The sequence below is a fragment of the Cupriavidus sp. GW821-FHT07C08 genome (genome assembly GCF_059419025.1).
Map to the genome: position 1 here is coordinate 1 of NZ_JBWKQZ010000022.1, position 55,312 is coordinate 55,312.

54 protein-coding genes and 1 tRNA gene (1 of these 55 cut by a window edge) are annotated in these 55,312 nt (G+C 68.4%); 17 read left to right on the forward strand and 38 right to left on the reverse strand.

Annotation, left to right across the window (positions count from 1 at the left end):
* Positions 1 to 112: 112 nt before the first annotated feature.
* Positions 113 to 910 carry a phytanoyl-CoA dioxygenase family protein gene (locus tag AC07UK_RS24655; protein ID WP_436220830.1) on the reverse strand — a complete coding sequence of 266 codons (798 nt, stop codon included), beginning with the start codon at positions 908 to 910 and terminating at the stop codon, positions 113 to 115.
* Between the two features lie 90 nt (positions 911 to 1,000).
* Here AC07UK_RS24655 and AC07UK_RS24660 point away from each other — a divergent pair, with 90 nt between their 5' ends.
* Positions 1,001 to 1,906 carry a LysR substrate-binding domain-containing protein gene (locus tag AC07UK_RS24660; RefSeq protein ID WP_494687756.1) on the forward strand — a complete coding sequence of 302 codons (906 nt, stop codon included), beginning with the start codon at positions 1,001 to 1,003 and terminating at the stop codon, positions 1,904 to 1,906.
* Here the strand turns inward: AC07UK_RS24660 and AC07UK_RS24665 are convergent.
* On the reverse strand, positions 1,903 to 3,033 hold the full coding sequence (locus tag AC07UK_RS24665; protein WP_494687755.1) for an anhydro-N-acetylmuramic acid kinase: 1,131 nt from the start codon (positions 3,031 to 3,033) through the stop codon (positions 1,903 to 1,905). The two genes, AC07UK_RS24660 and AC07UK_RS24665, sit on opposite strands and share 4 nt — an antisense overlap.
* Before the next feature lie 11 nt (positions 3,034 to 3,044).
* Positions 3,045 to 4,436, reverse strand: coding sequence for a M23 family metallopeptidase (locus AC07UK_RS24670; RefSeq protein ID WP_494687754.1), 1,392 nt, complete (start codon positions 4,434 to 4,436; stop codon positions 3,045 to 3,047).
* Between the two features lie 245 nt (positions 4,437 to 4,681).
* On the opposite strand from AC07UK_RS24670, the gene tyrS reads away from it, so the two are divergent.
* The 4 genes from tyrS (at position 4,682) to AC07UK_RS24690 (ending at position 7,833) form a co-directional block, all read left to right on the forward strand.
* Positions 4,682 to 5,923, forward strand: a complete 1,242-nt coding sequence (gene tyrS / locus AC07UK_RS24675; RefSeq protein WP_494687753.1) for a tyrosine--tRNA ligase — start codon at positions 4,682 to 4,684, stop codon at positions 5,921 to 5,923.
* A gap of 10 nt (positions 5,924 to 5,933) precedes the next feature.
* Positions 5,934 to 6,395, forward strand: a complete 462-nt coding sequence (dtd, locus tag AC07UK_RS24680) for a D-aminoacyl-tRNA deacylase (RefSeq protein ID WP_010813898.1) — start codon at positions 5,934 to 5,936, stop codon at positions 6,393 to 6,395.
* A gap of 51 nt (positions 6,396 to 6,446) precedes the next feature.
* Complete coding sequence (locus AC07UK_RS24685; RefSeq protein WP_316152977.1) at positions 6,447 to 7,094, forward strand: YbhB/YbcL family Raf kinase inhibitor-like protein; 648 nt, start codon at positions 6,447 to 6,449, stop codon at positions 7,092 to 7,094.
* Positions 7,095 to 7,158: 64 nt separating this feature from the next.
* Positions 7,159 to 7,833: a histidine phosphatase family protein gene (locus AC07UK_RS24690; RefSeq protein ID WP_035824657.1), complete on the forward strand. Its 675-nt coding sequence runs from the start codon at positions 7,159 to 7,161 to the stop codon at positions 7,831 to 7,833.
* 2 nt (positions 7,834 to 7,835) lie between these two features.
* Here the strand turns inward: AC07UK_RS24690 and AC07UK_RS24695 are convergent, their stop codons facing one another.
* The 17 genes from AC07UK_RS24695 to AC07UK_RS24775 form a co-directional block, all read right to left on the reverse strand.
* Entirely contained in the window at positions 7,836 to 8,561 is a 726-nt protein-coding gene (locus tag AC07UK_RS24695; RefSeq protein ID WP_013955577.1) for a queuosine precursor transporter, read from the reverse strand.
* Positions 8,562 to 8,737: 176 nt separating this feature from the next.
* Positions 8,738 to 9,322, reverse strand: coding sequence for a BPSL1445 family SYLF domain-containing lipoprotein (locus AC07UK_RS24700; protein WP_436220837.1), 585 nt, complete (start codon positions 9,320 to 9,322; stop codon positions 8,738 to 8,740).
* Between the two features lie 44 nt (positions 9,323 to 9,366).
* Complete coding sequence (locus AC07UK_RS24705; protein ID WP_436220838.1) at positions 9,367 to 9,960, reverse strand: hypothetical protein; 594 nt, start codon at positions 9,958 to 9,960, stop codon at positions 9,367 to 9,369.
* Between the two features lie 208 nt (positions 9,961 to 10,168).
* Complete coding sequence (gene ruvB / locus AC07UK_RS24710) at positions 10,169 to 11,227, reverse strand: Holliday junction branch migration DNA helicase RuvB (protein ID WP_013955579.1); 1,059 nt, start codon at positions 11,225 to 11,227, stop codon at positions 10,169 to 10,171.
* Between the two features lie 58 nt (positions 11,228 to 11,285).
* On the reverse strand, positions 11,286 to 11,867 hold the full coding sequence (gene ruvA / locus AC07UK_RS24715; protein WP_436220839.1) for a Holliday junction branch migration protein RuvA: 582 nt from the start codon (positions 11,865 to 11,867) through the stop codon (positions 11,286 to 11,288).
* 78 nt (positions 11,868 to 11,945) lie between these two features.
* Positions 11,946 to 13,181 (reverse strand): glycerophosphodiester phosphodiesterase, encoded by a 1,236-nt coding sequence (locus AC07UK_RS24720; RefSeq protein WP_436220840.1) that lies wholly within the window; start codon positions 13,179 to 13,181, stop codon positions 11,946 to 11,948.
* A gap of 80 nt (positions 13,182 to 13,261) precedes the next feature.
* Positions 13,262 to 13,807 (reverse strand): crossover junction endodeoxyribonuclease RuvC, encoded by a 546-nt coding sequence (gene ruvC, locus AC07UK_RS24725; protein ID WP_010813889.1) that lies wholly within the window; start codon positions 13,805 to 13,807, stop codon positions 13,262 to 13,264.
* A 148-nt stretch (positions 13,808 to 13,955) separates the two neighbouring features.
* Positions 13,956 to 15,530 (reverse strand): bifunctional phosphoribosylaminoimidazolecarboxamide formyltransferase/IMP cyclohydrolase, encoded by a 1,575-nt coding sequence (gene purH, locus AC07UK_RS24730; RefSeq protein ID WP_436220841.1) that lies wholly within the window; start codon positions 15,528 to 15,530, stop codon positions 13,956 to 13,958.
* A 22-nt stretch (positions 15,531 to 15,552) separates the two neighbouring features.
* A complete protein-coding gene (locus AC07UK_RS24735; protein WP_010813887.1) occupies positions 15,553 to 15,786 on the reverse strand; it encodes a Fis family transcriptional regulator in 234 nt (77 codons plus the stop codon).
* The gene (gene dusB, locus AC07UK_RS24740; RefSeq protein WP_013955584.1) at positions 15,783 to 16,844 is read right to left on the reverse strand and encodes a tRNA dihydrouridine synthase DusB; all 1,062 of its coding nucleotides are present in this window, start codon (positions 16,842 to 16,844) and stop codon (positions 15,783 to 15,785) included. The genes AC07UK_RS24735 and dusB overlap by 4 nt, the downstream gene beginning before the upstream one ends.
* Before the next feature lie 284 nt (positions 16,845 to 17,128).
* Positions 17,129 to 18,367 carry a UbiH/UbiF/VisC/COQ6 family ubiquinone biosynthesis hydroxylase gene (locus AC07UK_RS24745; RefSeq protein WP_436223034.1) on the reverse strand — a complete coding sequence of 413 codons (1,239 nt, stop codon included), beginning with the start codon at positions 18,365 to 18,367 and terminating at the stop codon, positions 17,129 to 17,131.
* A complete protein-coding gene (locus tag AC07UK_RS24750; RefSeq protein ID WP_436220842.1) occupies positions 18,348 to 18,827 on the reverse strand; it encodes a hypothetical protein in 480 nt (159 codons plus the stop codon). The genes AC07UK_RS24745 and AC07UK_RS24750 overlap by 20 nt, the downstream gene beginning before the upstream one ends.
* Entirely contained in the window at positions 18,824 to 20,227 is a 1,404-nt protein-coding gene (locus tag AC07UK_RS24755) for an aminopeptidase P N-terminal domain-containing protein (protein WP_494687752.1), read from the reverse strand. The genes AC07UK_RS24750 and AC07UK_RS24755 overlap by 4 nt, the downstream gene beginning before the upstream one ends.
* Positions 20,228 to 20,331: 104 nt before the next feature.
* Positions 20,332 to 21,075 carry an N-acetylmuramate alpha-1-phosphate uridylyltransferase MurU gene (gene murU, locus AC07UK_RS24760; RefSeq protein WP_436220843.1) on the reverse strand — a complete coding sequence of 248 codons (744 nt, stop codon included), beginning with the start codon at positions 21,073 to 21,075 and terminating at the stop codon, positions 20,332 to 20,334.
* Positions 21,075 to 21,398 carry an AzlD domain-containing protein gene (locus AC07UK_RS24765; RefSeq protein ID WP_436220844.1) on the reverse strand — a complete coding sequence of 108 codons (324 nt, stop codon included), beginning with the start codon at positions 21,396 to 21,398 and terminating at the stop codon, positions 21,075 to 21,077. Before AC07UK_RS24765 ends, murU begins: the two co-directional genes overlap by 1 nt.
* Positions 21,395 to 22,198, reverse strand: a complete 804-nt coding sequence (locus AC07UK_RS24770) for an AzlC family ABC transporter permease (RefSeq protein ID WP_494687751.1) — start codon at positions 22,196 to 22,198, stop codon at positions 21,395 to 21,397. Before AC07UK_RS24770 ends, AC07UK_RS24765 begins: the two co-directional genes overlap by 4 nt.
* A 4-nt stretch (positions 22,199 to 22,202) precedes the next feature.
* The gene (locus tag AC07UK_RS24775; RefSeq protein WP_436220846.1) at positions 22,203 to 23,237 is read right to left on the reverse strand and encodes an aminoglycoside phosphotransferase family protein; all 1,035 of its coding nucleotides are present in this window, start codon (positions 23,235 to 23,237) and stop codon (positions 22,203 to 22,205) included.
* A gap of 210 nt (positions 23,238 to 23,447) precedes the next feature.
* Between AC07UK_RS24775 and AC07UK_RS24780 the strand changes: the two genes are divergently transcribed.
* The 5 genes from AC07UK_RS24780 (at position 23,448) to trpS (ending at position 30,465) form a co-directional block, all read left to right on the forward strand.
* Positions 23,448 to 25,889 (forward strand): LPS-assembly protein LptD, encoded by a 2,442-nt coding sequence (locus tag AC07UK_RS24780; protein ID WP_494687750.1) that lies wholly within the window; start codon positions 23,448 to 23,450, stop codon positions 25,887 to 25,889.
* 9 nt (positions 25,890 to 25,898) lie between these two features.
* A complete protein-coding gene (locus AC07UK_RS24785; protein WP_114134916.1) occupies positions 25,899 to 27,374 on the forward strand; it encodes a peptidylprolyl isomerase in 1,476 nt (491 codons plus the stop codon).
* 29 nt (positions 27,375 to 27,403) lie between these two features.
* On the forward strand, positions 27,404 to 28,507 hold the full coding sequence (gene pdxA, locus AC07UK_RS24790; protein ID WP_013955593.1) for a 4-hydroxythreonine-4-phosphate dehydrogenase PdxA: 1,104 nt from the start codon (positions 27,404 to 27,406) through the stop codon (positions 28,505 to 28,507).
* A gap of 17 nt (positions 28,508 to 28,524) precedes the next feature.
* On the forward strand, positions 28,525 to 29,367 hold the full coding sequence (gene rsmA, locus AC07UK_RS24795) for a 16S rRNA (adenine(1518)-N(6)/adenine(1519)-N(6))-dimethyltransferase RsmA (protein ID WP_035824601.1): 843 nt from the start codon (positions 28,525 to 28,527) through the stop codon (positions 29,365 to 29,367).
* Positions 29,368 to 29,430: 63 nt separating this feature from the next.
* Positions 29,431 to 30,465 (forward strand): tryptophan--tRNA ligase, encoded by a 1,035-nt coding sequence (gene trpS / locus AC07UK_RS24800; protein ID WP_013955595.1) that lies wholly within the window; start codon positions 29,431 to 29,433, stop codon positions 30,463 to 30,465.
* Positions 30,466 to 30,517: 52 nt separating this feature from the next.
* Here the strand turns inward: trpS and AC07UK_RS24805 are convergent, their stop codons facing one another.
* The 15 genes from AC07UK_RS24805 to AC07UK_RS24875 form a co-directional block, all read right to left on the reverse strand.
* Positions 30,518 to 31,423 carry a DMT family transporter gene (locus tag AC07UK_RS24805; protein ID WP_436220848.1) on the reverse strand — a complete coding sequence of 302 codons (906 nt, stop codon included), beginning with the start codon at positions 31,421 to 31,423 and terminating at the stop codon, positions 30,518 to 30,520.
* 12 nt (positions 31,424 to 31,435) lie between these two features.
* The gene (gene gloA / locus AC07UK_RS24810; RefSeq protein WP_013955597.1) at positions 31,436 to 31,843 is read right to left on the reverse strand and encodes a lactoylglutathione lyase; all 408 of its coding nucleotides are present in this window, start codon (positions 31,841 to 31,843) and stop codon (positions 31,436 to 31,438) included.
* 84 nt (positions 31,844 to 31,927) lie between these two features.
* Entirely contained in the window at positions 31,928 to 32,782 is an 855-nt protein-coding gene (locus tag AC07UK_RS24815) for a M48 family metallopeptidase (RefSeq protein ID WP_436220849.1), read from the reverse strand.
* A complete protein-coding gene (locus AC07UK_RS24820; RefSeq protein WP_011614553.1) occupies positions 32,779 to 33,543 on the reverse strand; it encodes a lysophospholipid acyltransferase family protein in 765 nt (254 codons plus the stop codon). Before AC07UK_RS24820 ends, AC07UK_RS24815 begins: the two co-directional genes overlap by 4 nt.
* Positions 33,544 to 33,587: 44 nt before the next feature.
* Positions 33,588 to 34,175, reverse strand: a complete 588-nt coding sequence (gmhB, locus tag AC07UK_RS24825; protein WP_494687749.1) for a D-glycero-beta-D-manno-heptose 1,7-bisphosphate 7-phosphatase — start codon at positions 34,173 to 34,175, stop codon at positions 33,588 to 33,590.
* Positions 34,176 to 34,196: 21 nt separating this feature from the next.
* Positions 34,197 to 36,320, reverse strand: coding sequence for a glycine--tRNA ligase subunit beta (gene glyS / locus AC07UK_RS24830; protein WP_494687748.1), 2,124 nt, complete (start codon positions 36,318 to 36,320; stop codon positions 34,197 to 34,199).
* A gap of 33 nt (positions 36,321 to 36,353) precedes the next feature.
* Positions 36,354 to 36,986: a hypothetical protein gene (locus AC07UK_RS24835; RefSeq protein ID WP_494687747.1), complete on the reverse strand. Its 633-nt coding sequence runs from the start codon at positions 36,984 to 36,986 to the stop codon at positions 36,354 to 36,356.
* On the reverse strand, positions 36,983 to 37,930 hold the full coding sequence (glyQ, locus tag AC07UK_RS24840) for a glycine--tRNA ligase subunit alpha (RefSeq protein WP_010813866.1): 948 nt from the start codon (positions 37,928 to 37,930) through the stop codon (positions 36,983 to 36,985). The genes AC07UK_RS24835 and glyQ overlap by 4 nt, the downstream gene beginning before the upstream one ends.
* A 587-nt stretch (positions 37,931 to 38,517) precedes the next feature.
* The gene (lnt, locus tag AC07UK_RS24845; RefSeq protein WP_494687746.1) at positions 38,518 to 40,128 is read right to left on the reverse strand and encodes an apolipoprotein N-acyltransferase; all 1,611 of its coding nucleotides are present in this window, start codon (positions 40,126 to 40,128) and stop codon (positions 38,518 to 38,520) included.
* Entirely contained in the window at positions 40,125 to 41,012 is an 888-nt protein-coding gene (locus AC07UK_RS24850) for a CorC family transporter (protein WP_035824582.1), read from the reverse strand. The genes lnt and AC07UK_RS24850 overlap by 4 nt, the downstream gene beginning before the upstream one ends.
* 144 nt (positions 41,013 to 41,156) lie before the next feature.
* A complete protein-coding gene (gene ybeY / locus AC07UK_RS24855; protein ID WP_494687745.1) occupies positions 41,157 to 41,903 on the reverse strand; it encodes an rRNA maturation RNase YbeY in 747 nt (248 codons plus the stop codon).
* A complete protein-coding gene (locus AC07UK_RS24860) occupies positions 41,904 to 42,902 on the reverse strand; it encodes a PhoH family protein (RefSeq protein ID WP_013955606.1) in 999 nt (332 codons plus the stop codon).
* A 33-nt stretch (positions 42,903 to 42,935) separates the two neighbouring features.
* Positions 42,936 to 44,288 carry a tRNA (N6-isopentenyl adenosine(37)-C2)-methylthiotransferase MiaB gene (gene miaB, locus AC07UK_RS24865; RefSeq protein WP_013955607.1) on the reverse strand — a complete coding sequence of 451 codons (1,353 nt, stop codon included), beginning with the start codon at positions 44,286 to 44,288 and terminating at the stop codon, positions 42,936 to 42,938.
* 89 nt (positions 44,289 to 44,377) lie between these two features.
* Positions 44,378 to 44,779 carry a hypothetical protein gene (locus AC07UK_RS24870; RefSeq protein ID WP_013955608.1) on the reverse strand — a complete coding sequence of 134 codons (402 nt, stop codon included), beginning with the start codon at positions 44,777 to 44,779 and terminating at the stop codon, positions 44,378 to 44,380.
* 113 nt (positions 44,780 to 44,892) lie between these two features.
* Entirely contained in the window at positions 44,893 to 46,578 is a 1,686-nt protein-coding gene (locus tag AC07UK_RS24875; protein ID WP_494687744.1) for a ClcB-like voltage-gated chloride channel protein, read from the reverse strand.
* Positions 46,579 to 46,878: 300 nt separating this feature from the next.
* On the opposite strand from AC07UK_RS24875, the gene AC07UK_RS24880 reads away from it, so the two are divergent.
* Both AC07UK_RS24880 and AC07UK_RS24885 read left to right on the forward strand, forming a co-directional pair.
* Positions 46,879 to 48,471, forward strand: a complete 1,593-nt coding sequence (locus AC07UK_RS24880) for a DEAD/DEAH box helicase (RefSeq protein WP_494687743.1) — start codon at positions 46,879 to 46,881, stop codon at positions 48,469 to 48,471.
* A gap of 19 nt (positions 48,472 to 48,490) precedes the next feature.
* Positions 48,491 to 49,537 carry a serine/threonine protein kinase gene (locus tag AC07UK_RS24885; protein WP_114134900.1) on the forward strand — a complete coding sequence of 349 codons (1,047 nt, stop codon included), beginning with the start codon at positions 48,491 to 48,493 and terminating at the stop codon, positions 49,535 to 49,537.
* Between the two features lie 47 nt (positions 49,538 to 49,584).
* Here AC07UK_RS24885 and AC07UK_RS24890 read toward each other — a convergent pair whose 3' ends face one another.
* Positions 49,585 to 50,025: a universal stress protein gene (locus AC07UK_RS24890; protein ID WP_041227749.1), complete on the reverse strand. Its 441-nt coding sequence runs from the start codon at positions 50,023 to 50,025 to the stop codon at positions 49,585 to 49,587.
* A gap of 348 nt (positions 50,026 to 50,373) precedes the next feature.
* Here AC07UK_RS24890 and AC07UK_RS24895 point away from each other — a divergent pair, with 348 nt between their 5' ends.
* The 5 genes from AC07UK_RS24895 to mepK all read left to right on the forward strand — a co-directional run bounded on the left by AC07UK_RS24895 (position 50,374) and on the right by mepK (position 54,712).
* Positions 50,374 to 51,441 (forward strand): CaiB/BaiF CoA transferase family protein, encoded by a 1,068-nt coding sequence (locus AC07UK_RS24895; RefSeq protein ID WP_436220857.1) that lies wholly within the window; start codon positions 50,374 to 50,376, stop codon positions 51,439 to 51,441.
* The gene (locus AC07UK_RS24900; RefSeq protein WP_494687742.1) at positions 51,438 to 51,629 is read left to right on the forward strand and encodes a carboxymuconolactone decarboxylase family protein; all 192 of its coding nucleotides are present in this window, start codon (positions 51,438 to 51,440) and stop codon (positions 51,627 to 51,629) included. The genes AC07UK_RS24895 and AC07UK_RS24900 overlap by 4 nt, the downstream gene beginning before the upstream one ends.
* 161 nt (positions 51,630 to 51,790) lie before the next feature.
* On the forward strand, positions 51,791 to 52,417 hold the full coding sequence (locus tag AC07UK_RS24905) for a LuxR C-terminal-related transcriptional regulator (RefSeq protein WP_436220859.1): 627 nt from the start codon (positions 51,791 to 51,793) through the stop codon (positions 52,415 to 52,417).
* 84 nt (positions 52,418 to 52,501) lie between these two features.
* Positions 52,502 to 54,094 (forward strand): L,D-transpeptidase family protein, encoded by a 1,593-nt coding sequence (locus tag AC07UK_RS24910; RefSeq protein WP_494687741.1) that lies wholly within the window; start codon positions 52,502 to 52,504, stop codon positions 54,092 to 54,094.
* Positions 54,095 to 54,124: 30 nt separating this feature from the next.
* Complete coding sequence (mepK, locus tag AC07UK_RS24915; RefSeq protein WP_494687740.1) at positions 54,125 to 54,712, forward strand: peptidoglycan L,D-endopeptidase MepK; 588 nt, start codon at positions 54,125 to 54,127, stop codon at positions 54,710 to 54,712.
* A 104-nt stretch (positions 54,713 to 54,816) separates the two neighbouring features.
* Here mepK and AC07UK_RS24920 read toward each other — a convergent pair.
* Together AC07UK_RS24920 and AC07UK_RS24925 are read right to left on the reverse strand one after the other, a co-directional pair.
* Positions 54,817 to 54,893 (reverse strand) — tRNA-Met (locus AC07UK_RS24920).
* 133 nt (positions 54,894 to 55,026) lie between these two features.
* A protein-coding gene (locus AC07UK_RS24925) for an MFS transporter (RefSeq protein ID WP_436220861.1) crosses the window boundary here: on the reverse strand, positions 55,027 to 55,312 show its final stretch. Its footprint extends 1,415 nt past the window's final position; 286 of the gene's 1,701 nt are visible here — the last part of the coding sequence; its start codon lies beyond the right edge, outside the window; the stop codon is at positions 55,027 to 55,029.

The following is a 55,312-nucleotide window of genomic DNA, read 5'->3' on the forward strand; positions in this document are numbered from 1 at the left end:
CACTTCGGCGCAGCGTTTACAACTTCCTCTGACGCTACATACAAAAATGCCGTTCAGCTCTTAACTGAACGGCATTACACCTTCGGGTGCGTTTTTTCTTTTCCGCGATGGCTTACCGCGCGGCGCGCCAGACCACGGGAAACCAGTCTTCGCGCATGCGCTCGCCGGTCTGCTGATCGATGCCGGGAAAGGGCGGTGAGGTGCGCCCGGGCCGCTGCATGAAGCGCACGTCGTCGCCCAGGAAGCGCGCCGAGAACGCTCGCCGGCGCCCGCTGCCGGTATTGCCGGCAGCGCCATGCACGGTACGGAAGTCGAACACCACGGCATCGCCTGGCTCCAGTTCCGGTGCGAGCAGGGTGTAACTGCCGTCTTCCACGTCCGGCATCTCCATGAAGGCGTCGTCACCTCCATAGAAGTTCTCGTTGCTGGCCCAGCGCTTGGGCCGCACCAGCCGCGCCCAGCGGTGCGAGCCGGCCACCACGCGCAGGGTATTGGCCTGCGTCACCGGATCCAGCGGGATCCAGTAGCTCGCGGTCTGGGTGCCGTCGACACAGTAGTAGGGCAGGTCCTGGTGCCACGGCGTGGGCTTGGCCGTGCCGGGCTCCTTGACCAGGATGTGTTCGTGGAACACCTGCACCGCCTGCGACTGCATGATGCGCCCGGCAATGGCAGCCGCCGGCGACTGGCGGATAAAGTCATCGAACGGCGTAATGCGCTGCCAGTTGCAGTAGTCCTCGAAGAAGCGCCCGCTTTCGCCGGGCCGTACGTTCTCGATGGCGAAGGGGCCCGGCTCGGCCAGGTTCTGCGCAAAGCCGTCGCGCAGCCGTTCGACCCAGTCGGTGAAAGCGCCGCGCAGCACCAGCACGCCGTCGCGCTGGTAGGTGTCGATCTGTTCCTGGGTGATGTTCATGGCGATGTTGTGTGGGGGCGATGTGCCCAGTATCACCATGCGTTAGGGATAGGAAAAGCATATATTTCCTATGTTGCGATATAGGAAATCATGATCCCCTTCTCTTTCCGCCAGCTCGAATACTTTGTCGCCGCAGCCGAGCACGGCAGCATCAGCGCGGCGGCTCGGGCGCGCCATGTGTCGCAGCCGTCTGTCTCCACCGCGATCGCGCAGCTGGAAGACACTCTGGGCGAGCCTCTCTTCAGGCGCCAGGTCAGCCGTGGGTTGTCGCTGACGCCCGCCGGTCAGCGCCTGCTGGGGCGGGCACGAGACATCCTCGCGCTGGCGGCCGGCCTCACCGTGGACGACGCCACCGGCCGGGGGTTGACCGGCCAGCTCTCGCTGACCTGCTTCCAGGACCTCGGGCCGTACTTTGTGCCACGTCTGCTGGCGGGGCTGCGCCGGCACCATCCGGGCATCTCGGTGACCTTGTTCGAGGCGGACCTGGCGACCGTCCACCGCACGCTGCAGGCGGGCAAGGCCGAACTGGCGCTGACCTATGAACTGGGGCTCGATGCCCGCACCGAGCGCCGCACGCTGGCGGAACTGGCACCCTATGCGCTGCTGCCCGCCGGCCATCCGCTGGCAAGCGGCACCGATGTGAGCCTGGCCGACCTGGCCGGCGAACGGCTGATCCTCGAGGACATCCCGCAGACGCGCGAGTACTTCCTGTCGCTGTTCTGGGCGCATGGCCTGCACCCGGTGCTGCACCAGTACACGCAGACCTTCGAGATGCAGCGCGGACTGGTGGCGCACGGCTATGGCGTGGCGCTGTCGTGCACGCGCCCGGCCGGCGACCACAGCTACGACGGCGTGCCGATCGCCTGCCTGCCGCTGCGCGAGCCGGTGACGCCGCAGCGCGTGGTGCTGGCGCGCTCGCCGGCCATGCGGGCCTCGCCGCTGGCACAAGCGTTCATGGATTGGGTGGAGGAGGGCGGCGCGATGCGCCTGCCTTAGCGCGGATAGATCGCGCCCAGCACGCGCGGCCCGGCGGCGCCGGTCACGGTGGGCACGTTGCCGGGCAGGCGCAGCAGGCACTGGCGTGCCAGCCAGGCAAAGGCGATGGCTTCGACCTGCGACACCGGCACGCCGTAGTCTTCCGAGGTCTCGATGGCCACGCCGGGCAATGCCTGTGCCAGCCGGGCCATCACGAACGCGTTGCGGGCGCCGCCGCCGCAGACGACCAGGCGGCGCGCGTCGGGCGCGTGGGTGCGCACGTCGCGCGCGATGGCCTCGGCCGTCAGCGCGGCCAGCGTCGCCTGCACATCGGCAGGCGCGAGATGCTGGAACGAGGCGAGACGGGCTTCGAGCCAGCCCGGATGGAACAGGTCGCGCCCGGTGCTCTTGGGCGGCGCTGCGCTGAAGTAGGGCTCGTCCAGGCACTGCGCCAGCAGTGCGGCGTCGACACGCCCGCTCGCGGCCCAGTCGCCGTTGCTGTCAAAGGGAAGCCCGCGGTGGCGGCCGATCCAGTAGTCGAGCAGCGCATTGCCCGGGCCGCAGTCGAAGCCGCTGACGGCGCCGCCCGCCGCGGGCAGGATGCTGATATTGGAGATGCCCCCGATATTGCAGGCAACGCGGGTTTCGGCGTCGCTGCCGAACAGCGCATGGTGCAGCGCCGGCACCAGCGGCGCGCCCTGGCCGCCGGCGGCGAGGTCGCGGCTGCGGAAGTCCGCCACCACGTCGATGCCGGCCAGCTCGGCCAGACGCGCCGGATGCTGGCTCTGGCGGGTGTAGCCGATGCCGTCGTACAGGCCCGGCCGGTGGCGGATGGTCTGGCCGTGGGCGCCGATGGCGGCCACTGCGGCCGCGTCGACCTGTGCCTCGCCCAGCAGTGCGGCCACGCAGCCGGCGTAGACCTGCGCCAGCGCATTGGCTGCCAGCGCCTCGCGATGGATCTCGTCCTCGCCCGGCTGCTGCAGGGCGGCAAAGGCCGCGCGCAGGGTGTCGGGGAAGGGCTGGCTGGCGGCCGCCAGCACGGCGGGCCGCGCGCCGCTGAAATCCACCAGCACCGCGTCGGCACCGTCCATGCTGGTGCCGGACATGATGCCGATATAGCGTTCGCTGCCAGTCACGGGCTGAGTCACGATGGGCGCGCTCAGTTGGAGGCGGTCAGCACGTTGTAGGTGCGCAGCGCATTGATGCGGCTGAGCAGCCCGCTGGTGTAGGTCAGGAATTCCTGGCGCGACTTGCCGGTCAGCGTCGGCGATTCCATCAGCGTGATGGTCAGCGGGTTCTGCGGCACGTCGTTGAAGCGGAACTCATAGTGCAGGTGCGGGCCGGTGGCCCAGCCGGTCGAGCCGACATAGCCGATCAGCTGGCCTTGGCGCACCGGCTGGCCCTGGCGCATGCCGGCAAAGCCGGACAGGTGCGCGTAGTAGGTTGAGTAGCCGTTGGCGTGGTTCAGGATGACGATATTGCCGTAGCCGTTCTGCTGGCCCACGAACTCGACCACGCCGTCGCCGGTGGCCAGCACCTTGGTGCCGGTCGGGGCGGCGAAGTCCACGCCCTTGTGCTGCGCCCAGTCATGATGCAGAGGGTGCTCGCGGCCGCCGAAGCCCGACGACACGCGCGAGAATTCCACCGGCGAACGCAGGAACGGCCGCTTCATGCTGCGCCCGTCGAAGGTGTAGTAGGCGCCGCCGTCCTTGCTGTCCTCGGGCGCGAACCACAGCGCCTGGTGCAGCTGGTTGCGGTTGATCAGCTCCAATGCGACTACGCGGCCGTTGCGCACGAAGGTGCCGTCGCGGAAGCCCGCTTCGAAGATGATGCGGAAGCGGTCGCCGCTGGCGATGTCGTGGTGGAAGTCGATCACGCCGGAGAAGATCGACAGCATCTGCTGCACGACTTCGTCGGGCACGTTGGCCGCGTCCATGGCCTTGAAGAAGCCGCTCGCGGAAATCGCGCCCGAGGCCATCTCATAGTGCACGTCGTTGTCGACGCGCTGCACCTTGGCCTTGTAGGTGGCGGCGGTATCGTCGCTGGCCGCGCGCACGCGCTCGATCACCAGCTCGCGCGAGGCGGCTGCGTCGCCGCCCAGGTTGGCCTGCAGCGACACCAGCGTGTTGCTTTCGTCGATCTCCGCCTGCACCGCCTGGCCGGGGTTCAGGTTGAACAGGCCGCGCGCGGTCGGGTTCTTGACGATGAACGCCTGCGCGTCGGCATCGTCCACGCCCAGCCGCTTGAGCAGGCTGGCGATGGTGTCGCCGCGCTGCATGCGCTCTTCGCGTACGTAGATGGCCTCGCTATCGGTAAGCTGTTCGAGTTGCTCGCGCACGTTGGGCATGCGCAGCGCCTGCTGCGTGCGCGGTGCGAGCGGATCGTCAAAGGCGCTGCGCGGCGCAACGCCCATCGCCGCGGCCATGCCGAGCGTGAAGATTGCGCCCACCGAGGCCGTCAGTTGTTTGCGCCGCCGCGCGTGCTGGGGGTTGGTCGGATCGACAAGAACCACCAGCTCACGCGCGAAAACTTCGCGGAGTCTGGACCACATCACGTAAAATTCAACCTTGGTCTGAGCACCACTGCCGGGGACGATGTGTCTCGTCTGCCTTCCTCCCCCGAGGTGCGGCGCGGGCTCTTCACTGTTATTTGGCCGCCTGTATTGCTGCACAAAGTGGCGGGTGGCGCACTGGAAAGGCTTCCGTAGGCGCCGGGAATCGGGGATTATACCAAAATCCAGCCCTGTCGGCTGTCAGGAAATTTCCTAAAATTTCAAGTATTTCAAAGACTTACGTCATGACTGAAGTTGCCACGGGCCCCACGGCCAAATACCCCCTGACGCCGTCGGTGATGCAGGCCCTGGAAGTCTCCAAGCGAGGCTGCGACGAACTGCTGATCGAATCCGAGTGGACGCAGAAGCTGGCGCGCAGCGAGGCCACCGGCGTGCCGCTGCGCATCAAGCTGGGCCTGGACCCGACCGCGCCCGACATCCATATCGGCCATACCGTGGTGCTGAACAAGCTGCGCCAGCTGCAGGACCTCGGCCACCAGGTGATCTTCCTGATCGGCGATTTCACCTCGACCATCGGCGATCCGTCTGGGCGGAACAGCACACGTCCGCCGCTGACGCGCGAGCAGATCGAGGCCAACGCGCAGACCTACTACCGCCAGGCCAGCCTGGTGCTCGACCCGGCCCGCACCGAGATCCGCTACAACAGCGAATGGTGTGATCCGCTGGGCGCGCGCGGCATGATCCAGCTGGCGGCCAAGTACACCGTGGCGCGCATGATGGAGCGCGATGACTTCACCAAGCGGTTCCGCTCCGGGATTCCGATCTCCGTGCATGAGTTCCTCTACCCGCTGATGCAGGGCTATGACTCGGTCGCGCTGAAGTCGGACCTGGAGCTCGGCGGCACCGACCAGAAGTTCAACCTGCTGGTCGGGCGCGAGCTGCAGAAGGAATACGGCCAGGAGCCGCAGTGCATCCTGACCATGCCGCTGCTGGTGGGCCTGGACGGCGTCGAGAAGATGTCCAAGTCCAAGGGCAACTACGTCGGCGTGACCGAGGCGCCCAACGAGATGTTCGGCAAGCTGATGAGCATCTCGGACGACCTGATGTGGCAGTACTACACGCTGCTGTCGTTCCGCCCGCTGGCCGAGATCGACCTGATGAAGCAGGAAATCGCGGCGGGCCGCAATCCGCGCGACTGCAAGGTGCTGCTGGCGCAGGAGATCGTGGCGCGCTTCCACAGCCAGGCCGATGCCGAGAAGGCGCTGGAGGACTTCAACCACCGCGCCCGCGGCGGCGTGCCGGACGACATCCCGGCAGTGAGCCTGAGCGGCGCGCCGCTGGGCATCGCGCAGCTGCTCAAGCAGGCCAACCTGGTGCCATCCACCTCGGAAGCCAACCGCAATATCGAGCAGGGCGGTGTCAAGATCGACGGCGCCACGGTCAGCGACAAGGCCACCAAGGTGGCCGCCGGCACCTATGTCGTGCAGGTCGGCAAGCGCCGCTTCGCGCGCGTGACGCTGGCCTGAGGCGGCCGGGATGATCGCGCTGATCCAGCGGGTGGCCCAGGCCCGCGTCACGGTCGAAGGCCGCACCACCGGTGAAATCGGCGCCGGCCTGCTGGCGCTGGTCTGCGCCGAGCGCGGCGACACCGAGGCGCAGGCCGAGCGGCTGCTGGCCAAGATGCTGTCGTACCGGGTGTTTTCCGATGCGGCCGGCAAGATGAACCTGCCGGTGCAGAACATGGACGGCAACGGCAACGCCGGCGGGCTGCTGGTGGTGTCGCAGTTCACGCTGGCGGCCGATACCAACAGCGGCACGCGGCCGAGTTTCACGCCCGCTGCCTCGCCCGAGGACGGCCGGCGCCTGTATGAGCACTTCGTGGCGCAGGCGCGCGCTGCCCATCCGCAGGTGCAGACCGGCGAGTTCGGCGCGATGATGCAAGTCAGCCTGGTCAACGACGGCCCGGTCACCTTCTGGCTGCGGGTGCCGCCGGCCTGAACAGATTCCAAGCTGCCGCGCCCCGGCGCGGCACCAAGACAGGAGAGACAAATGAAACTCTGGAGCAAGTCCTTCAACGACAACGCGCCGATTCCCGGTGAGTTCGCCTTCTGCGTGCCCGACGCCGCCGCCCACGTGGCCCTGTCGAACAACCGCAATCCCGACCTGCACTGGGAAGACGCCCCGGCCGAGACGCGCTCGTTCGTGCTGATCTGCCACGACCGCGACGTCCCCAGCAAGGGCGACGACGTCAACCAGGAAGGCCGCGAAGTGCCGGCCTCGCTGCCGCGCGTGGACTTCTTCCACTGGGTGCTGGTCGACATCCCGCCGGGCCTGACCTCGATCGCGGCGGGCTCGCACAGCGACGGTGTGATCGCGCGCGGCAAGCCGGGCCCCGAAGCCACCGGCGGCACCGCCACCGCGGGCGGCCTGCGCCACGGCATCAACGACTACACCGGCTGGTTCGCCGGCGATGCCGACATGAAGGGCGACTACTACGGCTATGACGGCCCGTGCCCCCCGTGGAACGACACGCTGCTGCACCACTACGTGTTCACGCTGTATGCGCTGGACGTCGACCGGCTGCCGCTGGATGGCACTTTCACCGGCGCGCAGGTGCGCGAGGCGATCCAGGGCCATGTGCTGGCGCAGGCCAGCCTCACCGGAACCTATACGCTGAACCCGAAGCTGGCGAAATAACGCCTGGCCGGCGCCGCGCCAGCCGCGCGGTGCCGGCCTCAAGGAAATCCCCGAAGGAAACGGCATGTCGCAAAGCCCCGGGCCGCATTCGCTGGCCTATACCCACCTGATCGTGATCCGCCACGGCGAAACGGCCTGGAACCGGGAGCGCCGGCTGCAGGGCCAGCTCGACATTCCCCTGAACGAGACCGGCCGCGCCCAGGCGCGCGCGCTGGCCACTGCGCTGGCGGGCGAGCCGATCGATGCGGTATATGCCAGCGACCTGTCGCGTGCGATGGAAACCGCTGCGCCGCTGGCCGAGGTGCTGGGGCTGCAGGTGCGCCCCGATGCGCGCCTGCGCGAGCGCAGCTATGGCACGCTGCAGGGCAAGACCTACGCCGAGGTGGCCGAGCACCTGCCCGAGGATTTTGCCCGCTGGCAGGCGCGCGTGCCGGACTACGCGCCGCCTGAAGGCGAGTCGCTGCTGGGCTTCCATGAGCGCGCGGTCGAGGTGGTGCTGGCGCTGTCGCGCCGGCATCCCGGCGAGCGCATCGCGCTGGTGGCGCACGGCGGCGTGCTCGACTGCCTGTACCGCGAGGCCACCGGCATGACGCTGGAAGCGCCGCGCCAGCATGAACTGCTCAATGCCAGCGTCAACCGGTTACGCAGCGACAGCACCCACCTGACGCTGGCGCAGTGGGGCGATGTCAGCCACCTGGAAAACCTGGCGCTGGACGAGGTGGACCGGCGCGTGCCGTAGCGCTACACGCGGACGCGGAACGGGGTGAAGTCGGTATTGCGGTCGAAGTAATCCTCGTTCTCGGCCCGCTTCAGGAACCCCACCACCTTGTACGTCACCGGTGTCATTACCACTTCCCAGCCGGTCTTCAGCACGTACTGCGCCACCGCCACCTGGATCACCTTCTCCAGCGGCCAGATGCCGTAGAAGGCGATTACGTAGAACAGCGACGAGTCGACCAGCTCCCCGGCCAGCGTGGAGCCGATCGTGCGCGTCCACAGCCACCGCCCCGACGTCCACAGCTTCATCTTGGCCAGCACGTAGCTGTTGGTGAAGCTGCCGCAGCAGAAGGCGATCAGCGAGCCGAGCGCAATCCGCCAGGTGTTGCCGAACACCTCCTGCAGGCTTTTCTGGTAGTCCGCCATGAAGGGCGCGACCGGCATGTTCAACACCACCAGGCTCATGAAGGTGGCGAACGCCAGCGCGGCAAAGCCGGCCCAGACCACGCGCCGGTCGCGGCCGTAGCCGTAGACCTCTGTCAGCACGTCGCCGAAGATGTAGGAGATCGGGAAGAACAGCACCCCGGCGCCGAAGGTCACCGTGCCGATCACCGGCAGCGTCACCTGCGCCGCCTTGGCCGCGCCGATCAGGTTCGAGCACAGCAGCACGGTGACAAAGGCCACCATGACTAAATCATAGTAGCGGTAGACACGGCCCGGTTGGGTCGTGCTGGCAGGGACGGCGGACATGGGGGCTCCCGGTCGGACGCGCTGGCGCGCGGTGTTTTGGGCGCGATTATGCCAGCGGGCCCCGGATTCCGCCGCGCCTGCCGCGGCGTGCGCAAGCGTTGCTGTGGCCGCCTGAAATGAAAATTCCCGGCCGAAGCCGGGAACTTCAGGTGGAGCGGCGCAGCCGGGTGGCCGCGTCAGATTTCCAGCTTGCTGATCTTGGAGCCGTTCACCGAGACGTCGAACATCAGGCCGGCATTGGTCTGCACGAAGGCAATCACCGGCTGCTGGCTGGTCAGGGTGTCGAGCCTGCCGTCCGCGCCGATCTTGGCCACCGCCACGTTGGCATCGGCGCCGGCGGTCCAGCCCTTGCTGGAAACAAACTTGTTGTAGGCCTCCGGGGTCATGAACATGATGATGACGGCCTTGGACTGCCCGCCGGCGGTCAGCCCGACCGAGGCCTGCGTCGTGCTGTAGTAGCCGACCGTCGCGCCCTTCGATCGCAGCGCACCCTCGCCGTACTCGCCGCCTACCACCAGGCCGGCCGAGATCACGCGCGGGAACACCAGGACCCCTTGCGCACGCTGCGCCAGGTCGCGTGCGCCGGCGTTGGTGGAGAACAGCCGGTTCAGCGCTCCGTCCACCCCTGCATCGATTTCCTGCTTCTTGGCGACCGGGTCCTTCGAGGCGCTGGTGCCGGTAGTGGTGCAGCCCGCAGCCATCACCGTGGCGACGAGCAGGCCCGATCCGGCAACCCGGGTAACAAAGTGGCGACGATTCATAGGTAACCTCCTGATGGGAAAAGTACCGCGTCTGGCTAAGTGGCTCAGTTGCCTGCGGCTGCCGCGGGTGCCTTGACCGTAATGGCCACGACTTCACGGTAGACGATCTTGGCCATCTGGCCCTGCTTGATGCCGTTCAGGTCGATGGCCGGGTCCTGTACTTTCACGGTGCGCAGCGTCTCGCGCGGACCGCGGAAGGTGATCAGGCGCTTGGCCGGGTCGACCTTGGTGATCTGGGCGGTTACCGTGGTGGTGATCTCGCGCATGATGCCGGGCTTGCCGCCCTCGGCGGCGCGAGTGGTGCGGTCGACCGATTCGGCCAGTGCGGTGGCCTTGCTGTCGACCGGCTCAAGCGCGGCGACCAGCGCGGCGCCACGCGCCACGGTGAGGATGTCGCCCTTGCGGATCTGGCCAAAGTTGCGGGCTTCGTCGCCAGCCACCAGTTCGACCACGTTGCCGCGCGGGCCCTGGACCAGCACGGCCTTGGATTCGGGATCGATATCGACGATCTTGCCGCTGATGACCGCTTCTTCGGCCACGCCGACCGGCGCCGGCGGGCGCTGGGCGTTGGCACTGCCGGCGGCGAACGCGGTGGCGGCGAGGGCCGCGGCGAGCAGGCTGGACGAATGGCGAATCATTGGCTTTCCTTGACGTATTTGTGAAGGTGCCGTGCCTGGCGGGGGCACGGCCATCGCAGCACCGGGCCGGTGCCGATAAAGCCATTGTGGACAATCGGCCACGGGCCAGCAATCCACTTCGAAAAAATTTGGAGCGCGAAATTAAAACATTTAATTGGTGCTGCACCGGGGCCCTGCCAGGGCGTTATGGCTGCGCTGCAGCGAGCTGTCAGGCGTCGCCGAACAGCTCGGTCGCGCCGCTGCCTTGCGGGTTGGCCAGGCCGAAATGCCGGTAGGCGGCCGCCGTGGCCACGCGCCCGCGCGGCGTGCGCTGCAGGTAACCTTGCTGGATCAGGTAGGGCTCGAGCACGTCCTCGATGGTGTCGCGCTCCTCACCGATGGCCGCGGCCAGGTTGTCCACGCCCACCGGGCCGCCGCCGAACTTGAGCAGCACGGCTTCCAGCAGCTTGCGGTCCATCAGGTCGAAGCCGACGCTGTCCACGTCCAGCATGGCCAGCGCCGCGTCGGCCATGGCGCGGGTGATGTTACCGTCACCCTTGACCTCGGCGTAGTCGCGCACGCGGCGCAGCAGCCGGTTGGCGATACGGGGCGTGCCGCGCGCGCGCCGGGCGATCTCCAGCGCGCCCTGCGGGTCGATGCGGGCATGCAGCAGCTGCGCCGAGCGCGTGACGATGCGGGCCAGCTCGTCGGCGGTATAGAACTCCAGCCGCGCCACGATGCCGAAGCGGTCGCGCAGCGGGTTGGTCAGCATGCCGGCACGCGTGGTGGCGCCCACCAGCGTGAACGGCTGCAGGTCGAGCTTGACCGAGCGCGCCGCCGGGCCTTCGCCGATCATGATGTCGATCTGGTAGTCCTCGAGCGCCGGGTACAGGATTTCCTCGACGACCGGCGAGAGCCGGTGGATCTCGTCGATGAACAGCACGTCGTTGGCTTCCAGGTTGGTCAGCAGCGCGGCCAGGTCGCCCGGGCGCTCCAGCACGGGGCCCGAGGTCTGGCGCAGGTTGACCCCCATCTCGCGCGCGATGATGTGGGCCAGCGTGGTCTTGCCCAGGCCCGGCGGGCCGAACAGCAGCACGTGGTCCAGCGCCTCGCGCCGGTTGCGCGCGGCGTGCATGAAGATATCGAGCTGTCCGCGCACCTTTTCCTGGCCGACATATTCGTCCAGCAGCTTGGGCCGCAGCGCGCGCTCGAACGCCTCCTCCTGCGACGAAGCGGGGGTGGCGGCGATCACGCGGGCGGGGGCGGCAAGCTTGTCAGTTTCGATCATGGTGGTCAGGGGCCCGGACAGCGGCAACAATCCGCCATTCTACGCGCCTATGCAGGTCTCAAGCCTTGGACAATGCCTTGAGCGCCAGCTTGATGCCCTCAGACACGCCGGTCCCCGCCGGCACCTGCTTGATTGCGGCGGCGGCTTCCTTCTCCGAGTAGCCCAGCGCCAGCAGCGCATTGAGCACGTCGACGGCGCTGTCCGGCACCGCCGGCGTGCCCGGCGCATGGCCCAGCTCCGCGCCCAGCTTGCCCTTGAGCTCCAGCAGCAGCCGCTCCGCGGTCTTCTTGCCGATGCCGGGAATGCGCGTGAGGCGGCCGGCTTCCTGCAGCGTGATGGCCTGCGCCAGCTCGGGGACCGACATGCCCGACAGCACCGCCAGCGCCATGCGCGCGCCGATGCCGGTGATCTTGATCAGCTCGCGGAAGGTGTTGCGTTCCGATGCGGTGCCGAAGCCGTACAGCAGGTGCGCGTCCTCGCGCACGATCAGCTGCGTCAGCAGCGTCACCGGCTGGCCCACCGCGGGCAGGTTGTAGAAGGTGCTCATCGGCACGTCCACCTCGTAGCCGACGCCGTGGCAATCGACCAGCAGGTGCGGGGGATTCTTCTCGATAAGGGTGCCGGCGATGCGTCCGATCATGGTGCGGAGGAGGGAATGGAAGGTGGGGTGTCAGGGAGGAGGCGGCCGCAAGTGTAGCCCAGCGGCCGCCCGGCCGGATCAGCGCGCCGGCGTATCCACCGCGCGCCGGCCCAGCGCCGGGTCGTCGGTGAAGAAGCCGTCGATGCCGGCCGCGATAAAGGCCTGCACCTCCCGCTCCATGCCGGACGGGCTGCGCGTGGCGTCGTCGCCGCCGGTCTGCAGCGCCTTGGGCAGGAAGCTGTTTTCCGGGCGGAAGGTGTAGGGGTGGACGAACAGGCCGGCCGCATGCGCGTTGCGCACCACCGAGGTCGGCGCAGCCAGCGCGCCCTGCGCATCGCGTGGCACCACGCTGCTCTTCTCCGGGCCGATGCCGTCGGCGTAGGCCGCCACTTCGCGCAGGCCGGTCGTGCTCAGCATGTCGTCGAAGGTGCGCGGGTCGCCGGCAAGCTTCCAGTCCGCGGGGCCTTTGCGCGGGTTGCCGACCAGCTGGACCAGCTTCACGTTGGGCAGCCCGCGGCCTAGCGTGCGTCGCATCGCGCGCAGGCTGCCGCTCTCGAAGCACTGGATAAACACCGGCGCCTGGCGCAAGTAGGGCTGCGCGCGCAAGGCCGCTGCCAGCTTGTCTTCAAGTGGCAGGCCGATGCCGCGGAAATAGCTCGGATGCTTCAGTTCGGGATAGATGCCGATGGGTTTGCCGGTGCGCAGCGAGGCCTGCTCGGCCAGCCGCACGATCTCGTCGAAGGTCGGCACCTCGAACTGGTCGTTCAGCCGCGCATTGGCCGGCCGCACCCGCGGGATGCGCTCACGCGCGCGCAGTGTCTTGAGCTCGGCCAGCGTGAAGTCTTCGGTGAACCAGCCGCTCAGGCGCTCGCCGTCGATCACCTTGGTGCGCTTGCGCTCGGCGAACTGCGGCAGTTCGGCCACGTTGGTGGTGCCGGTGATGTCGTTCTCGTGGCGCGCCACCAGCACGCCGTCGCGTGTCATGACCAGGTCGGGCTCGATGGCGTCGGCGCCGTCCTCGATGGCCTTGGCGTAGGCGGCAAGCGTATGTTCGGGGCGCAGCGCGCTGGCGCCGCGGTGGGCGATCACCAGCGGCCTGGGTTGGGCGGCGGAGGTGGCCGCAGGCGCGGCGCTCGGCGCGGGCGCTGGCGCCGGGGAGGCTGGCTTCGGGCGCGGCGCGGTGGCGCAGCCGGCGACCAGCACGGCGCAGGCCGCGGCGGCAGCGGCCGGGAACAGCCATCGCCGGAAGGCAAGAACAGGGAAGAGGCCGGCGGCGCACGAGCGCGGCGCGCTCAATCGGGACTGGCTAGGCATGCAGCGTTCCTGTGGTGAGACCAAGGCCCGATTGTAAAAGATGGGAAAGCGGGCGCGGCGAGCGCGATCCGCCAGTGCGCTCAGCCGACCAGCCGCCCGCGCCGCACGCGCATGCCCTTGCGCACCAGGTCGGGCGCCAGGCCCGACAGCGTGCCCAGGGTATCGCTGCCGTTGGCATGGCAGATCGCCACGCCGAGCGCATCGGCCGCATCGCTGCCGGGCTGGCCGGGCAGCATCAGCAGCCGCGTCACCATTTCCTGCACCTGCGCCTTGTTGGCGCGGCCGTAGCCGACCACCGCCACCTTGAGCTGCAGCGCGGTGTACTCGAACACGGGCAAGCCGTAGCCCACCAGCCCGCAGATTGCCGCGCCGCGGGCCTGGCCGAGCAGCAGCGTGGACTGCGGGTTGACGTTGACGAAGACCTTCTCGATCGCCGCGCAGTCGGGTGCATAGGTGCGCGACACTTCGCTGATGCCGTCGTAGAGGGTCTTCAGCCGTTCCGGCAGGGTTGAATTGCCGTCGCTCTTGATCGTGCCCGAGGCCACGTAGGCAAGCTTGTTGCCGTGCTTCTCGATCACGCCGAAGCCGGTGGTGCGCAGGCCGGGGTCGATGCCTAGGATTCGCATTGGGTGGGTAGGGTGGATGCCGTCGCTAGTGTATTGCTTTTTGCGCCGGCACCTAATGCAAAAAGCGGTTTCGCTTTCCCTTGCAGGAGAACGAAACCGCTTCGGGAGCCGGCGGTCTTGCCACGCAAGACCACAAGCCTGCCAGTGCTTAGTGGCGGAAGTGGCGCGTGCCGGTCACCACCATGGCGATGCCGCGCTCGTCGGCGGCGGCGATCACTTCGTCGTCGCGCATCGAGCCGCCCGGCTGGATCACGCAGGTCGCGCCCGCGTCGACCACCACGTCCAGGCCGTCACGGAACGGGAAGAACGCGTCAGAGGCCACGGCCGAGCCGGCCAGCGTCAGGCCGGCGTTCTGCGCCTTGATGCTGGCGATGCGGGCCGAATCCACGCGGCTCATCTGGCCGGCGCCGACGCCCAGCGTCATGCCGCCGCCGCAGAACACGATGGCGTTGGACTTGACGAACTTGGCCACGCGCCAGGCGAACATCAGGTCGTCCATTTCCTTCGGCGTCGGGTGGCGGCGCGTCACCACGCGCAGCTCGGACGGCTGCACGTTCCTGGCGTCCGGGCTCTGCACCAGCAGGCCGCCGCCGACACGCTTGAAGTCATACTGGTTGATGCCCTTGCCCAGCGGGATTTCCAGCAGGCGCACGTTCTGCTTGGCCGCGAACACGGCACGCGCGCCGGCGCTGAACGACGGGGCGATCAGCACTTCGACGAACTGCTTGGCCACGGCCTGCGCGGCGGTCTCGTCCAGTTCGACGTTGAAGGCGATGATGCCGCCGAAGGCCGAGGTCGAATCGGTCTTGAAGGCCTTGTCATACGCTTCCAGCGCATTCGCGCCCAGCGCCACGCCGCACGGGTTGGCGTGCTTGATGATGACGCAGGCAGCGCCGCTGGCGGCGTCGAACGACTTGACGCATTCCCAGGCCGCGTCGGCATCGGCGATGTTGTTGTACGACAGTTCCTTGCCCTGCAGCTGCACGTAGTTGGCCAGCGCGCCGTCCACGGCCTTCAGGTCGCGGTAGAACGCGGCGGACTGGTGCGGGTTCTCGCCGTAGCGCATTTCCTGCACCTTGTCGAAGGCCAGGTTCAGCGTCTGCGGGTAGGCGCTGCGGCCCTGGTGCGACTTGTCGGCACCCAGGCTGGTCAGGTAGTTGGTGATGGCGCCGTCGTACTGCGCGGTGTGCGCGAACACCTTGGTGGCCAGGCGGAAATTGGTGTCGTAGCCGACGCTGTTGGCGTTGGCACGCATTTCATCGAGCACCACGGCGTAGTCGGCCGGGTCGACGATCACGGTCACGTCGCGGTGGTTCTTGGCCGCCGAGCGCAGCATGGTCGGGCCGCCGATGTCGATGTTCTCGATCGCGTCGGGCAGGGTGCAGTCATCCTTGGCCACGGTCTGCTGGAACGGGTACAGGTTCACCACCAGCAGGTCGATCGTCGGGATGCCGTGCTCGGCCAGCGCGGCCATGTGCTCGGGCAGGTCGCGGCGTGCCAGGATGCCGCCGTGCACCTTCGGGTGCAGCGTCTTGACGCGGCCGTCGAGCATTTCCGGGAAGCCGGTGTAGTCGGCCACCTCCGTCACGGGCAGGCCGCTGTCGGCCAGCAGCTTGGCGGTGCCGCCGGTGGAAAGCAGCGTGACGCCGAGCGCGTTCAGTTCGCGCGCTAAATCGACGATGCCGGTCTTGTCGGATACGGAGAGTAGGGCTTGCTTGATCATGGCTGTGGGAGATGCTTCAAATTCAAAGTAAACCGTGCTGCTGCAGCTTCTTGCGCAGCGTATTGCGATTGATGCCCAGGTAGGCGGCCGCCAGCGACTGGTTGCGCTCGGCGCGCACCATCACGGCTTCCAGCAGCGGCCGTTCGACGGCCTCGAGCACCATGTTGTACATATTGGACGGCTCTTCGCCGTCCAGGTCGCGAAAGTACGTATCCAGGCTTTCCCGGATGCACTGGTCGATAGCGTTGCGGCTCATGCGGCAAGCAACTCCCCGTTTTTGTTGTTGTTCGCTTCGTCTTGGTCTTGTGCTGCGTCGTCCACGTACACCAGCCGGTCAGAGATCTGCGCCTGCTCGTCGAAGAACGCATTGACCGCCGCCAGTTGTTCGGCGGTGCTCTCCAGCGTGTTCATGCGGTGGCGGAACAGGTTGGCGCCGCGCAGCCCGCGCGTGTACCAGGCAATATGCTTGCGCGCGGTGCGCACGCCGGTGAATTCGCCATAGAAGTCGTAGTGGTCTTCCAGGTGCGCATTCATGATGGCGCGGATCTCGGCCACTTCCGGCGACGGCAGCATCTCGCCGGTCTTCAGGAAGTGCTCGATCTCACGGAACAGCCAGGGCCGGCCCTGTGCCGCGCGGCCGATCATGATCGCGTCCGCGCCGGTCAGCGCCAGTACTTGCTTTGCCTTCTGCGGCGTGGTGATGTCGCCGTTGGCGACCACCGGGATCGAGACCGCTGCCTTGACCGCGGCAATGGTCTCGTACTCGGCGTCGCCGTGGTACAGGTCGGCGCGGGTGCGGCCGTGGATGGTCAGCATGCTGATGCCCGCGTCCTCGACCATGTGCGCGATGCGCAGCGCATTGCGGTTCTCGCGGTTCCAGCCGGTGCGGATCTTCAGCGTGACCGGTACCCGGTCGCCCACGGCGCCGACCACGGCCTGGACGATGCGCACCACCAGCGGCTCGTTCTGCAGCAGGGCCGAGCCGGCGGCGACGTTGCACACCTTCTTGGCCGGGCAGCCCATGTTGATGTCGATGATCTGCGCGCCGCGGTCCACGTTGTAGCGCGCGGCCTCGGCCATCATCGACGGCTCGGCGCCGGCGATCTGCACGGCGATGGGCTCGACCTCGCCGGCATGGTTGGCGCGGCGCATGGTCTTCTCGCTCTTCCACAGCTGTGCGTTGGACGCCACCATTTCCGACACCGCATAGCCTGCGCCGAGCTGCTTGCACAGCTGGCGGAAGGGCCGGTCCGTCACGCCCGCCATCGGGGCGACAAACAGGTTGTTGCGGAGTTGGTGAGGTCCGATCTGCACGATTGGGCGGCGGTTCTGAGAGGCTGTCCCGGTGACCGTAGCGCCTTCGCGGCGCGGATGGCACCAGGGAAGGGATCGGGACGGCCTGCTCTGAGACGGAAGACGAAACGGAAAAACATGCCCCTGCCGAAACTGCTGCCGGCGTTGGATCGGGACATGTGCGAGGGCAGGATTCTACCGCCAAACCGTCGCCATTGCCCAAGATTTGAGCATCCGGATCGCATCCGGGCAGGGTCGTGGCGCAAATGCCGCCACGCGCGTGGCGCTTGCGCCACTGCCTGAGGTCAGTGGCGCATTCCGAACATCATGTGGCGCGCCAGCGCATGCCGCAGCGGCGGCAGGCAGGCCAGCGCGGCCAGCGACGCGCCCCGCGCGTGCGCGGCCAGCGGGTAGGCGATGCCGAACACGCGCGGCAGCAGGTCGGTCACGCCGATGGTGACGGCGCGGTCGAACCGGTGGCGGCTGGCGAAGGCTTGCAGCGCCTGCGGCGTGCAGGCGCTGCGCAGCGAATCGGCCAGCGCGAAGGCGTCGCGCAGGCCCAGGTTGAGCCCCTGGCCGGCCACCGGGTGCAGCGTTTGCGCGGCATTGCCGACTGCCGCCACGCGGCCGTTGACGGTCACCGGTGCGGCATTCAGGCCGAGCGGGAAGGCATGGCGCTTGCCGGCCAGCGTGAAATGGCCCATGCGGTCGCCAAAGGCCCGGCCCAATTCCGCCGCGAACTCGGCTTCCGGCAACGCGATGCGCCGCGCGGCCTGGTCCGGCGGGCAGCACCACACCAGCGCATAGCCCGAAACGCCGTGCTCCTCGTGCGGCAGCAGCGCCAGCGGGCCTTCCTCGGTAAAGCGCTCCCAGGCCCAGCCCGGCTGCGGGCGCGAGCAGGTCACATGGGCGATCACCGCGGTCTGGCGGTAGTCGCGCGTGCGTGCGCCGCGGCCCTGGTGGGCGGCCTGCTGGTGGAACAGCCCGCCCTCGGCCTGCACCACCAGGCGCGCGGACAAGTGCGCCACCTGGCCGTCGTGGCCGGTGCCGGCCAGTTGCACGGTGCCGGCATCGGGGTCGTCCGCGGCGCGCGGCGCGGGGTCCTGTGCGATCTGGTCGATGCGGGTCTCGAACACGCGCTGCAGCCGGCCTTCGCCCGCCACCTGCGCGGCATGAGCGAGCGCGCGCTCCAGTGCCTCGCACAAGTCGCCGTAGCGCACCACGTAGCCGAGCGCCGGCACGCCGTAGTCGTCATGGTGCAGCCGGACATGGCCGAAGCGGCCGCGCTGCGAGACATGGATGTGCTCGATCGGGCTGCCGGGCACCGGCCAGGCGCCGATCTGCTCCAGCAACTGGCGGCTGCCATGCGACAGCGCGATCGCGCGCGGATCGCGCGCGGCGCGCGCCGGGGTGGCGGCATCGACCAGCGTCAGGCGCCAGCCGGTAGTGCGCAGCAGCTGGCAGGCCAGCGCCAGCCCGACCGGGCCGCCGCCGACGATGGCGATGTCGCGAAGGCCGTGGAAATCAGGCTGCGCGGCCGGCATCGTCGCTGCCTCCTGCATGACCTGCATCCGCCTCCGCTTGTGCTGCCGCATCGCGCTTCCAGCAGATCGCATCGGAGCGCGACTTGCCGGCCGCGGCGTCGCGCAGCGCGTTCTCGAGCTTCTGATGGTTGAAACCCGGCAGTGCGCGCAACTGCTCCAGCAGTGCCACATGGTTGGCGGCATTGAGCGGCGCCACGCAGCCCTGGCCCGAATCGGGCGTGCCGATCAGGATCAGCCAGGCCGTGCCGGCCCAGGGCGCGCGGTCGGACACCCGCACCACCACGCGCTCGAGCGCGTCCCACGCGACTTCCTCGCGCTGGCCGTCGGGGCGGTGCACCACCACGCGGTCGTCGTACAGGTTGATGATGAAGGGTTCGGACGGATCGGGCCGGCGCGTGCTGCCAGCATTGCTGCCGCTGCGGGCCTGGCCCGGAAAGATCCTGCGCAGCCAGCCGATCATCGCAGACCTCCGGCAGCATTTGCGTTATCGCGCATCAGCGCCTCGATCTCGTCGGCCAGCACCGGCACGCCGCGCGTGATCAGCTCGCAGTCGCCGTCGGTGACCACGGCGTCGTCCTCGATGCGAATGCCGATATGCCAGTAGCGCTCGGGCACGTCCTCGGCCGGGCGCACATAGATGCCGGGCTCGATGGTCAGCACCATGCCCGGCTGCAGCGGCCGCCACGGGCGCTCGCCCTCGCCGCCGTGGCTGGCCACGCGGTATTCGCCCACGTCATGGACATCCATGCCAAGCCAGTGGCCGGTACGGTGCATGTAGAAGCGGCGGTAGCTGCCGCTGGCGAGCACGTCGTCGAGCGTGCCTTCCTTGTTGCGGTCGAGCAGGCCGGTATCGAGCATGCCCTGCGCCAGCACGCGCACGGCGGCGTCATGCGGCACGTTGTAGGGCACGCCGGCGCAGGTCTCGGCAATGGCGGCGTCCTGCGCGGCCACCACCAGGTCATACAGCTCTCGCTGCGCCGGCGAGAAGCGGCCCGACACCGGGAAGGTGCGGGTGATGTCCGAGGCGTAGCCGTCGAACTCGCAGCCGGCATCGATCAGGCAGAGGTCGCCGTCCCGCAGCTCGGCGGGGCCCGCGCGGTAGTGCAGCACGCAGGCGTTGGGACCGGCCGCGACGATCGAGTTGTAGGCCACGCTCTGCGCGCCATGGCGGCGGAATTCATAGAGCAGTTCTGCTTCCAGGTGGTATTCACGCAGCCCGGCGCGGGTGGCCTGCATGGCGCGCACATGGGCCCCGGCGGAGATCTGCGCCGCGCGGCGCATGGTGGCCAGCTCGCCCGCATCCTTGAACAGGCGCATTTCATCGAGCAGGGTGCGGATGTCGAGCGCAACCGACGGCGCGGCCACCCCGGCGCGGCCCTGCATGCGCACGGCGTCCAGCCAACGTCGCATCTGCACGTCGGTGCGGGTCGAGTCGGCCAGCGGGTAGGCAATCTGCGCGCGGTTGGCCAGCAGCGGCGGCAGCGCGGCATCGATCTCTTCGACCGAATGCGCTTCGTCAAAGCCAAAGGCGGCGCGCGCGCCGTCCGGGCCGAAACGGAAACCGTCCCAGATCTCGCGCTCTTCATGTTTGGGGCGGCAGAACAGGATGCTGCGGTCGGCATCGGCGGGGTCGCCCGGCGCGCCGGCCACCAGCACCAGCACGGCATCGGGCTCGGTAAAGCCGCTCAGGTAATAGAAATAGCTGTCGTGCCGGTACGGGTAGTCGCTGTCGCGGTTGCGCATGGCTTCCGGCGCCGTGGGCAGGATCGCCACGCCGCCGCCGCCGGCGCGCAGGTGCTGCAGCACACGGGCGCGGCGGTCGCGGCAGGCGGCGAGGAGGGCATTGTCGGGTGAGGACATGGTAGGGCCTGGGATGAGGAGGATCAGGCCGATTCTACCGCCGCTGGCGCCTTGCTGGCCGCGGGATCTTCCGGGCGCCTTGCCAGCCTGCCCAGTCAGTCGGCTTAGCGCCCGTGCGCCGCCACAGGCGCTGCTGCCGCAAGCGCCGCATCCAGCTCGGCCAGCTGCGCCGGCGTGCCCACGTTCTCCCAGCGTCCGTCGAAGCGTTCGCCGGTAGCGGCGCCGGCCTCGATGGCCTCCCAGTAGTAGGGTGTCATCGGCATTTTGGTGCCAGGTTCGATGGCGGTGAAGAGGCGCGTGTCGTACAGGCCGATATTGCCGAATGTCAGCCGTTCGCCACCGTTGGCCAGTGTCCCGTCGAGCGTCAGCAGGCCGTCCGGTTCCAGGGTGAAGTCGCCGTTCGGGTGAAAATCCGGATTGGGCACCATCACCAGGTGCATGCGCGGGGCGGGCGCGCCGGCCATGTCGTGCGCGCGAGGCAACAGCCTGCGGAAGTCGTAGTCGCAGAAAATGTCGCCCGACACGGCCAGGAAGATCTCGCCGCGCTCCGGGTGCGCGGACAGCAGCGGCAGGGCCTGTGCTATGCCGCCGGCGGTTTCCAGCGCAGTGCCCTCGGCAGAATAGGCCAGCCGCACGCCGAAACGGCTGCCGTCTCCCAGCGCGGCTTCGATCTGTGCGCCCAGCCAGGCATGGTTGATGACGATGTCGCGCAGGCCGGCACGCGCCAGCGCCTCGATCTTCCAGACGATCAGTGGCTTGCCGCCCACCGCCAGCAGCGGCTTGGGGCAGGAATCGGTCAACGGACGCATGCGGTCGCCGCGGCCGGCGGCGAAGATCATGGCCTTCATCAGAAGAGAGCCTCCAGGGCAAGCAGCGCGGTCATGCCACCGGCGATGGTCCAGCCCACGCTGCGGGTTCGAGCGGCGATCAGGATGGCCACCACGCCGGCCACCAGCCGCGCGTTGGCGGGGGTGAGGGCAAGCTCGCCATGCTGCATCAGCAGGTCAGGGGCGATCAGCGCCGACAGCATCGCTGCCGGCACGAACTGCAGCGCGGTGCGGAACCACGACGGCAGCCGCACGCGGCCTTCCACGGCGATGAACGACAGGCGGATCAGGAAGGTCGCCAGGCCTGCGGCAAGGAAGACCCACAGCAGGGTCATCGCACTCATGCGGCCTCCTTGCCGGCCGGTCCGCCTGGCGTGGCATCGGCGCCACGGCTGGCCGGACGTGGCCCGGGTCGGCTGCCGCGGCCCAGCACCAGCATGCCCACGGCAATGCCGCCGAGCGCAGCCACCATCAGCCCGAGCTTGTGCGGCAGGCTGTAGCAGGCTACCGCCAGCACGCTGGCGGCCAGCGCCGCGGCCACGTGCGAGCGGTGCTTCAGGCCCGGCACGATGATGCCGATGAAGGTCAGCGGCAGGAAGAAATCCAGCGGCCAGTCGCGCGGCACCTGGGCGCCGACCAGCACGCCGGCCAGCGTCGACAGCTGCCAGCTGGCCCACAGGGCGAAGCCGCCGCCGAAGTAGTACCAGTGGCGGTAGCGGGCGCGCGGGCCGCTGTCGCCAAGCCGGTGCGTCATCGCGGCAAAGGCTTCGTCGGTCAGCAGGTAGGCGATCAGCGCTTTCCAGCGCCGCGGCAGGTGCGCAAGCGTGGGCGCGATGGTGGCGGAATACAGCGCGTGGCGCAGGTTGACCATGGCCACCGTCAGCGTGATCACCACTGCCGGGGTGCCGGCGGTCCACAACTGAGTCAGGATCATCTGCGAGGCGCCGCCGAACACGACCACGCTCATCGCCCAGGCCAGCCACGCCGGCATGCCGGCGCCGACGGCCAGCACGCCGTAGATCAGGCCGAACGGCACCACGCCCAGCAGCATCGGCGCGAGCGCGCGCGCGCCGGCCAGCCATTCGCCGGCGGCGGTGATGGCGGGCGCGTGGTGGTCGGGCAGAACCGGCTCGTTGTCGGGCACGGCGTCAGAACGTGTAGCCGGCCGGGCTGGCCGCGCCTTCGAGCGCGTCCAGCAGCCTGATCAGCTTGCGCAGTTCGGTGTAGCGGCCGGCCACCTGGCGGGTGTACTTCATCACCAGCGGCAGGTTGGCCAGGTAGCCGTCCTTGCCGTCGCGGTGGTACAGGCGGGCAAAGATGCCCAGCACCTTGAGGTGGCGCTGCAGGCCCATCCACTCAAAATCGCGATAGAACTCGCCAAAGTCGGCGTTGACCGGCAGGCCGGCCTTGCGCGCGCGCTCCCAGTAGCGGATCAGCCAGTCCAGCTGCTGCTCTTCGTCCCATTCGATATAGGCGTCGCGCCACAGCGAGACCGCGTCGTAGGTGATCGGGCCGATCACCGCGTCCTGGAAGTCGAGCACGCCCGGGTTGGCGCCGCCGTCGAGCACCATCAGGTTGCGCGAGTGGAAATCGCGGTGCACGTAGACCTGCGGCTGCGCAAGATTATTGGCGAGTAGCGTTTCCGTCACTTCGTGCAGGTCAGCCTTCTGGGCCTCGGTCAGGCTGGCTCCCAGGTGCTTGGCCACATACCACTGCGGGAACAGGTCGAGCTCGCGCTGCAGCAGCGCGCGGTCGTAGGCCGGAAGCTCGCCGGGGCGGGTGGCGGCCTGGATGCGGACCAGCGTGGCGGCCGCGTCGGCATACATGCCGTGGGCGGTGGAATCATCGAGCCGCGACAGGTAGGTCTGGTTGCCGAGGTCGGCCAGCAGCAGGAAACCCTGCTCCAGGTCCTGCGCCAGCACGGTCGGCACGGTCACGCCGGCCGCGCCGAACAGCCCGCACACATGGATGAACGGGCGGCAGTCCTCATGCGCCGGCGGGGCGTCCATCACGATGGCGGTGGGATGCGCCGGATGGCCGGTGCTGACGCGGAAATAGCGCCGGAAGCTGGCGTCGGCCGAGGCGGGGGCGCAGGAATCGGGATCGGCGGACCATGCCGGGCCGAGTCCGGATACCCAGGCCTTGAGCTGGTCCAGGCGCGGGTCGTGGGAGAGAGCTGCCATACAGATACGTGTGGGGAACGGGCGCAGAGTGGAAATGAAACCGAAAGTAAGCGGGAAGGGGACCCTAGGTTGCCCCGTATAATACCCGACCAGACCCGGGCGCCGGGTGGCCCCCGGGAGGGGCCATTCGGTGCCCCGCAGCCTGCTCCGGCAGGGGCTGGCGGCTTGCAGGCGGGCCGCAGCCGACGCCGAGACTGACAACCCGTGCGAATGACCGAACAACAACGATCACCGAACAACAGGGCCTTGCCTTCGCCTGCCCCAACCAGCGTTCCTGCCCGAGCCAGGCGCGCCGGCGGCCTGCACGCGGGCGCGCTGCGGCCGCTGGTGCTGGCCATGGCCAGCCTGTCGGCCGGCGCACACGCCCAGATGTCCGGTTCGGCGATCCCCGATCTCGACCAGGTCGAGCCGGTGTTCGAAGCCGCGCCGAAAGCGCCGCCGCTTCCGGTGGAGTCCGGCGAACTGGTGCCGCGGCTTGCCGAACCCGGCAAACAGTCAGACGCCGGCCCCGGCGGCCCGACCTTTATCGAGGCCGACCGCATGACCGGCTACAGCGAGCGTGGCGTCGAGCTGGAAGGCCACGCCGAGCTGCGCCGTGACGGCGGTGCGATCAAGGGCGACAAGCTGACCTACGACCAGGACACCGACGAAGCCTTCGCGCAGGGCAATGTACGGATGTCGCGCAGCGGCACGCTGGCGGTCGGCCCCGAGGCGCGGATGAAAGTCGAGGCCAACGAAGGCTACATGCTGTCGCCGGACTATTATTTCCAGCAGACCGGCGGCACGGGCAAGGCCGAGCGCATCGACTTCCTGGACAAGGACCGCAGCACCGCCAGGCACGCGTCGTACACCACCTGTTCGCCCGACAACGCCGACTGGTACTTCAGCGCGAACCGGATCGACCTGGACAACGACCGCCAGGTGGGCGTGGCCTACGGCGGCGTGCTGAACTTCTTCGGCGTGCCGATCGCGGCGGCGCCGGCGTTCAGCTTTCCGCTGAACGACGAGCGCCGCAGCGGGTTCCTGGCGCCGCTGATGGGCTACAGCTCGCGTTCGGGCTTCGACCTGACCACGCCGTACTACGTCAACATTGCGCCGAACCGCGACCTGACCATCTATCCGCGTCTGATGACGGAGCGCGGCCTGCAGCTTGGCGGTGAGTACCGTTACCTTGGCCAGGGCTACAACGGGCGCCTGCGCGCCGAGTTTCTGCCGGACGACAAGAAGACCAATTCGAACCGCTGGGCCTACTCGGTCCAGCATAACCAGAACCTGGCCAAGGGTCTAAATGCCTACCTGAACGTGAACCGGGTATCGGACGACCAATACCCGGACGACTTCAACCGCAGCGTTGCGCAGTCCGCGCAACGCCAGTACCTGCAGGAAGGCGGCGTTACCTACAACTGGCAGGATTTCACGGTGCTGGCGCGGGTGCAGAAGTTCCAGACGCTGCGCCCCAGCGAGCCGTCGTACGAGCGCGTGCCGCAGCTCAACGGCAAGTACATCCGCTATGACCTGGGCGGCTTCGACGTGCAGGTGGAAGCGGACTACACGCGCTTCCGCATTCCGCTGACGTCCACCGGCTTCCAGCAGCCGCAGGGCGAGCGCATGTATATCCAGCCGAGCATCAGCTACCCGATCGTGCGGGCGGGATGGTACGTGACGCCGAAGGTCACCTTCAATGCGACCCAGTACCAGATGGAGGCGGCCTCCAACACGCCTACGGCGCAGAATAATTTCTCGCGCGTGCTGCCGACCATGAGCCTGGACTCAGGCATGACGTTCGAGCGCGAGGCACCGACGGTCAGCCGCCTGTTTGGCGTGAACTATGTGCAGACGCTCGAGCCGCGCCTGTTCTATGTGTACACCCCGTTCCGCGACCAGAGCCAGTTCCCGCTGTTCGACACGGTGCAGTCCGACTTCGGCTACGGCCAGATCTTCAGCGAGAACCCGTTTACCGGCTACGACCGCATTGCCGACAACAACAAGCTGACCGGCGGCCTGACCACGCGCCTGATCGAAGCCGACACTGGCATCGAGCGCTTCCGCGGCACCATCGCGCAGCGCTACGACTTCACCGGCCAGCGCGTGCAGATCAACGGCACGCTGGCGGATCCCAAGGCGGGTTTCTCGGACCTGCTGGCGGCCACCACCATCCAGATGTTCCGCGGCTATTACCTGGATGCGGGCGTGCAGTACAACCCGGACAGCGACCGGATCAACTACGGCAACGTGGCGCTCTCTTACCGGCCCGAGTCGCGCAAGGTGATCAACGCTGGCTACCGCTACCGCCGCCCGACCTCGGTGACCGACAACACTGCGATCGACCAGTTCGAGGTGTCGAGCCAGTGGCCGATCACGCGCCGTGCCTACGGCATCGCACGCTTTGCCTTCGACCTGACTGCAAGCCAGATGGTCGACGCGCTGGCCGGCGTCGAGTACGCCGCCGACTGCTGGGTTGGCCGCGTGGTCTACCAGCGCTTCCGCAACACCACGAATGGCTACACCGGGCGGGTCTTCCTGCAGGTGGAGTTCCGTGGCCTTTCCAAGATCGGTTCCAACCCGTTGAATATCCTGCGCCTGAACGTGCCCGGCTATGAGCCCGTATCGGCCAAGCCGGTGCCGACGACCCAGTTCGATCACTATGAATGACGGATTACGATGAAACGTCAAGAATTCGCCGTGTTTTCCTTTCTCCTGACGTCCTGGCACCGCTTGCTGCTGCCGGCCGTACTGGCCGCCATGGCGGTGCCGGCTGCCGCGCAGCTCAAGGCGCCCGGGACGGCGCCGCGCTCCACCGGCATCTTCGTGCCGCAGGCGTCTGACGTCGCGGCGCCGTCGAGCCAGCCCAAGCTGGGCGTGCCGCCGGCAGGTGGCCAGAAGCGTTCGCAACTGGTCGACGAAGTGGTTGCTGTCGTCAACAACAGCGTGATCACGCGGCGCGAGCTGCTCGACCGTGCCGACGAAATCGAAGGCCAGCTGCGTACCGCCGGCCGCCCGGTGCCCGCCCGTGCCGACCTGCTGGGCGAGGTGCTCGAACGCCTGGTCATGGAACGCGTGCAGACCCAGGCCGCACAGGATGCCGGCATCCGCGTGACCGACCAGGAAGTCGACCGCGCCATTGAATCGGTGGCGCAGCAGAACCGGCTGAACGCGACCGAGCTGCGCCGCCGCGTCGAGGCCAGCGGCATGACCTGGACCAAGTACCGCGAGGAGCTGCGCAAGCAGGTGCAGGTGATCCGCCTGCGCGAGCGCGAGGTCGACTCCAAGGTGCAGGTCTACGACGGCGAGATCGACAACTACCTGGCGGCCCGCGGCGGCCGGGGCGCCGCCAGCGGCCCGACCGAATACAACGTGGCGCAGATCCTCGTGCGCGTGCCCGAGAATGCCTCGGACGCACAGAAGCAGGCGCAGCGCGCCAAGGCTGAAGGGCTGCTCAAGCAGGCCCAGGGCGGCGCCGACTTCGCGCAGCTGGCGCAGGCCAATTCCGAGGGCGCCGAGGCGGCCCAGGGCGGAGCCATGGGCTTCCGCGAGATCGGCCGCCTGCCGGTACAGTTCGCCAACGCCGTGGTCGACCTGCAGGCTGGCACAGTGGCGCCGCAGGTGGTGGAAAGCGCCGCGGGCTTCCATGTGGTCAAGCTGGTGGCCAAGCGCGCGGCGCCGGCATCCAGCCCGGCCGCGGCCTCGAAGATCACCCAGACCCAGGTGCGCCACATCCTGATCCGCACCGGCCCCAACATGCCCGAGGCCGAGGCGCGCCGCCAGCTCGGCACGCTGCGCGACCGCATCACCCACGGCGGGGATTTTGCCGACGCGGCCAAGCGCTTCTCGCAGGACGGCTCGGCGCAGAACGGCGGCGACCTCGGCTGGGTGTCGCCGGGCGAGCTGGTGCCCGAGTTCGAGCAGGCCATGAGCCGCCTGCGCCCGAACGAGATCTCGGAGCCGGTGGTCACGCAGTTCGGCGTGCACCTGATCCAGGTGCTCAACCGGCGCGAGACCGAGATGTCGCCCGAGAAGCAGCGCGACTTCGCCCGTGCCGAAGTCCGCGAACAGAAGCTGCGCGCAGCCTATGATGACTGGGTGCGCCAGCTGCGTTCGCAGGCGTATGTGGAGTACCGGATCAACCGGCAGCGCTGAAGCGCCTGCCCCAGATCCGCCGACCTGACATGCCCGACCCGCTAGCCCTAGCCATCTCGACCGGAGAACCCGCCGGCATCGGTCCCGATATCACCATCGGGGCGTTGCTGCAGCTGGCGGGCGCCAACAATGGCGTCGGCGGCGGGCAATACCGCTTCCATGTGCTGGGCGATGCCCGCCTGCTGGCCGATCGCGCCGCGGCGCTGGGCGCCACGCACGCCTGGGAGCGGCGCATTGCCGACGGCGACGTGGTCGTCGAGGACATCCCGCTGGCGGTCGCGTGCGAGGCCGGGCGGCTCGATGCGCGCAACGGCCCCTATGTGCTGAAGCTGCTCGATGCCGCCATCCGCGGCTGCCGCGCGCGCGGCAGGGCCGCGCCCCGGTATGCCGCAATGATCACGGCGCCGGTGCAGAAGAGCACCATCAACGACGCCGGCGTGCCCTTCACCGGCCATACCGAATACCTGGCCGACAGCGCCCGCGTACCGCGCGTGGTGATGATGCTGGCCGGCCCGCAGCCCGCGCACGACGGCGCCATGCTGCGCGTGGCGCTGGCCACCACCCACCTGCCGCTGCGCGCGGTGCCCGATGCGCTGTCCGTGCCGCTGCTGGTGCAGACGCTGTCGATCATCGATGCCGACCTGCGCCGCTACTTCGGCATCTCGCGGCCGCGCATCCTGGTCACGGGCCTGAACCCGCACGCCGGCGAAAGCGGCCATATGGGCCGCGAAGAGATCGACATCATCATGCCCGCGCTGGCGCAGGCAAAAGATGCCGGCATCGACGCGCGCGGGCCCTTTCCGGCCGACACGCTGTTCCAGCCGCGCCACCTGCGCGATGCCGACTGCGTGCTGGCGATGTACCATGACCAGGGGCTGGCGCCACTGAAGTACGGCACCTTCGGCCACGGCGTGAATATCACGCTGGGGCTGCCCTTTATCCGCACCTCGGTGGACCATGGCACCGCGCTCGACCTTGCCGGCACCGGCCAGGCCGAACACGGCAGCATGATCGAGGCCATCCGCAGTGCGGTCATCATGGCCGGCCACGCCAATGGCCGGCGCCCTGGCAGCAACGGTGCCACGGGCAGCCATCCTGGCCACACCCATTCCGGCCCGCAGCCGCCATGCTGAAGCTGGACGAATAACCCATGCGTTCAAACGTGCACCAGGGCCATGTGGCCCGCAAACGATTCGGGCAGAACTTCCTGGTCGACGACACCATCATCCACGGCATCGTCAATGCCATCAGCCCCCAGGCCGACGACGTGCTGGTCGAGATCGGTCCCGGCCTGGGTGCCCTGACCACCCCGCTGCTCGAACGGATCCCGCAGATGCAGGTGGTGGAACTCGACCGCGACCTGGTCGAGCGCCTGCGCCGCCGCTACGGCGAGCGTCTGCAGGTCCACGCCGGCGACGCGCTGGACTTCGACTTCGGCAAGCTGGAGGTGCCGGGGCGGCCGCTGCGCATCGTCGGCAACCTGCCGTACAACATTTCCAGCCCGCTGCTGTTCCACCTGATGGACTTCGCCGACCAGGTGCGCGACCAGCACTTCATGCTGCAGAAGGAAGTGGTGGAGCGCATGGTGGCCGAGCCCGGCAGCAAGGCCTTCGGCCGGCTCTCGATCATGCTGCAGGTCCGCTACTACATGGAGCATGTGCTTGACGTGCCGCCGGGCAGCTTCAACCCGCCGCCCAAGGTCGATTCCGCCGTGGTGCGCATGATCCCCTGGCCGCGCCACCTCGATGGCCGGCTGCGTTCGCCGCATGCCGATTGCGACATCACCGTGCTCGGCGACGTGGTCACCGCGGCGTTCTCGCAGCGGCGCAAGGTGCTGCGCAACACGCTCTCGTTCCTGCGCGACCAGGTCGATTTCGATGCGATGGGCTTCGACCTTGGCCGCCGCGCCGAGGAAGTGCCGGTTGGCGAGTATGTCGAACTGGCCCGGCGCCTGGGTGGCACGCCATCCGGCCAGGCCGGACAGGCCGCCTGAGGCCCGCGCATCCCGATTCCCGAATCCCGAATTTCCCGCGACTATTTCGTGCAAGACCGTCCCATGACAGCCCAGACCCAAACCAACCGGCGTCCCGTGATCCTGACCGGCGACCGTCCCACCGGCCCGCTGCACCTTGGCCACTATGTCGGCTCGCTGAAGAGCCGCGTGGTGCTTCAGGACTCGCATGAGCAATACGTGCTGCTGGCCGACACCCAGGCCATGACCGACAACGCGCACGATCCCGACAAGGTGCGCCGCAACGTGCTGGAAGTGGCGCTGGACTACCTGGCCGTGGGCATCGACCCGGCCAAGACCACCATCACCGTGCAGTCGCACCTGCCGGCGCTGGCCGAGCTGACGCTGATGTACCTGAACTTCGTCACGGTGGCGCGGCTTGAGCGCAACCCGACCATCAAGGAAGAGATCCAGGCGCGTGGCTTTGGCCGCGACATCCCGGCCGGCTTCCTGTGCTACCCGGCATCGCAGGCCGCGGACATCACCGCCTTCAAGGCCCACGTGGTGCCGGTGGGCGAAGACCAGGCGCCGCTGATCGAGCAGACCAACGAGATCGTGCGCCGCATCAACCACCAGGTCGGCCGCGAAGTGCTGCCCGAATGCAAAGCCCTGATCCCCGAGTTCGGCCGCCTGCCTGGCGTGGACGGCAAGGCCAAGATGAGCAAGTCGCTGGGCAACGCGATCGCGCTGGGGGCCTCGCCCGAGCAGATCAAGGCCGCGGTGCACAGCATGTACACCGACCCCAACCACCTGCGCGTGTCGGACCCGGGCCAGGTCGAGGGCAACGTGGTGTTCACTTACCTGGATGCGTTCGATCCCAACACCGAGGAAGTCAAGGCGCTGAAGGAGCACTACCAGAAGGGCGGCCTGGGCGACATGGTGCTCAAGCGCCGCGTCGAGGGCGTCCTGCAGGACATGCTGGCCCCGATCCGCGCGCGCCGCGAAGAACTGGCCAAGGATCCGGACTATGTGTTCGACATCCTGCGCCAGGGCACCGCGAAGGCGCGCGCACTGACCCAGCAGACGCTGGACGAAGTGCGCGACGCGCTCGGCATGTTCTCGTTCGAGGCACGCCGCTGAGCGTCAGGCAGCGGCGGCTCCGGCCGCCGCCGTATTACGGTAGACGCGCCGCTCAGGCGCGGCGATTGACCAGCACGATGCCGGCCAGCACCAGGAGTGCCGCCACGGCAAAGCGCGGGCCCACCGCGTCGTGCATCAGCACCACGCCGAAGGCAACCCCGAACAGCGGCGTCAGGAAGGAAAACACTGACAGCCGCGACGCCAGGTAGCGCCGCAGCAGCCAGAACCAGATCAGGTAGCTGGCAAACGCGATCAGCACTGACTGGTAGAACAGGCTCGCCAGCACCACCCCGTCGATCTGCACGGTTGCGGTCTGGCCGGCGGCCACCGCCATCGCCAGCAGCATCACCGCGGACACCCCCAGCTGGTACAGCAGGGTCTTGCTGGCCGGGGCGCTGGCCAGCGGGCTGGCGCGCACCACCACGGTGGTGGCGGCCCACAGTGCGCCGGCGAGGATGCCAAGCGCATCGCCCAGCAGCGTGCTGCCCTGTGCCGACGGCGCGGCAATGCCATCGGCAAAGGCCAGCGCCATGCCCGCGAACGCGAGCGCCACGCCCAGCCATTGCCAGGTGTGGAGCCGCTCACCCGGCACCACGAAATGCAGTCCCAGCGCGGTGAAGATCGGCGCGGTGTACAGGAACACCGCCATGCGCGAGGCGGTGGTGTGGCCCAGCCCGACGAAGATGCAGAAGAACTCCGCGCCGAACAGCAGCCCGGCCAGCAAGCCGGCGTTCAGCGTGCCGTCGCGCCGCCACAGCGGCGTGCCACGCCAGGCGGCAAAGCCGAACACCAGCAACGCCGCCACCGCCGAGCGCACGCCGGCCTGCAGCACCGCGCCCATCAGCGGCGCGGTGACCTTGATCACCACCTGCTGCAGGCCCCAGGCGGCGCACAGCACCACCATCAGGCCCACGGCGAAGCCGTCGAGCGGCTGCCGGGCCAGGCTTTGCGTGCTCATGGCGAGCGTGCGTCAGGGACGGCTGGCGTCGCGGGTGGAATGGCGCTCGATCAGCTCGATCTTGTAGCCGTCCGGGTCTTCGACAAAGGCGATCACGGTGGTGCCGCCCTTGACCGGGCCGGCTTCGCGCACAACCTTGCCCCCGGCGGTGCGGATGCGCTCGCAGGCGGCCGCGGCATCGTCGGTTTCCAGCGCGATATGGCCGTAGGCCGTGCCCAGGTCATACTGGTCGACGCCGTAGTTGTAGGTCAGTTCCAGCACCGCGGTCTCGCTCTCGGGGCCGTAGCCGACGAAGGCGAGGCGGTACTTGTACTCGGGGTTGTCGCTCTGGCGCAGCAGCTGCATGCCGAGCACGCGCGTGTAGAAATCGATGGAGCGCTGCATGTCGCCGACGCGCAGCATGGTGTGGAGGAGTCGCATTTGAGGGCCTTCAACTGTTTTAGGTATAGGAAGGCGCCATTTTAGTGCGTTTGGCCGAAACGTACCGGCCCGCTCCCCGCCCGCTCAGAAGGTCGGCAACAGCTCGGGCGGGTGTGCCCGCAGTTGCGCGCGCGCATCGCGGAACTCGGGGAAGATCGATTCCACGGTCTGCCAGAAGCGCGGGCCGTGGTTCATTTCCTTCAGGTGCGCCAGCTCGTGCGCGGCGACATAGTCGATCATCGACAGCGGGAAATGCATCAGGCGCCAGTTCAGCCGGATCTTGCCGTCGGCGGTGCAGCTGCCCCAGCGCGTGGCGGCCGAGGTCAGCGCAAAGCCGGTGTGGCGCACGCCCAGCTTGTCGGCATAGATATCGAGCCGCTCGGCCAGCAGCCGGCGCGCCTGCTGCTGCAGCCAGCCCTGCACGCGGTCCTTGATCTGCTGCTCGTCGGCATGGCCCGGCAGCGCCAGGTGCAGCACGCGGCGGTCGGCATCGAACAGCAGCGCGCCGAGCGGCGACTCCAGCGACAGCGTCAGCGGCTGCCCCAGGAAGGGCAGGCTGGCGCCGTCGCGCCATTGCACCGTGGGCAGGATGCGGCGCGACTCGCGGTGGCGCCACTCGCCCAGCTTGTTGAAGATCCAGCGCTGTTTTTCCAGGATGGCCGACTCGATGTCCGCCAGCGTGACCCAGCGCGGCGCCGTGATCGACAGGCCGCGGTCGTCGATGGTGAAGCCGATGGTACGGCGCGCCGAGCGCTTGAGCGTGTAATGCAGCGGCCGTTCGCCGATGCGCAGCAGGCGAGCATTGGGTTGCGGCACCGGCCATGCGGGCTGCTGCGGGGGCTCTTGCGCAAGCGGGGCCGCAGGCTGCGGCGCCTGGGCGGACTCCGCCAGAGGCAGCTCCAGCTGCGCGCCGTCGGCGTCGGGTCGCAGCAGCTTCATGCGGCGGGCCCGCCCGGAGCCGCGCTCCGGTAGCTCTGCGGATCGATGCGGCGCATGTCGCGCTCGATCCATTCCGCCACCTCCTGGTTGAGCTGGTCCGCGGTCTTGTTGGCCGAGGCGATTGCCGGGCCGACCGAGATCGTCACCATGCCCGGGTGCTTCAGGAATGAATTGCGCGGCCACACCCGGCCCGAGTTGACCGCCATCGGCAGCACCCAGGCGCCGGTTTCCACCGCCAGGCGCGCGCCGCCGCTCTTGTAGCGCGCCTTCTCCAGGCCCGAAGGCGTGCGCGTGCCTTCCGGGAACATGATGATCCAGGCGCCTTCGGCCAGCCGCTCGCGGCCCTGGCGCGCGGCCGAGGCAAAGGCGCGGGTGCCTTCCTTGCGGTTGATATGGACCATCTTCAGCATGCCCAGCGCCCAGCCGAAGAACGGCACCAGCAGCAGCTCGCGCTTGAACACGAAGCATAGCGGCTTGGGCATCAGCGCCACGTAGGCCACGGTTTCCCAGGCCGACTGGTGCTTGGACAGCAGCACCACCGGCTTGTCGAGCATCACGTCCATATGCTCATGGCCTTCGATGCGGTACTGGATGCCGCAGATGCCGCGCGCGGCCCAGATCACCAGCAGGGGCCAGCCGCGCACGAAGCGGAAGCGCTGGTCGGCATTCATGAACGGGAACACCAGGAAGCAGGCGCAGGCGTAGGGTGGCGTCAGCACCAGCAGGTACAGCGCAAACAACAGGGAACGAAGAAACGTCATGCGGGGGGCGCGCGGGGGTGCGAATAGGGAATGGATGCGGGCGGTTAGCCGGCGCTATGAGCGGGCGGGCGCTGTGCGCCGCCGTTGCCGGTCAGCCAGCGTGCAAACGCGCGCAGGTCGTCGTGTACCTGCGTGCCCGGCGGCAGGCCACCCTGGTCGAAGGTCTTCTGGCCTTTGCCGCTGCGCACCAGGTGCGGCGCGCAGCCAACCGCCACGCCGGCTTCCAGGTCGCGCAACGAATCGCCAACGATGGGCACGCCGCGGAGCTCGATGCCGAAGCGCTCGCTGATCTGCTCCAGCATGCCCGGCTTGGGCTTGCGGCAGTCGCAACCGTCCGCGGCGGTATGCGGGCAGAAGAACACCGCGTCGACGCGCCCGCCCAGGCGCGCGAGCAAGGTGTGCATCTTCTCGTGCATGGCGTTGAGCGCGCTCATCTCGAACAGCCCGCGGCCGATGCCGGACTGGTTGCTGGCGAGGACCACGCGGTAGCCGGCCTGGTTCAGCGCGGCGATGGCCTCCAGGCTGCCGTCGATCGGCACCCATTCATCGGGCGTCTTGATGAACTGGTCGCTGTCGAGGTTGACCACCCCGTCGCGGTCCAGGATGACAAACTTGGGCGGCGTCTGCGGCATGTGCGGCTCCGGTGGCTGAGATCAGGCGGCCAGCTTGGAGATGTCGGCCACGCGGTTGGCCAGCGCATGCAGCGAAGCCAGCAGCGCCAGGCGGTTGGCGCGCAGCTGCGCGTCCTCGGCCATCACCATCACGTCGTTGAAGAAGCGGTCGACCGCATCGCGCAGTTGCGCCAGGTCGCGTAGCGCGGCGGTGAAGTCGCCGCTGGCGAAGGCCGCTTCCACGGCCGGGCGCACGCGCTCGATGGCGGCGTGCAGCGCGCCTTCGGCTTCTTCCTGGAACAGCGCCTGATTGACCGTGCCGACCGGCTCGGTGTTCTTGCGCAGGATATTGGTGATGCGCTTGTTGGCGGCGGCCAGCGCCTCGGCCTCGGGCAGCGCGGCGAAGGTGCGCACCGCTTCCATGCGGCCGAGGATGTCGTGCAGCGTGTCCGGGCGCAGGCTGACCACGGCCTCGACCTCATTGGTCGTGTAGCCCTTGTCCTTCAGGTAGCCGCGCACGCGGTCGTACAGGAAGTCGGTGATGTCCTCGGGCGCCGGCTTGACCGCAGCGATGCCGGCAAAGGACTGCTGCGTCAGCGCCAGCAGCGAGGCGATCGACAGCGCCAGCGGCTTCTCGATCAGCATGCGCAGGATGCCCAGCGCATGGCGGCGCAGCGCGAACGGGTCTTTTTCGCCGGTGGGCTGCAGGCCGATGCCCCAGATCCCGACCAGGGTCTCGAGCTTGTCTGCCAGCGCCACCGCGGTGCTGACCGAGCCCGCGGGCAGCGCATCGCCGGCAAAGCGCGGGCGGTAGTGTTCCGAGCAGGCCAGCGCCACGTCTTCGGCTTCGTCGTCGTGGCGGGCGTAGTAGGTGCCCATGGTGCCCTGCAGCTCGGGAAACTCTCCGACCATGTCGGTCAGCAGGTCGGCCTTGGCCAGTTCGGCGCCGCGCATCGCGGCGGCCTTGTCGGTCGGCACGCCGGCGGCATTGAGCGCGTCGGCGATATGTCCGGCGATCTGCTGCAGGCGCTGCACGCGGTCCAGCTGGGTGCCGATCTTGTTGTGGTAGACCACGCTGGCCAGCTGCGGCACGCGCGATGCCAGCGTCTTCTTGCGGTCCTGGTCGAAGAAAAACTTGGCATCGGCCAGTCGCGGGCGCACCACGCGCTCGTTGCCGGTGATGATCGACTGCGGCGTCTCGGTGGCCAAATTCGAGACGATCAGGAAGCGGTTGCGCAGGTGGCCGTCGGCATCGGTCAGCGCAAAGTACTTCTGGTTGGTCTGCATGGTCAGGATCAGGCATTCCTGCGGCACCGCCAGGAAGGCTTCCTCGAAATGGCAGGCATAGACCACCGGCCATTCCACCAGCGAATTGACTTCATCGAGCAGCGACTCGGGCATGATCACCTGGTCGGCGCCGGCTTCCTTGAGCAGCGCGGCGCGCATGCGCTCGCGGCGCTCGGCGTAGCTGGCCACCACGTGGCCGGCGGACTCCAGTTGCTGCGCATAGTCATTGGCATGCGCGATCTCGATCCTGCCGTGCGACAGGAAGCGGTGGCCCTGGGTCAGGTTGCTGGCCTGCAGCCCCAGCAGCGTCACCGGCAGGATCTCGGCGCCGAACAGTGCGATCAGGCTGTGCGCCGGGCGCACGAAATGCACCGTGCTGCCGTCCGGACGCTGGTAGCTCATGACCTTGGGGATCGGCAGCTTCGCAATGGTGTCTTCCAGCGCTGCCTGCACCGCGGCAGCGAGTTCGGCGCCGCGTGCGGTATAGCGGTAGAAGAAGGCCTCGGCCTTGCCGTCGGAGGCGCGCTCCAGCGACTGCCAGTCGATCTCGGCGACGCCGACCGACTTGGCCAGCGCGGCCAGCTTCTTGGCCAGCGGCGCGGTGGGCTCGCCGTTGGCGTCCAGCGCCACCGACAGCGGCAGGACCTTCTCGCGCTGCTCGCGGTCCGGCGCGCTGCGGCGCACGCCCGACACCAGCGCGGCCAGGCGGCGCGGGGTGGCGAACGGCGTCACGGTGGCGCCCGGCTCAAGCAGGTCGCGCTCGCCCAGGCCGGCGAACAGGCCCTGCGCGAAGGCGTCGCCCAGGCGCCCCAGCGCCTTGGGTGGCAGTTCCTCGGTGAACAGTTCGATCAGCAGCGAGTCGGTCATGGGTTGCGACATGAATCGTATCCAGCAAGTTGTAGCGCGCGCCGCTTATGAGCAGCGCGGCGAAAGATTAGGTTCTACTCCGGACAGCAGCCACAGGCCGTTCTGTTGCCGGAATTGCAGCGTGGTGTAGGCGCATTGCGCGGCCGCCGCGGCGCTGGCCGCGCCGTTGCTGCCGCCGCGGCTGCCTGCAGCCGGGAAGCGCGCGTCGATGCGGCGCAGGCGCTTGTCGTAGCGGATCTCGTCGATGCGCCCGCCCACCCAGAAATCGATCTTCGGCGGCAGCTGTGCCGCCGAGTGGTAGGTCTTGACGGTGCGGCGGGTGCGGCCGTTGCGGGTCTCCATCTCCACCCACGTCAGCGGATAGCGGATCGCGCTTTCATAGGCGCGCAGCGGCACGCGGTGCCATCCCAGGTCGCGCTGGCCGGACAGGTCGCAAGAGAACGAGCGCACCAGCTGCGTCCACTGGTCGAGCGCGTTCAGCGACGGGCGCCATTGGCGCGCCATGGCCAGCTGCAGCGCCTGCGGATCGGCCTCGCACACATTGCTCAGCTCCGCCGGCAGCATCAGCGCCTGCGCGCTGGGTGCCGCCTGCGCGCGCGCGCCGATGGCGTTGCCGGCGGCGGCGAGCGCGGCGATCGCCATGGCGCAGCACAACGCGCTGCGCGCCAGTTGCGTCATGCCCGGGCTCCGCCGTTGCCGCACATCGGGAAGCCGAGGGCCTCGCGCGAGTCGTAGTAGGCCTGTGCCACCTGGCGCGACAGGTTGCGGATGCGGCCGATATACGCCGCGCGCTCGGTCACCGAGATCGCGCCGCGCGCGTCCAGCAGGTTGAAAGTGTGGGCGGCCTTGAGCACCTGCTCGTAGGCGGGCAGCGCCAGGCGCGTGCCGGCGGCCTGGCCTTCCTCGGCGCCGTCGCCATTGCCCATCAGCCGCTTGGCCTCGCCTTCGTGCTCGGCGAAATGGCGGAACAGGATCTCGGTGTTGCTGTGCTCGAAGTTGTAGGTCGACTGCTCGACTTCATTCTGGTGGTACACGTCGCCATAGGTCAGGCGGCGCGTCTCGCCGTTCTCGACCCACTCGGTCCAGATCAGGTCATAGACGTTCTCGACCTTCTGCAGGTACATCGCGAGGCGTTCGATGCCGTAGGTGATCTCGCCGGTGATGGGCTTGCAATCGATCCCGCCCACCTGCTGGAAGTAGGTGAACTGCGTCACTTCCATGCCGTTGAGCCAGACTTCCCAGCCCAGGCCCCAGGCGCCCAGCGTGGGGTTTTCCCAGTCGTCCTCGACGAAGCGGATGTCGTTCTGCTTGAGGTCCAGGCCGAGCGCCTCGAGCGAGCCCAGGTACAGCTCCAGGATGTTCTCGGGCGCGGGCTTGAGCACCACCTGGTACTGGTAGTAGTGCTGCAGGCGGTTAGGGTTCTCGCCATAGCGGCCGTCCTTGGGGCGGCGCGACGGCTGCACGTAGGCGGCGCGCCACGGCTCGGGGCCGAGCGCGCGCAGGAAGGTGTGTACGTGGGATGTGCCGGCGCCGACCTCCAGATCGATGGGTTGCAACAGCGCGCAGCCCTGCCGGTCCCAATAGGCCTGCAGGGTCAGAATCATTTGTTGGAAGGTCAGCATATGAAGACTAGGTAGAGGCACCCGGGCGCGGACGCGCCGCCCGGCATGCAGGCCCCGCAGCGCGTGCCGGAGCCGGCGCATGCGGATTTTGCCAAACCCTGAATTCTATCGGCTTTTTGGCAAGGCGCCCCGTTTGGCGGGGCCGGCTAGGGCGTGCACCGGTGGCTGAACATGCTTGCCAATGTCGGCCCTACGCAACGCATCGGGAAAATACTGAGGCTGAATTCAGGTTTGGCCGCTGCTAGCCGTTAACGTTTTTGTATACAGTATGAGTAAGCAACCCGTTTCAGAGCGTTGCGATTGACAGTCCGTGCCGGCATGGCGGGCACCGCGGCTGCTGGCTGGCACCGCAGTAGCCGTTTGTCGGTAACTGATATTGATGGGGACTTGGCATGACACTTCTTTCTCGCAAACCTTACCTGGTCGCAATCGCGGTCATGATCGCCGCGGCCACCGTGTCCGTGGCGACCGGGCTGCTGGGCTGAACCGGCTGGCGCTCACCTGAGGCGCCACAACCGGCACCGCAATCAAGCGCCGGACGGCGGCGGCGATCCCGCCGCGTCCGGTGCCTGCTTCTGCCTGTGCCTTCAGCCTGCACCGCGCAGCTTGCGCGCACGCCAGGCAGCCATCCCCAGCACAAGCGCAAACAGCGCCAGCACCGGCGCGTTCCCCCAGCGGATATAGGGCGTCAGCCCCTGCATGCCCTGCACCTGGGCCGCCAGCGTGCCGACCGTGAAGGTCGGCAGGCGTTGCTGCACCGAGCCATCCGGGCGTACCACCGCGGTCATGCCGGTATTGGTCGAGCGCAGCATCGGCCGGCGCGTTTCCAGCGCGCGCATGCGCGAGATCTGCAGGTGCTGGTCCAGCGCGATGGTGTCGCCGAACCACGCCAGGTTGGTCAGGTTGGCCAGGACATTGGCCGGCGCCGGCTGCTGGCGCAGCGTCTGCGCGATTTCCTCGCCGAACAGATCCTCGTAGCAGATATTGGGCGCCACGCGCACGCCGCGCACCGGCAGCGAGGCCTGGTCGAGCCCGCCGCGGCGGAAGTCGCCCAGCGGCATCTTCATCATGTCGACGAACCAGCGGAACCCCAGCGGGATAAATTCGCCGAACGGCACCAGGTGGTGCTTGTTGTAGCGGTACAGGCGTTCGGTCTCGGGGCCCAGGCCGAAGACGCTGTTGGTGAAGTCCACCGGGGAGTCGGCGCCGGCGGCGCCGAACAGCACCGTGGTGCCGCTGGCCAGCGCGTAGTCGCGCACCGCCACGGCCACGTCGACCGGCAGCTCTTGCAGGATGACCGGGAACGCGGTTTCCGGCGTGACCACCAGGTCGGCCGGCGCGGCGGTGATCATGTCGCGGTACAGCTCGATCGAGCGCTGGATGCCGGCGGGCTCGAACTTGATGTCCTGGGCCACGTTGCCTTGCAGCAGCCGCACCGACAGCGGCTTGCCGGCGGGCGTGGTCCAGGCCAGCGGCGCCAGCGCGGCGCCCGCAGCGGGCAGGGCCAGTGCCAGTGCCAGCGCGCCCAGCGCCCGGCCGCGTTCACCGCGGCCCAGTCCACGTACGGCAGCCGCCAGCAGTGCCGCCACCGCGGCGGCCAGGGCGCCGATGCCATACACGCCAACTAGCGGCGCGAAGCCGGCCAGCGGGCCATCGGCATGGGCATACCCGCCCGACAGCCACGGGAAGCCGGTAAACACCACGCCGCGCAGCCATTCGGCGAGACCCCAGGCAGCGCCGAAGGCCAGCGGCGCCAGCAGCGTGGCCCCCGGCAGGCGCGCCGTCAGCCGATGCCACAGCGCGCCGGCCAGCGCCGGGTAGAGCGATAGGAAGCCCGAGAACAGCACCACCGCGAGCGCGGCCATCCACGCCGGCATCTCGCCGTAGACGTGCATGCTGATATAGAGCCACCAGATGCCGGACAGGAACCAGCCCAGCCCGAAGGCATAGCCAGTGGCGGCGGCCAGGCGCGCGCGCGGCGCGTCGGCCATCAGTGCGGCCAGGCCGGCCAGCGACAGGATCTGCAGCCACCACCAGTCATGGGGGGCAAAGGCTTGCGTATGGGCGATGCCGAGCACGCCGGCCAGCAGCAGCCGCACCATGGTCGCTGCGCGCGAATGCGCGCGCGTGCCAGGCACGCCTGTCGGGGCGGCGTCGGCAGCGGCGGCGCCGTTGAGAATCGGGGCGGAACGCTTCATGCGCCGGCCGCGCCCGCGTTGTCGCCGTTGGATTCGCGGTGCACCTGCAGCAGGTGCACCTGCCGCGCGTCGGCGCGCAGCACCTCGAAGCGGATCGGCGGCAGGGTGATGACCTCGCCGCGGTGGGGCACGTGGCCCACGTGGTTGGACAGCAGCCCGCCCACGGTATCGACGTCGTGGTCGGAGAAGGCGGTGCCGAAGGCCTCGTTGAACTGGGCGATCTCGGTCAGGCCGTGCACGCGCCAGCTGCCGTCGGGCATTGGCAGGATATTGTCCTGGTCTTCGTCCAGGTCGAACTCATCCTCGATGTCGCCCACGATCTGCTCCAGCACGTCCTCGATCGTCACCAGGCCGGCCACGCCGCCGTACTCGTCGACGACCATGGCGATATGGTTGCGGTTGATGCGGAAGTCGCGCAGCAGGATGTTCAGGCGCTTGGACTCGGGAATGAACACCGCCGGGCGCAGGGTCTCGCGCAGGTCGAAGGCGGGGTCGGTGTAGTAGCGCAGCAGGTCCTTGGCCAGCAGGATGCCGATGATGTTGTCACGGCTGCCTTCGTAGACCGGGAAGCGCGAGTGCGCGGTCTGCTGCATGAAGGGGATGAACGCCTCCGGGGCGTCCGCGATATTGACCATATCCATCTGCGCGCGCGGCACCATGATGTCGCTCGCGGTCAGTTCGGAGACCTGGAACACGCCCTCGATCATCGACAGCGAGTCGGCGTCGATCAGGTTGCGCTCATGCGCTTCCTGGAGCACTTCGAGCAATTCCGCGCGGGTGTCCGGCTCAGGGGAAATCAGGTCTGACAGGCGTTCGAGAAGCGATCTGGGCCGATCGGCCTGCTTCAGGTAAGCGGGCTTCGAACTGGGATAAGGGTCGTTCATTTCGCGGCGAGCGCGTGGTGGAGATCGTCTGAAGGATACACTAAAAGCCTGACCGTCCCGTGACGGCGGGCGGTGGCCTGAGACCATATGTGCAGCAGGCGGCGCCCAACTGGCGCCGCCTGTGAGAGAGGGATCACGCGGAAATCACGCGGTGCGGTCGCCCTGGTAGGGATCGGCGTAGCCCAGCGCCTGCAGCGTCTCGGTCTCGATCGCTTCCATTTCCTCGGCCTCGGCGTCTTCCTCGTGCTCGTAGCCTTGCGCGTGCAGCACGCCGTGCACGATCAGATGCGCATAGTGCGCTTCCAGCGGCTTGCGCTGCTCGCGCGCCTCGGCTTCCACCACCGGGCAGCACAGCACGATATCGCCCGTGACCGGATCGGCTTCGTTCTCGGCATAGGCAAAGGTCAGCACGTTGGTGGCGTAGTCCTTGCCGCGATAGGTGCGGTTCAGCGTGCGCCCCTCTTCCTCATCGACAAAGCGGATAGTCAGCGCAGCATCGGCATACAGCGCCGACTTGACCCAGGTCTCGATCTTGCGGCGCGGCGGCAGGCCGGCGCGCTTGCCGACGCCGTCGCCGTTCTGGATCTCGAGCTCGAGTCCGGGCGGGGTGGCCGGCGTGCCGGTGGTGGTGACCACCGGCGTGGCGGTCACGGCCACCGACAGCGAGTCATGGTTGTCCGGGCGCACCAGCAGGCCGGCCTGCTGGTTGGTGTCAGTGTGCTCGGCCAGCAGCGCCACCACGCCGTCGGCGGCCTGCGACAGGTCCAGCGTCAGGCTGCGGCCGTCGGGCAGTTGCACGCGCAGCGCGTGCGCGGCGCTCTTGCGCGCGCGGCCGTCGCCGTCGAACAGCGTCAGGCTCACGGCGGAAGACTTGGATTTCTGGGATTTCAATTAAGCGTCCTTGTGCTGGGCGTGGTATTCGTCATAGGCATCGACGATGCGGGCCACCAGCGGATGGCGCACTACGTCAATGCTGGTAAAGCGGGTGCAGGCAATGCCGCGCACGTCGCGCAGCACGAGCTGCGCTTCCACCAGGCCGCTCTTCTGCCCGCGGGGCAGGTCGATCTGGGTGATGTCGCCGGTGATCACCGCCTTGGAGCCGAAGCCGATGCGCGTGAGGAACATCTTCATCTGCTCGGGCGTGGTGTTCTGCGCCTCGTCCAGGATGATGAAGGCATGGTTCAGCGTGCGCCCGCGCATATAGGCCAGCGGCGCGATCTCGATCATCTGCCGATCGAACATCTTCTGCGTGCGGTCGAAGCCGAGCAGGTCATACAGGGCGTCGTACAGCGGGCGCAGGTAAGGGTCGACCTTCTGCGCCAGGTCGCCGGGCAGGAAGCCCAAGCGCTCGCCGGCCTCCACCGCCGGGCGCGTCAGCACGATGCGCTTGACCGCATCGCGCTCCAGTGCATCGACCGCGCACGCCACCGCCAGGTAGGTCTTGCCGGTGCCGGCCGGGCCGATGCCCATGGTCAGGTCATGCGACAGGATATTGCGCAGGTAGTCGCGCTGCGCCACGGTGCGGCCCTGCAGGCCGGTGCGGCGCGTGTGCAGCACCGGCGATTCGTCGCCGATCTCGCGATCCTCGACATCGCCGCCGTTGCCGGGCAGGTAGCTGCCATGCGCGGACAGTTGGCGCGTTTCCACCAGGCCCAGCTGCACGTCGTCGATCGACAGCGGCGTACGCGCCTGGTTGTAGAAGCGCTCCAGCGCCGTTGCCGCATCCTGCGCGTTGCCGCCGCGCACCGTCATGCGGTGGCCGCGGCGCTGGATGTTCACGTCCAGCGCCTGCTCGATCTGGCGCAGGTTTTCGTCGAGCGGGCCGCACAGGTTCTGCAGCCGGGTGTTGTCGTCCTTGGGAGCGACGAATTCTGCGGATGGGACTTTCATCAGTTGGCGATGGCCTCGCTGGATGGTGCCTGATTACTGCCGAACGACGATTTCGCCGCGCAGCGAATGCGGGAAGGCCTGGGTGATGCTGACATCGACCAGCTGGCCGACCAGCCGGTCGCGGCCTGCCTGGGGCACGCCCGGCAGCGCGAAGTTGACCACGCGGTTGTTCTCGGTGCGGCCGTGCAGCTCGGTCGGGTCCTTGCGCGCAGGGCCTTCCACCAGGATGCGCTGCACCGTGCCGACCATGTTCTGGCTGATGCGCTGCACGTTTTCCTCGATGGTGGCCTGCAGGCGCTGCAGCCGGCGCAGCTTGACCTCGTGCGGGGTGTCGTCGTGCAGGTTGGCAGCGGGCGTGCCCGGGCGCGGGCTGAAGATGAAGGAGAACGAGGTGTCGTAGCCGATCTCCTCGATCATCGCCATCAGCTTCTCGAAGTCGGCATCGGTCTCGCCGGGGAAGCCCACGATAAAGTCCGACGACATCGACATGTCCGGGCGCAGCACGCGCAGCTTGCGGATGATGCTCTTGTACTCCAGCACGCTGTAGCCGCGCTTCATCGCCATCAGGATGCGGTCGGACGCATGCTGCACCGGCAGGTGCAGGTGGTTGACCAGCTTGTCGCAGCGGCCGTACAGCTCGACCAGGCGCGAGGTGAATTCCTTCGGGTGGCTGGTGGTGTAGCGGATGCGCTCGATGCCGGGGATCTCGGCCACGTACTCGATCAGCAGCGCAAAGTCGGCGATCTCGGTGGTGTCGCCCATCTTGCCGCGGTAGGCGTTGACGTTCTGGCCCAGCAGCGTGACTTCACGCACGCCCTGTTCGGCCAGGCCGGCAACTTCGGCCAGCACGTCCTCGAACGGGCGCGACACTTCTTCGCCGCGGGTGTAGGGCACCACGCAATAGCTGCAGTACTTGGAGCAGCCCTCCATGATCGAGACGAAGGCACTCGGGCCTTCCACGCGCGCCGGCGGCAGGTGGTCGAACTTCTCGATCTCGGGGAAGGAGATGTCCACCTGCGACTGGCCGGTGCGCTGGCGGCGCGCGATCAGGTCGGGCAGGCGGTGCAGCGTCTGCGGGCCGAACACCACGTCGACATACGGCGCGCGCGAGACGATGCTGGCGCCTTCCTGGCTGGCCACGCAGCCGCCCACGCCGATCACCAGGTCGGGTTTGACGGCCTTGAGTGCCTTCATCCGGCCCAGTTCCGAGAACACCTTCTCCTGCGCCTTCTCGCGCACCGAGCAGGTGTTGAACAGGATCACGTCGGCGTCTTCGACGTTGTCGGTGGGTTCCAGCCCCTGGCTGGCGTTGAGGACGTCGACCATCTTGCCCGAGTCGTACTCGTTCATCTGGCAGCCGTACGTCTTGACGAAAACTTTCTTCATATGCCGATCTCAGTGGTTGACCTGGGGGCATCAGGGTGTTGCAACAACACGGCCGGCGCGTGGGGCACGCCGGTCGCACTTCCGGGGGACTACGATTTCTTCTTCAGCGCCTTCTGTTCCGGCTCGCTCAGCACCCAGGCGGTCAGCAACTGGCCGTACAGGTCCAGCTTGTACCGCACCGGCAGCTTCTGGCCCGCCACCGCGGCGCTGGCCAGCAGCTGGTTGTCGGTGCCGAACAGGCGCAGGCCCGGCGCCACGCCGACGGTCTTGCCATCGAGCGTGGCCGTCTGCGGCGCACCGGCAGACGGCGTGGCGATAACGAGCCTGGCCGCCTGCGCATCGTCCGGGATCACCCGCACCGGCTGGGCCATCGCGCTTGCCGCACCGAGCAGCAGGGCGGCGGCGCAGGCCAGCGTTGGCAACAGCCTGCGGGCACGCCTGGGTTGGACAGACTCCGGCGCCTCGCGGCGCGCATCACGACCTGCTGGCATGGGGGAGGACTCCGACAAATGGGACGACGCGTTGGCGGGAATGGCCCGAAGGCGGGCGCAACCCGGCATTTTACCCCGCTGGCGGCCTGGCTGGGTCGGCGATGCAGGCGAGCTCAGAACAGGCAGGATGCCTCTTGCAGCACACGTTGCTTGGACACCGTGCCCATCAGTTCGCGGCTGGCGCTGTCGCGCACCAGAGGGATGCGGTTGATGCCGCGCCCGGCAAACACCGCCAGGGCGTCGCGCAGGCGCGAATCCGGGGTCAGTGCGGGGAAGTCGCGTTCGGCCAGCGCCAGCACGTCATCCGGGGCCCCCTCGCGCTGGGCGCGCTGCAGCGCGTGGATCGACAGCGCGCCCAGCAGGCGGCCATCCGCTTCGACCAGATAAAGGTAGCGCGTGCCAGTCTCGGCAAATTTGTCGGCTGCTGCCGCCAGCGTAGCGTTCGGGTCGAGCACGGTATCGGTCGGGTCGCACAGGCCCGCCAGCGTCAACGTGCGGGCATGTTCGGCCGCGGCCGAGGCCTGCGCGCGCTCGGCGATCACGCTGTACAGCGACAGCGTCTGGCAGCGTGACGCGGTGTAGTACGCCGCCACCGCGCCGATCATCGACGGCAGCAGCAGTGCGGGCGCCAGCGTCATCTCGAACACCATCAGCACCGACATCAGCGGCGCCTGGCTGGTGGCCGCCAGGAACGCGCTCATGCCCACCAGCGGCAGCAGCGGCGCCGCACCGGCCGCCGTGCCCTGCATGGCGATGGCCAGCAACTGCCCGAGCGCCGCCCCCACGAACAGCGACGGCGTGAACACGCCGCCGACCGCCCCCGAGCCCATGCTGATCACCGTAGCCACCAGCTTGGCCAGCAGCACGCCGGCCACCGGCACGCTCAGCGGCTGCTCCTGCAGGATGGTCTGGATGGTGGAATAGCCGTTGCCAACCACCTCGGGCACCGCCATCGCCAGCACGCCGACCAGCGCGCCGCCCAGCGTCAGCCTTGCCACCGGCCCGCCCGGCACGGCGGCAAAGCGGCTGCGCGCAAAGCCGGCCGCGCGCATGAACAGCGCGCCCGCGATGCCGGCGGCCACGCCCAGCGCCGCCGCGGCCAGCAGGATCTGCGGGCGCAGGTCGGGGGCGATATCCAGGCCCGGGTAGAGCGGCTGCAGGCCGCCGTGCCACTGGCTGACCATGGCGCCGGCCACCGAAGCCAGGAAGAGCGGCATCAGGCGCTGCACCGCGAGCGCCCCGAACACCACTTCGGCAACGAAGACGGCGGCGGAGAAGGGGGTGTGATAGACCGTGGCAAGGCCCGCCGCGGCCCCGCAGGCGGTCAGCATGCGGCGCATGTTCGATCCGCTGCCGCGTTCCAGCCGGGTCGACGGGAACAGCGAGCCGCACAGCGCCGCCAGCTGGATCATCGCGCCTTCCTTGCCGACCGAGCTGCCGCTGACGATCGAGAAAAACGACGAGAGCGCGCGCAGCAAGGTGATCCGCACCGGCAGGCGGCCGCTGCCGTTGGCCACCGCTTCCATGTAGTCGGTGGCGCCGCCGTGGCTGCCGGCCAGGCGATTGGCCAGCACCAGCAGGCCGCCCGCCAGCGCGCCGCCCGCGGCCGGAATCACCACGCGCCACGCCAGCGCCAGCGTGGCGAATACGGCCACCACGTCGGCATGGCTGGAAAACAGCGCGACGCCGGCGCCCTCCAGCGCTTCCTTGAACAGTGTGGTGGCAATGGCCGCGACGATCCCGACCGGGATGGCCGCGAACAGGGTGACTTCCTGGTCTTCGAGGAAACGCAAGCGCATGGCGGCTTTCCGGGGCACATGTGGCGCGGGTGCGGAGCCGGAGAGGGGGCGGGCAGAGGCTGTCATGATAGCGCAGCGCCACCCGCGCAGACCCGATGTGCGCCGGCGCGCATGCGGGGCCGCGCCCGGTGCAGAACCCGCTTGTCACGGACTGGTACACTACCGCTCTTTCCTTCGCGGGCGGGCCGGTGCCCTGCCATGCCGGCTTCCCGGCGTTCGCGTTCCGATTCTGATCCGATTACCAGGAGCCATCCGGCGTTTGGCGCACCGCGTGCGCAGCGATGGCCCAAGCAGCAATACATGTCTTTTTCTGAACTCGGCTTGTCCGACAAGATTGTGCGTGCCGTGGCCGAACAGGGCTACACCACGCCGACTCCCATCCAGGCCCAGGCAATCCCCGCCATTCTCAAGGGCGGTGACCTGCTCGCAGGCGCGCAGACCGGCACCGGCAAGACCGCCGGCTTTACGCTGCCGATGCTGCAGATGTTGTCCGACTCCGCGGCGCGCGGCGCCAATGGCGCGCAGCGTCCGGCCCGCCTGCCGGTGCGCGCACTGGTGCTGACGCCCACGCGCGAACTGGCCGCCCAGGTCGAAGAGAGCGTGCGCAACTACGGCAAGTACCTGCGCCTGCGTTCCATGGTGATGTTCGGCGGTGTCGGCATCAACCCGCAGATCGAGCAGCTCAAGCGCGGCGTCGAGATCGTCGTGGCCACGCCCGGCCGCCTGCTGGACCACGTGTCCCAGCGCACCATCGACCTGTCGCAGGTGGAACTGCTGGTGCTCGATGAAGCCGACCGCATGCTCGACATGGGCTTCATCCACGATATCCGCAAGATCCTCAACGTGCTGCCGGCCAAGCGCCAGAACCTGCTGTTCTCGGCGACGTTCTCGGACGATATCCGCGCGCTGGCCGACCGCCTGCTGAACAACCCCGCCTCGATCGAGGTGGCGCGGCGCAATACCACGGCCGAGACCGTGGACCAGCGCGTCTACCCGGTGGACCGCGAGCGCAAGCGTGAACTGCTGGCCCACCTGGTGCGCCAGCACGACTGGCACCAGGTGCTGGTATTTACGCGCACCAAGCACGGCGCCAACCGCCTGGCCGAGCAGCTGACCAAGGATGGCCTGTCGGCACTGGCGATCCATGGCAACAAGAGCCAGTCGGCGCGCACGCGCGCGCTGTCGGAATTCAAGTCCGGCACGCTGCGGCTGCTGGTGGCAACCGATATCGCCGCGCGCGGCATCGACATCGACCAGCTGCCGCACGTGGTCAACTTCGACCTGCCCAACGTGCCCGAGGACTATGTGCACCGCATCGGCCGTACCGGCCGCGCCGGCGCCGAGGGCGAAGCGATCTCGCTGGTCTGCGTGGACGAGATTGCGCTGCTGCGCGATATCGAACGCCTGATCAAGCGCAAGCTCGAGCAGACCGTGCTGCCGGGCTTCGAGGTCGACCCGAGCATCGCGCCCGAGCCGATCCAGAAGGGCCGCCAACAGCGTGGCGGTGGTGGCCAGGGGCAAGGACAAAGCCAGGGCCGCGGACGCGCCCAGGCGCGTCCGGCCGGCAGCGAAGGCGAGGGCGCCCAGCGCCAGCGCCCGGCGCGTGAAGCGCAGGCTGCGCCGCGTCAAGCCCAGGGCGGCCAGCCGCGCACGCGCGCTGCCGAAGGCGGCCAGCGCGGCAACGGTGCGGCCAACGGCAACCGTGGCGGCCAGCCCGCCGGCGGCGCGCGCAATCCCGCACCGCGCCGCGACGGCCAGGAGCCGGCGCGCCAGCAGCGGACCGCGGCGCAACCCGCACGCCAGCCGCACGACGCGGCACCGGCACCGGCGCGCAATCGCCGTCCGGCGCCGCAGGCCGCGCTGCTCGGCGGCAACCGCAAGCCGGCGCGCTGAGCGGATCAGGGCTGACACCATGCACGCGTCCGACGCCCCGGCCGACCCCGGCGTTCCCTACGCCGGCCTGACGCCGGAGCTGATGCTGGATGCGCTGGAAGGCGCCGGCCTGCGCCCCGACGGGCGCCTGCTGGCGCTCAACAGCTACGAGAACCGCGTCTGGCAGCTGGGCATCGAGGATGCCCCGCCCGTCATCGCCAAGTTCTACCGTCCGGGCCGCTGGACCGACGCGGCCATCCTGGAAGAACACGCCTTTGTGCAGCAGCTGGCCGATGCCGAGATCCCGGCCGTGCCGGCCATGGTGCTGGCACCGGGCGAGTCTGGCACGCTGCTGCATCACGCCGGCTTTCGCTTCGCGGTATTCCCCCGCTGCGGCGGCCGCGAGCCCGCGCTGGACCGTTCCGACACGCTGACCTGGCTCGGCCGCTTTATCGGCCGCATCCACGCGCTGGGGGCGACGCAGCCCTACCAGGCCCGCCCGGCGCTGGATCTGGAAACCTTCGGCGTTGCCCCGCGCGACTGGCTGCTTGCCAGCGGCTGCATTCCCGCCGACCTGCTGCCCGCGTGGCAATCGGTGACGGACCTGGCGCTGGACGGCGTGCGCCGCTGCTATGAGCGCGCCGGCGAGGTGCGCCTGCTGCGCACCCACGGCGACTGCCATCGCGGCAATGTGCTGTGGATCGACGAGGACGACGCGCGCGGCGGCACCCATGGCGCGCCGGGCCCGCACTTCGTGGATTTCGACGACAGCCGCATGGCGCCGGCGATCCAGGACATCTGGATGCTGCTGGAGGGCGACCGCGCGGCCATGCAGGACCAGCTGGCCGACATCGTTGCCGGCTATGAAGACTTCGCCGAATTCCAGCCGCGCGAACTGTGGCTGGTGGAAGCGCTGCGCACGCTGCGGCTGCTGCACTACAGCGCCTGGCTGGCCAGCCGCTGGGCCGACCCGGCCTTTCCGGCCGCGTTCCCGTGGTTCGGCACCGCGCGCTACTGGCAGGACCGCATCCTGGAGCTGCGCGAACAGGTGGCGCTGATGGACGAAGCGCCCCTGTGGGGCGCCTGAGGTCTACCGGACGGCGCCGCCAGGGCGCCGGTATTCCGCCGCTTTGCTCAGCTCTTCTTTTCCGGCGCCTTGACCAGCAGCACCGGGCATTCGGCCTGCGCCAGCACGCGGCCCGCGACTGAACCGATCACCGCATCGAAGAACGAACCCCGGCCATGCGTGCCCATCACGATGGCCGCGGCGTCGACCGAGCGCGCACAGGCGACGATGCGCTCCGGCGCGAAGCCATGCAGCGGGTGCCGCTCGAATGGCACCTTGGCTGCGGACAGGATGTCGCAGACCGCCGCCATGGCCTTGTCGCTGGCCTCCTTGTGCCAGTCGTCGATGGTTTCCTTGCTGACAAAGGCGCGCACCTGGCCGCTCACTTCCGGCGCCACATGCACGACATGCACGGTGAAGCCGCTCTGCAGCAACTTGCCTTCGGCGATAAAACGGGCCGCGGCGTCGCTGAAGGCCGAGCCGTCGGTGGCGAGCACGATATTGGTCATGTTGGGAATCTCCTGGATGGGGGCTGTCGGCAGGCGGTGCGCCATGAGGCGGCACCGCCACTGGAACCATCATGGCACCTAGTGTCCTGCCAGGACCCGATTTAGATCAAGTCGGATCGGATTTATCCGATCCCGCCGTGCGATAGCCGGCCGCTGACGGATTCCGTCAATCCGGCTGAAGCATTTGGCCATTGCCCCGTCAACGCGGCGGCGCGTAGCATGCTCCCGAGCCCCGCGGCAGGCATTGGCACGCCCGCGCTGCCGCAGGCACGGCCCATCCCATACCAATTCAATGCAAGCTGCCCCTCGCCATGGCGCGGGCGGGCGGCGATTCCGGAGACGACGATCATGAGTGAGCGTGGCAACCTGCTGCCCCTGCGCGGTATCAAGGTAGTGGAATTCGAAGGCATCGGCCCCGGCCCGTTGTGCGGCGCGATGCTGGCCGGCCTGGGCGCCGAGGTCACGCTGGTGACCCGCCCGGTCGCGCCGGATGCCCGCCGCATCCTGCGCGGCCAGCCCGTGCCGCCTGAGATGGAGCTGGAGCACGGCAAGCGCGTGGTGCAACTGAACCTGAAGTCGCCGCAAGACGTGGCCGCCGCGCTGGACCTGGTGGCCGGCGCCGACGCGCTGATCGAAGGGTTGCGCCCGGGTGCGATGGAGCGCCTCGGCCTGGGCCCGAAGGCATGCCATGCGCGCAATCCGCGCCTGGTCTACGGCCGCATGACCGGCTGGGGCCAGACCGGCCCGCTGTCGCAGAGCGCCGGCCACGACCTCAACTACATCGCGCTGACCGGCCTCTTGTCGATGGCCGCGCGCGAAGGCTCACTGCCGATGGTGCCGCCGACCGTGGTGGGCGATGCCACCGGCGCGCTTGGCCTGGCATTCGGCATCACCAGCGCCATCCTGAGCGCGCGCGCCAGCGGCGAGGGCTGCGTGGTGGATGCGGCCATCACCGATATCGTCGCCATGCTGGGCTCGCTGGTGCAGGTGTCGCGTGCAGCCGGCACGCTGGGCGGTCCGCAACCCAGCCCCTTCCACGATTCGCCGTTCTATGACGTCTTCCCTTGTGCCGACGGCCGCGCCATCACGCTGGGCGCGCTTGAGCCGCAGTTCTACCGCGAACTGCTCGAGCGGCTCGAGCTGACCGACATCGACCCCGCCGCGCAGTATGACCGCGCCCAGTGGCCAGCGGTGAAGGCGCGCATTGCCGCATGTATCGCAGGCAAGCCCAGCACCCACTGGGAGGCGGTGCTGGGTGGCACCGACGTGTGCTTTGCGCGCGTGCTGACCCTGGACGAGGCCGCGCGCCATCCGCACAACCAGGCACGCGGCACGTATCGGCTGTACCAGCAGGGCGAGCGCGAGGTTCCGCGTTCGGCGCCGGCACCGCGCTTCCTGCCCGCCGGCACGGAATGACCTCGGGCCGCGGCACAGATGCCGCGGCCTCTCGAATCTGCCTGATCGGTTCGGCTACGCTCGCCAACGGCGATACGCCGCAGGAACTGCGCGAGCTGATGGTGCACAGCGCGGTCTACTGCGGGTTCCCCGCGGCGCTGGATGCCAGCCGCAAGCTGACTGAAGTCCTCGACGCTGCCAACGGGTAACGCCGACCGCGGCATCGATACGAAAACAGCGATGCAGAAGAGTCTGACTCTGATGCAGATTTTGCCGCATCTGCGCGGCGAGGATTCGGCGCATCAGGATGTCTCCGGCCCCTTAACCTTGGCACCAGGCCAAGCTATGCAAGTCGTTAAGGAGCCTCAAATTGCATCTCGCGCTGATCGTCGACGAACCCTCCCAGTTCCGCACCTCGCTGTCCGCTGAACTCCGCGCTGAGTTGGACGCCGGTGAAGTACTGGAAATGGACGGCATGCAGGAAGCGTTCCGGCTGGTCCGCGAGCACCGGCCGGGACTGGTGCTGGTCGATGTCGAGTGCTTCGGCAATCCCGGCATCGACTTCGTCCGGCGCGTCTCGGCGACGCTGCCCACCGTGCCCTTGCTGGTACTGTCCGACAGCGACGCCACGCTGGCGTCGGTGCGGGCGCTGCGCGCCGGCGCCCATGGCTTTGTGGTCAAGCAGCGTGGGCTGGCCGAGGTGATGCACGCGGTGCGCGGCGTGCTGAGCGGCTACCTGGTATTTCCCATGCATACGCTGGAGACCGTGCGCCAGATCGGCGAGCAGCGGGAATCGGGCTTCGCGCGGCTGAGCAACCGCGAAATCACCGTCCTGCAGTATCTGGCGCGCGGCCATTCCAACAAGTCGATCGCGGAGCAACTGCTGATCAGCAGCAAGACGGTCAGCACCCACAAGGCCAACATCATGGCCAAGCTCAATGTCGGCTCCCTGGTCGAAATGGTGGACTACGCGCGCCGGCATCAGCTGGTGTGGTGACGCGCACTCCGGGCGGCTTGCCGCACCGTGCCGCCATCGCGGGTAGACTGTGGGCGTGTGTGATGAATCCGAGCTTTCCGCCCGATGCCTCCGACTCTGAATGCCGCCGCGCGCCGCCTGGGCGCTGTCGTGCTTGCCTGTGCCGCCGCGTGCCTGGCCACGCCTGCCTTCGCCAATGAGCCGATGTGGTTTGCGCAGGGCCGTCCGGTGCCGGCTGCGCGCCAGGCCGTCGATGCGCTGGCCGCGGCCGCGGCCGACGGCCTCGATCCGCGCGACTACGACTCTGACGCCTTGCGCCAGGCCGTGGTCCAGGCCGCCAGCGGGCCAGCCCTGCCGCCGGACGCGGCCGCACGCGTGGATGCCGCGCTGAGCGCCGCGATGGAGCGGATGCTGGCAGACCTGCACGGCGGACGCGTCAACCCGCGCGCGGTCCATGCCAACTTTGCCGCACAGGCGGAACGGCCCTTCGATGCCGCCACCTGGCTGCGCGATGCCGTCATGCAGCAGCGGCTGCCCGACGCCATCCGCCAGGCAGCGCCCACCTTCCCGCTCTATGGCACGCTGCGGGAGGCCCTGGCGCGGTATCGCGAGATCGCGAAGCAGCCGGCCTGGGGGCAGCCGCTGCCACCGTTGCCGGGGAGCAAGCTGACGCCGGGCCAGCCCTGGGCCGGTGCCGCGGCGCTGACTGCACGCCTGGTCGCGCTGGGCGACCTGCCCGCCGGCACGCAGGCGCCGGCCCGCTACGAAGGCGCCCTGGTCGGCGGCGTCAAGGCATTCCAGGCGCGCCACGGCCTGGAGGCCGACGGCGTGATCGGCGCGGGCACGCTGGCACAACTCAACCTGCCCATCGCCAGCCGTGTGCGGCAAATCGAACTGACCATGGAGCGGCTGCGCTGGACGCCGCTCGACGGTCCGCGCATGATCGTGGTGAATGTGCCGGAGTTCATGCTGCGCGCCTATGAGATCCGCGACGGCAAGCTCGACATCAAGCTCGAGATGAAGGTGATCGTCGGCAAGGCACTGGATACGCGCACGCCGCTGTTCGAGGAGGATATGCGCTACATCGAGTTCAGCCCGTACTGGAACATCCCGCCCTCGATCGCGCGCCGCGAGACCGTGCCGCGCCTGCGCAGCGATCCGGCTTACTTCAACCGGCAGGGCCTGGAGTTCGTCAGCGGCGACGGCAAGGCCGTGACCACGCTGTCCGACGAGAATCTCGATGCCGTGCTGAACGGCCGCATGCGCATTCGCCAGCGGCCGGGCCCGCTGAACGCGCTGGGCGATATCAAGTTCGTGTTTCCGAACAACGAGAACATCTACCTGCACCACACGCCCTCGCCGCAGTTGTTCAAGCGCGACCGGCGCGACTTCAGCCACGGCTGCATCCGCGTGGAAGCCCCAGTAGCATTGGCCCAGTTCGTGTTGCAGGATATGCCGGACTGGAACGAGACCCGGATCCGCGAAGCGATGACGCGTGGCAAGTCCAATACGGTGCGCCTGCAGCAGCCCTTGCCGGTGTTGCTGGCCTACGGCACGGTCATTGCGCGCGCCGATGGTCGTATATCCTTCTTGCCTGACATCTACGGTCACGACAAATTGCTGGACAAGGCACTGCGGCAACGCAACGGACGGCCCCAGCAACCAGCTATTGCAAGCGCCTCCGGCACCACCCACTGAGGCGCCACTGGCACATTCAGAGGAAGTACCATGACTGATGCGACGCGCAAGGCACGCCGCCGCTTTCTTCATACCACCGGAGGCCTGGTACTTGCCGCCGGCCTGATGCCGCTGGCGCCGCGCAGGGCGCTGGCCAGCCTGCCCACAAACCAGGCCCTGGCAGGCTTGCCGGACGCCCGCACGCTGGCCTTCGACCACACCCACACCGGCGAGCGCGTGTCGCTGGTCTATGCCGTTGGCGACCGCTTCGTGCCCGAAGCGCTGACCACGCTCAACGGCTTCCTGCGCGACCACTACTCCGGCAAGGTCGGCATGATCGACCCGCAGCTGTTCGACCTGCTGTTCCAGGTCCGCCGCGAGCTTGGCACCGACCAGCCGTTCCAGGTCATTTCCGGCTACCGCAGCCCGGCCACCAACTCGCGCCTGCGCAACACGCGCGGCGGCGGCGTGGCCAGGCACAGCCTGCATATGGACGGCAAGGCCATCGACATCCGCCTGGCCGGCGTGCCGCTGGCGGACGTGCGCGACGCGGCCAAGTCATTGCAGGGCGGGGGCGTCGGCTTCTACGAGTCTGACCAGTTCGTGCACATCGATACCGGGCGCGTGCGTTACTGGTAAGCGTTGTCTGTCGCCGCCCATGCTGGGCGGCTCGCTTGCGCCCTGGTAACGGACCCAAAGAAAAAAGCCGCGAACCCATGCGGGATCGCGGCTTTTTAAATAGATGGTGGCGAATCAGGGACTCGAACCCCGGACCTGCGGATTATGATTCCGTCGCTCTAACCGACTGAGCTAATTCGCCAACGAAGACTGAGATTATACCTGGGCTTTCGATGCTGTCAACACCTTGCTGCGAAGATTTTGCATGAAGGGCCCATGCATAAAAAAACGGCAGGCCGGATGGCCTGCCGTTTCCGTTAGTGCCGGACGACCGCTCAGTCGTTGGCGTAGATGTTCACGTCCTTGGTCTCGCGGATGAACAGCGCGCCGATCACGAAGGTGATGGCTGCGATGATGATCGGATACCAGAGCCCGTAGTAGATGTTGCCGTTCTGGGCCACCAGCGCAAACGAGATGGTAGGCAGCAGGCCGCCGAACCAGCCGTTGCCGATATGGTAGGGCAGCGACATCGAGGTGTAGCGGATGCGGGTCGGGAACAGTTCCACCAGCATGGCGGCAATCGGGCCGTAAACCATGGTGACGTAGATCACCAGGATGGTC

Bases quoted from the DNA above. Each gene is read 5' to 3' on its own strand.
- AC07UK_RS24890 (WP_041227749.1), bottom strand. From the start codon at position 50,025: ATGACCAATATCGTGCTCGCCACCGACGGCTCGGCCTTCAGCGACGCC.
- glyQ (WP_010813866.1), bottom strand. From the start codon at position 37,930: ATGCTGACCTTCCAACAAATGATTCTGACCCTGCAGGCCTATTGGGAC.
- AC07UK_RS24875 (WP_494687744.1), bottom strand. From the start codon at position 46,578: ATGCGCTTGCGTTTCCTCGAAGACCAGGAAGTCACCCTGTTCGCGGCC.
- AC07UK_RS24720 (WP_436220840.1), bottom strand. From the start codon at position 13,181: ATGCCTAGCCAGTCCCGATTGAGCGCGCCGCGCTCGTGCGCCGCCGGC.
- trpS (WP_013955595.1), top strand. From the start codon at position 29,431: ATGACAGCCCAGACCCAAACCAACCGGCGTCCCGTGATCCTGACCGGC.
- AC07UK_RS24755 (WP_494687752.1), bottom strand. From the start codon at position 20,227: ATGTCCTCACCCGACAATGCCCTCCTCGCCGCCTGCCGCGACCGCCGC.
- AC07UK_RS24775 (WP_436220846.1), bottom strand. From the start codon at position 23,237: ATGGCAGCTCTCTCCCACGACCCGCGCCTGGACCAGCTCAAGGCCTGG.
- lnt (WP_494687746.1), bottom strand. From the start codon at position 40,128: ATGAAGCGTTCCGCCCCGATTCTCAACGGCGCCGCCGCTGCCGACGCC.
- rsmA (WP_035824601.1), top strand. From the start codon at position 28,525: ATGCGTTCAAACGTGCACCAGGGCCATGTGGCCCGCAAACGATTCGGG.
- AC07UK_RS24750 (WP_436220842.1), bottom strand. From the start codon at position 18,827: ATGATCGGCTGGCTGCGCAGGATCTTTCCGGGCCAGGCCCGCAGCGGC.
- AC07UK_RS24885 (WP_114134900.1), top strand. From the start codon at position 48,491: ATGCACGCGTCCGACGCCCCGGCCGACCCCGGCGTTCCCTACGCCGGC.
- gloA (WP_013955597.1), bottom strand. From the start codon at position 31,843: ATGCGACTCCTCCACACCATGCTGCGCGTCGGCGACATGCAGCGCTCC.
- AC07UK_RS24870 (WP_013955608.1), bottom strand. From the start codon at position 44,779: ATGCCAGCAGGTCGTGATGCGCGCCGCGAGGCGCCGGAGTCTGTCCAA.
- AC07UK_RS24745 (WP_436223034.1), bottom strand. From the start codon at position 18,367: ATGCCGGCCGCGCAGCCTGATTTCCACGGCCTTCGCGACATCGCCATC.
- AC07UK_RS24860 (WP_013955606.1), bottom strand. From the start codon at position 42,902: ATGAAAGTCCCATCCGCAGAATTCGTCGCTCCCAAGGACGACAACACC.
- AC07UK_RS24695 (WP_013955577.1), bottom strand. From the start codon at position 8,561: ATGTCCGCCGTCCCTGCCAGCACGACCCAACCGGGCCGTGTCTACCGC.
- miaB (WP_013955607.1), bottom strand. From the start codon at position 44,288: ATGAAGAAAGTTTTCGTCAAGACGTACGGCTGCCAGATGAACGAGTAC.
- gmhB (WP_494687749.1), bottom strand. From the start codon at position 34,175: ATGCCGCAGACGCCGCCCAAGTTTGTCATCCTGGACCGCGACGGGGTG.
- ruvB (WP_013955579.1), bottom strand. From the start codon at position 11,227: ATGATCGAAACTGACAAGCTTGCCGCCCCCGCCCGCGTGATCGCCGCC.
- AC07UK_RS24685 (WP_316152977.1), top strand. From the start codon at position 6,447: ATGAAACTCTGGAGCAAGTCCTTCAACGACAACGCGCCGATTCCCGGT.
- AC07UK_RS24690 (WP_035824657.1), top strand. From the start codon at position 7,159: ATGTCGCAAAGCCCCGGGCCGCATTCGCTGGCCTATACCCACCTGATC.
- AC07UK_RS24765 (WP_436220844.1), bottom strand. From the start codon at position 21,398: ATGAGTGCGATGACCCTGCTGTGGGTCTTCCTTGCCGCAGGCCTGGCG.
- purH (WP_436220841.1), bottom strand. From the start codon at position 15,530: ATGATCAAGCAAGCCCTACTCTCCGTATCCGACAAGACCGGCATCGTC.
- pdxA (WP_013955593.1), top strand. From the start codon at position 27,404: ATGCCCGACCCGCTAGCCCTAGCCATCTCGACCGGAGAACCCGCCGGC.
- AC07UK_RS24835 (WP_494687747.1), bottom strand. From the start codon at position 36,986: ATGACGCAACTGGCGCGCAGCGCGTTGTGCTGCGCCATGGCGATCGCC.
- AC07UK_RS24670 (WP_494687754.1), bottom strand. From the start codon at position 4,436: ATGTGGTCCAGACTCCGCGAAGTTTTCGCGCGTGAGCTGGTGGTTCTT.
- ruvA (WP_436220839.1), bottom strand. From the start codon at position 11,867: ATGATCGGACGCATCGCCGGCACCCTTATCGAGAAGAATCCCCCGCAC.
- AC07UK_RS24735 (WP_010813887.1), bottom strand. From the start codon at position 15,786: ATGAGCCGCAACGCTATCGACCAGTGCATCCGGGAAAGCCTGGATACG.
- mepK (WP_494687740.1), top strand. From the start codon at position 54,125: ATGACTGATGCGACGCGCAAGGCACGCCGCCGCTTTCTTCATACCACC.
- AC07UK_RS24655 (WP_436220830.1), bottom strand. From the start codon at position 910: ATGAACATCACCCAGGAACAGATCGACACCTACCAGCGCGACGGCGTG.
- AC07UK_RS24895 (WP_436220857.1), top strand. From the start codon at position 50,374: ATGAGTGAGCGTGGCAACCTGCTGCCCCTGCGCGGTATCAAGGTAGTG.
- murU (WP_436220843.1), bottom strand. From the start codon at position 21,075: ATGAAGGCCATGATCTTCGCCGCCGGCCGCGGCGACCGCATGCGTCCG.
- AC07UK_RS24705 (WP_436220838.1), bottom strand. From the start codon at position 9,960: ATGATTCGCCATTCGTCCAGCCTGCTCGCCGCGGCCCTCGCCGCCACC.
- AC07UK_RS24815 (WP_436220849.1), bottom strand. From the start codon at position 32,782: ATGAAGCTGCTGCGACCCGACGCCGACGGCGCGCAGCTGGAGCTGCCT.
- AC07UK_RS24850 (WP_035824582.1), bottom strand. From the start codon at position 41,012: ATGAACGACCCTTATCCCAGTTCGAAGCCCGCTTACCTGAAGCAGGCC.
- AC07UK_RS24780 (WP_494687750.1), top strand. From the start codon at position 23,448: ATGACCGAACAACAACGATCACCGAACAACAGGGCCTTGCCTTCGCCT.
- AC07UK_RS24660 (WP_494687756.1), top strand. From the start codon at position 1,001: ATGATCCCCTTCTCTTTCCGCCAGCTCGAATACTTTGTCGCCGCAGCC.
- tyrS (WP_494687753.1), top strand. From the start codon at position 4,682: ATGACTGAAGTTGCCACGGGCCCCACGGCCAAATACCCCCTGACGCCG.
- AC07UK_RS24805 (WP_436220848.1), bottom strand. From the start codon at position 31,423: ATGAGCACGCAAAGCCTGGCCCGGCAGCCGCTCGACGGCTTCGCCGTG.
- AC07UK_RS24910 (WP_494687741.1), top strand. From the start codon at position 52,502: ATGCCTCCGACTCTGAATGCCGCCGCGCGCCGCCTGGGCGCTGTCGTG.
- AC07UK_RS24785 (WP_114134916.1), top strand. From the start codon at position 25,899: ATGAAACGTCAAGAATTCGCCGTGTTTTCCTTTCTCCTGACGTCCTGG.
- AC07UK_RS24880 (WP_494687743.1), top strand. From the start codon at position 46,879: ATGTCTTTTTCTGAACTCGGCTTGTCCGACAAGATTGTGCGTGCCGTG.
- AC07UK_RS24700 (WP_436220837.1), bottom strand. From the start codon at position 9,322: ATGAATCGTCGCCACTTTGTTACCCGGGTTGCCGGATCGGGCCTGCTC.
- glyS (WP_494687748.1), bottom strand. From the start codon at position 36,320: ATGTCGCAACCCATGACCGACTCGCTGCTGATCGAACTGTTCACCGAG.
- dtd (WP_010813898.1), top strand. From the start codon at position 5,934: ATGATCGCGCTGATCCAGCGGGTGGCCCAGGCCCGCGTCACGGTCGAA.
- ruvC (WP_010813889.1), bottom strand. From the start codon at position 13,807: ATGCGAATCCTAGGCATCGACCCCGGCCTGCGCACCACCGGCTTCGGC.
- AC07UK_RS24900 (WP_494687742.1), top strand. From the start codon at position 51,438: ATGACCTCGGGCCGCGGCACAGATGCCGCGGCCTCTCGAATCTGCCTG.
- AC07UK_RS24820 (WP_011614553.1), bottom strand. From the start codon at position 33,543: ATGACGTTTCTTCGTTCCCTGTTGTTTGCGCTGTACCTGCTGGTGCTG.